This window comes from Coriobacteriia bacterium (assembly GCA_014859305.1).
Classification (GTDB): domain Bacteria; phylum Actinomycetota; class Coriobacteriia; order Anaerosomatales; family Kmv31; genus Kmv31.
The window spans coordinates 1-46,002 of sequence record JACUUM010000010.1 but is presented as its reverse complement, the minus strand read 5'-3'; the positions used below and the strand labels follow the sequence as shown (position 1 = coordinate 46,002).

At 73.0% G+C, this 46,002-nt stretch carries 46 protein-coding genes; 23 read left to right on the top strand and 23 right to left on the bottom strand.

Annotation, left to right across the window (positions count from 1 at the left end):
- Positions 1-458, bottom strand: a 458-nt coding sequence (locus IBX62_03115) for an RES family NAD+ phosphorylase (protein ID MBE0476072.1), incomplete at its 3' end; no start/stop codon positions are given.
- On the bottom strand, positions 458-1,129 hold the full coding sequence (locus tag IBX62_03110; protein MBE0476071.1) for a hypothetical protein: 672 nt from the start codon (positions 1,127-1,129) through the stop codon (positions 458-460). The genes IBX62_03115 and IBX62_03110, both read right to left, overlap by 1 nt.
- A gap of 104 nt (positions 1,130-1,233) precedes the next feature.
- On the opposite strand from IBX62_03110, the gene IBX62_03105 reads away from it, so the two are divergent.
- Positions 1,234-1,464 carry a hypothetical protein gene (locus IBX62_03105; GenBank protein ID MBE0476070.1) on the top strand — a complete coding sequence of 77 codons (231 nt, stop codon included), beginning with the start codon at positions 1,234-1,236 and terminating at the stop codon, positions 1,462-1,464.
- On the opposite strand, the gene ppsA is transcribed toward IBX62_03105, so the two are convergent.
- Positions 1,455-3,854: a phosphoenolpyruvate synthase gene (ppsA, locus tag IBX62_03100; GenBank protein MBE0476069.1), complete on the bottom strand. Its 2,400-nt coding sequence runs from the start codon at positions 3,852-3,854 to the stop codon at positions 1,455-1,457. The two genes, IBX62_03105 and ppsA, sit on opposite strands and share 10 nt — an antisense overlap.
- 218 nt (positions 3,855-4,072) lie before the next feature.
- Here ppsA and IBX62_03095 point away from each other — a divergent pair, with 218 nt between their 5' ends.
- From IBX62_03095 to IBX62_03065, 7 genes are all read left to right on the top strand, one after another.
- Positions 4,073-5,422, top strand: coding sequence for a ferric reductase-like transmembrane domain-containing protein (locus IBX62_03095; GenBank protein ID MBE0476068.1), 1,350 nt, complete (start codon positions 4,073-4,075; stop codon positions 5,420-5,422).
- A gap of 96 nt (positions 5,423-5,518) precedes the next feature.
- The gene (otsB, locus tag IBX62_03090; GenBank protein MBE0476067.1) at positions 5,519-7,180 is read left to right on the top strand and encodes a trehalose-phosphatase; all 1,662 of its coding nucleotides are present in this window, start codon (positions 5,519-5,521) and stop codon (positions 7,178-7,180) included.
- The gene (locus IBX62_03085) at positions 7,177-9,573 is read left to right on the top strand and encodes a glycoside hydrolase family 65 protein (GenBank protein ID MBE0476066.1); all 2,397 of its coding nucleotides are present in this window, start codon (positions 7,177-7,179) and stop codon (positions 9,571-9,573) included. Before otsB ends, IBX62_03085 begins: the two co-directional genes overlap by 4 nt.
- A 51-nt stretch (positions 9,574-9,624) precedes the next feature.
- The gene (locus IBX62_03080) at positions 9,625-10,017 is read left to right on the top strand and encodes an ACT domain-containing protein (GenBank protein ID MBE0476065.1); all 393 of its coding nucleotides are present in this window, start codon (positions 9,625-9,627) and stop codon (positions 10,015-10,017) included.
- Positions 10,018-10,049: 32 nt separating this feature from the next.
- Positions 10,050-10,646 carry a GNAT family N-acetyltransferase gene (locus IBX62_03075; GenBank protein MBE0476064.1) on the top strand — a complete coding sequence of 199 codons (597 nt, stop codon included), beginning with the start codon at positions 10,050-10,052 and terminating at the stop codon, positions 10,644-10,646.
- A 40-nt stretch (positions 10,647-10,686) separates the two neighbouring features.
- Positions 10,687-11,970: a class I SAM-dependent methyltransferase gene (locus IBX62_03070; protein ID MBE0476063.1), complete on the top strand. Its 1,284-nt coding sequence runs from the start codon at positions 10,687-10,689 to the stop codon at positions 11,968-11,970.
- 9 nt (positions 11,971-11,979) lie between these two features.
- Positions 11,980-13,314, top strand: coding sequence for a TIGR04283 family arsenosugar biosynthesis glycosyltransferase (locus tag IBX62_03065; GenBank protein MBE0476062.1), 1,335 nt, complete (start codon positions 11,980-11,982; stop codon positions 13,312-13,314).
- Here IBX62_03065 and IBX62_03060 read toward each other — a convergent pair.
- The 8 genes from IBX62_03060 to IBX62_03025 all read right to left on the bottom strand — a co-directional run bounded on the left by IBX62_03060 (position 13,299) and on the right by IBX62_03025 (position 19,993).
- Entirely contained in the window at positions 13,299-14,090 is a 792-nt protein-coding gene (locus IBX62_03060; protein MBE0476061.1) for an MTAP family purine nucleoside phosphorylase, read from the bottom strand. The two genes, IBX62_03065 and IBX62_03060, sit on opposite strands and share 16 nt — an antisense overlap.
- Before the next feature lie 45 nt (positions 14,091-14,135).
- A complete protein-coding gene (locus IBX62_03055) occupies positions 14,136-15,425 on the bottom strand; it encodes a radical SAM protein (protein ID MBE0476060.1) in 1,290 nt (429 codons plus the stop codon).
- A complete protein-coding gene (locus IBX62_03050) occupies positions 15,422-16,279 on the bottom strand; it encodes a C_GCAxxG_C_C family protein (GenBank protein MBE0476059.1) in 858 nt (285 codons plus the stop codon). Before IBX62_03050 ends, IBX62_03055 begins: the two co-directional genes overlap by 4 nt.
- Positions 16,276-17,283 (bottom strand): flippase-like domain-containing protein, encoded by a 1,008-nt coding sequence (locus tag IBX62_03045; protein ID MBE0476058.1) that lies wholly within the window; start codon positions 17,281-17,283, stop codon positions 16,276-16,278. The genes IBX62_03050 and IBX62_03045 overlap by 4 nt, the downstream gene beginning before the upstream one ends.
- 1 nt (position 17,284) lies before the next feature.
- Entirely contained in the window at positions 17,285-18,199 is a 915-nt protein-coding gene (locus IBX62_03040) for a TVP38/TMEM64 family protein (protein ID MBE0476057.1), read from the bottom strand.
- Positions 18,200-18,506: 307 nt separating this feature from the next.
- Positions 18,507-19,202, bottom strand: a complete 696-nt coding sequence (locus tag IBX62_03035; protein MBE0476056.1) for a hypothetical protein — start codon at positions 19,200-19,202, stop codon at positions 18,507-18,509.
- Positions 19,203-19,299: 97 nt separating this feature from the next.
- Complete coding sequence (locus IBX62_03030; protein ID MBE0476055.1) at positions 19,300-19,734, bottom strand: hypothetical protein; 435 nt, start codon at positions 19,732-19,734, stop codon at positions 19,300-19,302.
- A 19-nt stretch (positions 19,735-19,753) separates the two neighbouring features.
- On the bottom strand, positions 19,754-19,993 hold the full coding sequence (locus tag IBX62_03025; protein ID MBE0476054.1) for a hypothetical protein: 240 nt from the start codon (positions 19,991-19,993) through the stop codon (positions 19,754-19,756).
- A gap of 283 nt (positions 19,994-20,276) precedes the next feature.
- Here IBX62_03025 and IBX62_03020 point away from each other — a divergent pair, with 283 nt between their 5' ends.
- A complete protein-coding gene (locus IBX62_03020) occupies positions 20,277-20,615 on the top strand; it encodes a sporulation protein (GenBank protein MBE0476053.1) in 339 nt (112 codons plus the stop codon).
- Here IBX62_03020 and IBX62_03015 read toward each other — a convergent pair.
- Positions 20,599-21,279, bottom strand: coding sequence for a hypothetical protein (locus IBX62_03015; GenBank protein MBE0476052.1), 681 nt, complete (start codon positions 21,277-21,279; stop codon positions 20,599-20,601). The genes IBX62_03020 and IBX62_03015 overlap by 17 nt on opposite strands.
- A gap of 424 nt (positions 21,280-21,703) precedes the next feature.
- On the opposite strand from IBX62_03015, the gene IBX62_03010 reads away from it, so the two are divergent.
- Positions 21,704-23,014 carry a citrate/2-methylcitrate synthase gene (locus IBX62_03010; protein MBE0476051.1) on the top strand — a complete coding sequence of 437 codons (1,311 nt, stop codon included), beginning with the start codon at positions 21,704-21,706 and terminating at the stop codon, positions 23,012-23,014.
- A 27-nt stretch (positions 23,015-23,041) separates the two neighbouring features.
- On the opposite strand, the gene IBX62_03005 is transcribed toward IBX62_03010, so the two are convergent.
- The 3 genes from IBX62_03005 to IBX62_02995 are packed head-to-tail and all read right to left on the bottom strand — an operon-like array spanning position 23,042 to position 24,920.
- Positions 23,042-24,058 carry a radical SAM protein gene (locus tag IBX62_03005; protein MBE0476050.1) on the bottom strand — a complete coding sequence of 339 codons (1,017 nt, stop codon included), beginning with the start codon at positions 24,056-24,058 and terminating at the stop codon, positions 23,042-23,044.
- Positions 24,055-24,558, bottom strand: a complete 504-nt coding sequence (locus tag IBX62_03000) for a GNAT family N-acetyltransferase (GenBank protein MBE0476049.1) — start codon at positions 24,556-24,558, stop codon at positions 24,055-24,057. The genes IBX62_03005 and IBX62_03000 overlap by 4 nt, the downstream gene beginning before the upstream one ends.
- A 44-nt stretch (positions 24,559-24,602) precedes the next feature.
- On the bottom strand, positions 24,603-24,920 hold the full coding sequence (locus IBX62_02995) for an antibiotic biosynthesis monooxygenase (protein ID MBE0476048.1): 318 nt from the start codon (positions 24,918-24,920) through the stop codon (positions 24,603-24,605).
- 150 nt (positions 24,921-25,070) lie between these two features.
- Between IBX62_02995 and IBX62_02990 the strand changes: the two genes are divergently transcribed.
- From IBX62_02990 to IBX62_02980, 3 genes are all read left to right on the top strand, one after another.
- Positions 25,071-25,895 (top strand): glycerophosphodiester phosphodiesterase, encoded by an 825-nt coding sequence (locus IBX62_02990; protein MBE0476047.1) that lies wholly within the window; start codon positions 25,071-25,073, stop codon positions 25,893-25,895.
- A gap of 160 nt (positions 25,896-26,055) precedes the next feature.
- Entirely contained in the window at positions 26,056-27,687 is a 1,632-nt protein-coding gene (locus tag IBX62_02985) for a SpoIIE family protein phosphatase (GenBank protein ID MBE0476046.1), read from the top strand.
- Positions 27,688-27,784: 97 nt separating this feature from the next.
- Positions 27,785-28,936: a fructose 1,6-bisphosphatase gene (locus IBX62_02980; GenBank protein MBE0476045.1), complete on the top strand. Its 1,152-nt coding sequence runs from the start codon at positions 27,785-27,787 to the stop codon at positions 28,934-28,936.
- Between the two features lie 9 nt (positions 28,937-28,945).
- On the opposite strand, the gene IBX62_02975 is transcribed toward IBX62_02980, so the two are convergent.
- Positions 28,946-29,092 carry a hypothetical protein gene (locus IBX62_02975; protein ID MBE0476044.1) on the bottom strand — a complete coding sequence of 49 codons (147 nt, stop codon included), beginning with the start codon at positions 29,090-29,092 and terminating at the stop codon, positions 28,946-28,948.
- A complete protein-coding gene (locus IBX62_02970) occupies positions 29,089-29,340 on the bottom strand; it encodes a phosphohydrolase (protein ID MBE0476043.1) in 252 nt (83 codons plus the stop codon). Before IBX62_02970 ends, IBX62_02975 begins: the two co-directional genes overlap by 4 nt.
- Before the next feature lie 165 nt (positions 29,341-29,505).
- Between IBX62_02970 and IBX62_02965 the strand changes: the two genes are divergently transcribed.
- The 4 genes from IBX62_02965 (at position 29,506) to IBX62_02950 (ending at position 35,227) form a co-directional block, all read left to right on the top strand.
- Positions 29,506-31,155 carry a DUF4445 domain-containing protein gene (locus tag IBX62_02965; GenBank protein MBE0476042.1) on the top strand — a complete coding sequence of 550 codons (1,650 nt, stop codon included), beginning with the start codon at positions 29,506-29,508 and terminating at the stop codon, positions 31,153-31,155.
- A 72-nt stretch (positions 31,156-31,227) separates the two neighbouring features.
- A complete protein-coding gene (locus IBX62_02960) occupies positions 31,228-32,787 on the top strand; it encodes a GAF domain-containing protein (protein MBE0476041.1) in 1,560 nt (519 codons plus the stop codon).
- Positions 32,788-32,950: 163 nt separating this feature from the next.
- A complete protein-coding gene (locus IBX62_02955; protein MBE0476040.1) occupies positions 32,951-33,667 on the top strand; it encodes an MBL fold metallo-hydrolase in 717 nt (238 codons plus the stop codon).
- A gap of 93 nt (positions 33,668-33,760) precedes the next feature.
- Positions 33,761-35,227 carry a hypothetical protein gene (locus IBX62_02950; protein MBE0476039.1) on the top strand — a complete coding sequence of 489 codons (1,467 nt, stop codon included), beginning with the start codon at positions 33,761-33,763 and terminating at the stop codon, positions 35,225-35,227.
- Here the strand turns inward: IBX62_02950 and IBX62_02945 are convergent.
- From IBX62_02945 to IBX62_02930, 4 genes are read right to left on the bottom strand one after another with little or no spacing between them, the layout of a single operon-like run.
- The gene (locus tag IBX62_02945) at positions 35,220-36,158 is read right to left on the bottom strand and encodes a sugar kinase (GenBank protein MBE0476038.1); all 939 of its coding nucleotides are present in this window, start codon (positions 36,156-36,158) and stop codon (positions 35,220-35,222) included. The genes IBX62_02950 and IBX62_02945 overlap by 8 nt on opposite strands.
- Positions 36,155-36,703 (bottom strand): DUF3343 domain-containing protein, encoded by a 549-nt coding sequence (locus IBX62_02940; protein ID MBE0476037.1) that lies wholly within the window; start codon positions 36,701-36,703, stop codon positions 36,155-36,157. Before IBX62_02940 ends, IBX62_02945 begins: the two co-directional genes overlap by 4 nt.
- A 55-nt stretch (positions 36,704-36,758) precedes the next feature.
- On the bottom strand, positions 36,759-36,965 hold the full coding sequence (locus IBX62_02935; GenBank protein ID MBE0476036.1) for a sulfurtransferase TusA family protein: 207 nt from the start codon (positions 36,963-36,965) through the stop codon (positions 36,759-36,761).
- Positions 36,966-36,979: 14 nt separating this feature from the next.
- Positions 36,980-38,245, bottom strand: coding sequence for a YeeE/YedE family protein (locus IBX62_02930; GenBank protein MBE0476035.1), 1,266 nt, complete (start codon positions 38,243-38,245; stop codon positions 36,980-36,982).
- Between the two features lie 163 nt (positions 38,246-38,408).
- Here IBX62_02930 and IBX62_02925 point away from each other — a divergent pair, with 163 nt between their 5' ends.
- From IBX62_02925 to IBX62_02910, 4 genes are all read left to right on the top strand, one after another.
- Positions 38,409-39,566, top strand: a complete 1,158-nt coding sequence (locus tag IBX62_02925) for an ABC transporter permease (GenBank protein MBE0476034.1) — start codon at positions 38,409-38,411, stop codon at positions 39,564-39,566.
- Positions 39,563-40,246, top strand: coding sequence for an ABC transporter ATP-binding protein (locus IBX62_02920; GenBank protein MBE0476033.1), 684 nt, complete (start codon positions 39,563-39,565; stop codon positions 40,244-40,246). Before IBX62_02925 ends, IBX62_02920 begins: the two co-directional genes overlap by 4 nt.
- 86 nt (positions 40,247-40,332) lie before the next feature.
- Positions 40,333-41,046 carry an AzlC family ABC transporter permease gene (locus IBX62_02915; protein MBE0476032.1) on the top strand — a complete coding sequence of 238 codons (714 nt, stop codon included), beginning with the start codon at positions 40,333-40,335 and terminating at the stop codon, positions 41,044-41,046.
- Complete coding sequence (locus IBX62_02910) at positions 41,043-41,375, top strand: AzlD domain-containing protein (protein MBE0476031.1); 333 nt, start codon at positions 41,043-41,045, stop codon at positions 41,373-41,375. Before IBX62_02915 ends, IBX62_02910 begins: the two co-directional genes overlap by 4 nt.
- A gap of 242 nt (positions 41,376-41,617) precedes the next feature.
- On the opposite strand, the gene rsgA is transcribed toward IBX62_02910, so the two are convergent.
- The gene (gene rsgA, locus IBX62_02905; GenBank protein ID MBE0476030.1) at positions 41,618-42,688 is read right to left on the bottom strand and encodes a ribosome small subunit-dependent GTPase A; all 1,071 of its coding nucleotides are present in this window, start codon (positions 42,686-42,688) and stop codon (positions 41,618-41,620) included.
- Between the two features lie 169 nt (positions 42,689-42,857).
- Between rsgA and IBX62_02900 the strand changes: the two genes are divergently transcribed.
- Positions 42,858-43,232: a hypothetical protein gene (locus IBX62_02900; GenBank protein ID MBE0476029.1), complete on the top strand. Its 375-nt coding sequence runs from the start codon at positions 42,858-42,860 to the stop codon at positions 43,230-43,232.
- On the opposite strand, the gene IBX62_02895 is transcribed toward IBX62_02900, so the two are convergent.
- The gene (locus tag IBX62_02895; GenBank protein MBE0476028.1) at positions 43,210-44,556 is read right to left on the bottom strand and encodes an anthranilate synthase component I family protein; all 1,347 of its coding nucleotides are present in this window, start codon (positions 44,554-44,556) and stop codon (positions 43,210-43,212) included. The genes IBX62_02900 and IBX62_02895 overlap by 23 nt on opposite strands.
- A 631-nt stretch (positions 44,557-45,187) precedes the next feature.
- Between IBX62_02895 and IBX62_02890 the strand changes: the two genes are divergently transcribed.
- Positions 45,188-46,002, top strand: an 815-nt coding sequence (locus IBX62_02890) for a KamA family radical SAM protein (GenBank protein ID MBE0476027.1), incomplete at its 3' end; no start/stop codon positions are given.

Sequence of the window (46,002 nt, the reverse complement as noted above, 5' to 3'; positions counted from 1 at the left end):
GTGAGCGGGTAGTCCGCAGCGTCGCACTTGGTGAGCCACAAGCCCTGTCCGATCGCGGCCGCCGCCGGCCCGTGCAGAGCGATCAACCGCAGGTCGCGGCGGACCTCCAGCACAGAGAGCGTCCGCCCGGCGACGCGCGCGAAGGGGACGATCCTCGGACCCTGATCGGCGAGTGGCGTGCGCCGAAGGAGCGTCTCGGCCACCGCCGCCTCCAAGCCGTCCCCGGCGTAGAGGTGACCGACCGCCTCCTCCGGCACGTCGAACCTCCCGCCGGAACGCTCTCCCGCCGCGACGTTCGTGTAGTCCGCTCCGAGTGTGTCGCTGCGATGGATGCGCCACAGCCGGCTTCCCGAGAGCAGCGTCTCGACCGCGGGAGGTCCGACGACCCCGTGCGCCGGCGGACGCCGGCGTTGCCCCTCCCAGGAATCCCCCGCTCGCACCGATCCCCCAGCGGACACTAGTAGCCTTCGGCGGTGTCCCGCGCCGCCTCGGTCAGCACGGCTTCGTCGTCACGCGAGCCGAGCACGTCCTTCGGCGGGCGCCCCAGCCAGCCATCCGGCGTCACCCACCACGACGCGACCCCCCAGGGGTCGTCGGCGGCGCCGAGGATGCGGTTCGCGGCGAAGGCGGCCGGCCATACGCGCCGGCGCTCCTCGTCGAACTGGAAGGCGGGGTAGAGGTACTGGTTCTGGTGAGGCACCCCCACGATCTCGCCTCGCAGTCTGAGCCTGTTGGCGTACTGCCTCGGGTTCTTGGATCTGGAACCTAGCAGCGCCGAGACCGCCGACGCCGTGAGCATCTCCTCGTCCAACACCCCCGCGCGCGCCAGCCCGCGCAGAGCGGCCTCGTTGGCGATGTCGGCGGCCGAGTACGCGGGAAGCTCGATGCCCTCCACGAGCATGCGAGGCTCGCCGGCCAGCCCGGCCGCGACCTCTCCGCCGGCTAGCGCGGCGCGCATCATGGCGAGAAGCGAGAAACGGAAGCGGACCAGGTCCGGATCGTCGGAGGCGATCTCCGAGGTCAGCCGTACGAGCGCCTCTGCGCGTTCCCGGCTCGACCCGGCGCTCTCGATCGCGTCGAGAGCGGCCGCGTGAGGGCGTCGTTCGCGTGAGCGCGCGGCTGTGGGCATGGCAGCCTCCCGGTCGGGTACGCCTTATACGTTACCGCACCTCGGCGCTTCTGTATATGCCCGGTTCCGCCATCACGAGCCGTGATCCCGTCCGAGACACGAAGATGCTGCTCTCGGCGCTGGGCACCGTCGCCGGCCTCGTTGTGGGCATACCGCTCGGCAACCTCGTCCTCGTCGCGATCCAGTCCGTCGGGCTCGAGTTCGACTTCGTGTTCCCGTGGAGCGGGCTGATGGCCGCCGTGGCCGTGGGCCTCGTGTTCGCCGCGCTCGCCGCCCTCATCCCCGCACGTCAAGCGGCCAAGCTCGACATCATCCGCGCGCTGCGCTACGAGTGAGCCCTGGCCGGCTCCCGTAGCCGTTCCTCGGCCTCGGCCACCCGCCCGATCGTGCCCATCACGCTGTCGGGGTTGAGCGAGATCGAGTCGATGCCTGCCTCCACCAGGAACGCGGCGAACTCGGGGTGGTTGCTCGGCGCCTCGCCGCAGATGCCCACGGGCGTGCCGGCGGCGTGCGCTCGCTCGATGAGCTCGGCGATCGTGCGGCGCACCGCCTCGTGGTTCTCCTGGAACAGCGCGGCGAGGTCGGTCGAGTCGCGATCCACGCCGAGCACCAGCTGCGTGAGGTCGTTGGAGCCGATCGAGAAGCCGTCGAAGCGCTCGGCGAACAGGTCCGCCAGCGTCACGTTCGACGGGATCTCGGCCATCACGTAGACCTGCAGGCCCGCCTCTCCTCGGCGCAGGCCGTTCTCCGCCATCACCTCGAGGACGCGGTCGGCCTCCTCCGGGGTGCGGCAGAACGGCAGCATCACCACGACGTTGCGCAGCCCGACCTCCTCGCGCGCCCGTTTGATCGCGCGGCACTCGAGCGCGAAGCCCTCGCGGTAGCGCTCGTCGTAGTAGCGCGACGCCCCCCGGAAGCCCAGCATGGGGTTGGCCTCGGCGGGCTCGAACTCGCGTCCGCCGATGAGGGCGGCGTACTCGTTGGTCTTGAAGTCGCTCGTGCGCACGAGCACCGGGTCGGGGTGCTGCGAGGCCGCGATGCGCGCGATGCCGCTCGCGAGACGATCGACGAAGTACTCCGTCTTGTCCTCGTAGCCCCGCGTCAGGCGGTCGATCTCGCGCCTGGCGTCGGCGTCGGCCAGGTCGGGGTAGCGCACGAGCGCCATCGGGTGGATCGCGATCTCGTTGTTGATCACGAACTCCATGCGGGCCAGGCCGATGCCGCGCACCGGCAGCCTCCACCAGCGGAAGGCCGCCGCCGGCGAGGCGATGTTCATCATGATGCGCGTGCGCGTCTCGGGCACGTCCTCGAGCCTTATCTCCTCCGAGGAGAAGGCCAGCCGCCCGTCGTAGACGTATCCGGTCTCACCCTCGGCGCACGAGACCGTGACCTCCTGCCCGTCGCGCAGCACGTGCGTGGCCTCGCCGGTCCCGACGATGGCAGGCACGCCCAGCTCGCGGCTCACGATGGCGGCGTGCGACGTGCGGCCGCCGTGGTCGGTCACGATGGCGGCGGCGCGCTTCATGATCGGGACCCAGTCCGGATCCGTCATGCCGGTGACGAGCACGGCGTCGTCCTCGAAGCGGCCCATCTCCTTGGGGCTGCGGATCACGATCACCTTGCCCGCGGCCACCGCGTCGCCGATGGCCAGGCCCTGCACCAGCCGCTCGCCGCGCTCCTCCAGCCGGTAGGAGCGCAGCGACGCCGCCTCCCGCTGCGACACCACCGTCTCCGGCCGCGCCTGCACCACGAACAGCTCGCCGGACTCCCCGTCCTTGGCCCACTCCACGTCCATCGGCCGGCCGTAGTGGCGCTCGATCGCGTCCCCCCACCGCGCGAACCGCAGGATCTCGTCGTCGGTCAGCACGAACGCGCGCCGCTCGTCCTGGGTGGTGTCCACGGTCCGCGTCGCGTGCCCCCCGCCCGGCGCGTACACGACCTTGCGGGCCTTCTCGCCGAGGGTCTTCTCGATGACCGGCCGGAGGCGCGCGTCCGCGAGGAGCGGCTGGAAGACGCGGTACTCGTCGGGGTTCACCGTCCCCTGCACCACCGTCTCGCCCAGGCCGAAGTTCGCGTCGATCACGATCATGTCGGGGAAGCCGGTCTCGGTGTCCACGGTGAACATGACGCCGGCCCCGGCGAGGTCGCTCCGCACCATCTTCTGCACGCCCACCGACAGCGCCACCTGCATGTGGTCGAAGCCCTGCTCGCGCCTGTACGCGATGGCGCGGTCGGTGAACAGCGACGCGTAGCAGCGCCGGCAGGCGTCCAGCAGCTCCTCGGCGCCCACCACGTTCAGGAACGTCTCCTGCTGCCCCGCGAAGCTCGCGGTCGGGAGGTCCTCCGCGGTGGCCGAGGACCGTACGGCCACGTCGGCCTCCTCCACGCCGTAGCGGCGCGAGAGCTCCGCGTAGGCCTCGCGGATCTCCTCCGCGATGTCTTCGGGGAAGCGGCCGCGGCGGAAGAGGCGGCGGACGCGGGAGCCCGCCTCCTGCAGCGTCACCTCCTCGCGCTGAAGCGCCGCGAGCAGCTCCTCGAGGCGGTCACGGATGCCGCTGGCCTCGACGAACGCCCAGTAGGCCTCGGCGGTGGTCGCGAAGCCCCCGGGCACGCTCACCCGCTCGGCCCGCAGGCTCCGGATCATCTCCCCCAGCGAAGCGTTCTTGCCGCCCACGCTGGCGACGTCTTCGTTGGTCAGCTCCTCGAACCAGCGGATGTGCGCCATGGCGCTCCCCTCCTCGGGGTCTCGCGGCGCCGGGCGGCATCGGCTCCGGCCCGCGTCACGTTCCTCGTGCTCCTTCTTTACCCCCCGGCGGGCCGCGGCTCCGCCGTGCGTGCCACGCCGGCCGGCGGGCGGGAAGCGGCTGCCGCCCCGGCGAGCGGGCGAGGCGAACCCGCGGCGGCGGGGAATACCTGGAGAAGGTCTCCTCCGAAGGGATGTGGATGTCCCCTGCCGTGGACCGCCGCGCGCGGCAGCGAGCATATCGGGTGCGCGCCGCATCGGGCATCGCCCTGTACGTGCTGCTCGCGCTGGCGCCGCTCGTGCTGATGCTGCTCGCCCCGCTGCCGGCGGGACGCGAGTTCCTGCGGGAGCTCTCCGTGGCGCTCGCCTTCGCCGGCGCGGGCATCCTCGGGCTGCAGTTCGTCCTGTCGGCGCGGCTCCGCCGCCTGAAGGCTCCGTTCGGGATCGACGCCGTCTACCACTTCCATCGGCGCATGTCCTACGTGGCCCTGGGCCTCGTGCTCGCGCACCCGGTCCTGCTGTTCGTCATGGACCCCGCGCTGCTGGCGCTGCTGAACGTGTTCGCCGCGCCGTGGCGGGCGCGGGCGGCGGTCGCCGCCGTGGCCTCGCTCGGCGCGATCGTGGCCTCCTCGGTGTGGCGCCAGCGCTTCAAGCTGCGCTACGAGACCTGGCGCGGGTTGCACGACGTGCTGGCGGTCGCGGTGGTGGTGCTCGCGGTGCTCCACATGCAGGGCATCGGCCACTACGTCAGCGCCCCCTGGAAGCGCGCCCTGTGGATCGTCTACCCGACCCTGTGGGCGCTCGCGTTCGCGTGGGTGAGGGTCGGCAAGCCGCTGGTCAAGGCGCGGCGCCCGTACCGGGTCTCCGAGGTGCGCCGGGAAGGGCGGGACACGTGGACGCTGGCCTTCGAGCCGCAGGGTCATCCCGGCATGGGCTTCCTGCCCGGTCAGTTCGCGTGGGTGACGCTGCGGCGCTCGCCGTTCTCGCTGGAGGAGCACCCGTTCTCGTTCTCCTCGGCGGCTCCCGCCGGGAAGAGCGGGTTCGAGATGACCGTGAAGGAGCTCGGGGACTTCACGTCGCGCATCGGCGAGGTGGAGCCGGGCGAGGTCGCATACCTCGACGGCCCGTACGGGGCGTTCACCACGGACCGCTACGACGCGGCGGGCTACGTGCTGATCGCCGGCGGCATCGGCATCACGCCGGTCATGAGCGTGCTGCGCACCGCCGAGGAGCGCGGCGACGACACGGCGTGCACGCTGGTCTTCGCCGCCAAGGCCGAAGAGGACCTCGTGTTCCGCGAGGAGATCGGCCGGCTCTCGGACGTCCTGCCGCTCAAGGTGGCCTACGTGCTGGAGGAGCCGCCCGAGGGCTGGACGGGCGAGCGCGGGTTCGTGACGCGGGAGCTCCTCGAGCGCTACGTGGCCGAGCCGCTCGAGCGCGACTACTTCCTCTGCGGCCCCCCTGCGATGCTGGACGCCGTGAGCGCGGCCCTGGCCGAGATGCGCGTCCCCGCGCGGCGCGTCCACTACGAACGCTTCGCGCTGGTGTAGGTGGGAGATGCGATACCGGTACGCGGACATCCTGACGATCCTCACGGCGGCCGCCGCCGTCGCCCTCGCCCTCGCGTTCGCTCTGGAGCGGTCGAGATGACGCGGCGGCGGACGGAGGACGTGGAGCCGGGACGGCGGAGCTGCGCCGCGGGCGCCTTCCCCGGCCCCGGCATCGACGCGGTGGTCTTCGACCTCGACGGCGTGGTGACCGAGACCGCGCACGTGCACGCCGCGGCGTGGAAGCGCACCTTCGACGAGTACCTCCGGCTGCGCAGCGAGCGCACCGGCGAGCCGTTCCGCCCGTTCTCCGACGAGGACTACGCCCGCCACGTGGACGGCAAGCCCCGTTACGACGGCGCCCGCGCCTTCCTCGAGTCGCGGGGCATCTCGCTCCCGGTGGGCGACCCGGCAGACGCGCCCGGAGCCGAGACCGTAGCCGGGTTGGCGAACGCCAAGAACGAGCGGTTCCTGCGAGTGCTGGCCGAGGAGGGAGCCGAGTCGTACGCATCCTCGGTGCGACTCATCCGCGAGCTGCGCGACGCGGGCGTACGCACGGCGCTGATCACCGCGAGCCGCAACGGCCGGGCGGTCGCCGACGCCGCCGGCGTGACGGGGCTCTTCGACGCGATCGTGGACGGAGCCGACGCGGAGGAGGCGGGCCTGGCGGGCAAGCCCGCGCCCGACGTCTTCCTCCACGCCGCCCGGCTGGTGGGCGTGCCGAAGGAGCGAGCCGCGGTGGTGGAGGACGCGCAGGCCGGCGTGGAGGCCGGCCGCCGCGGCGGCTTCGCGCTCGTGCTCGGCGTCGACCGGTTCGGCCGGGCCGAGGAGCTGCGGCGCGCGGGCGCCGACCGGGTGGTGGGCGACCTCGGCGAGCTGGCGGCGGACGCGCGCGGACCGGGCGCGGAGGGCGCGGGCGGGGCGGGGCGCGCCGGGCGACGCCTGCTGAGCGAGCTTCCCTCGGCGCTCGACGCCTGGCCGGAGATCGTCGAGCGGCTCGCTCGCGGCCGACCGGCCGCCTTCCTGGACTTCGACGGAACGCTGGCCCCCATCGTGGACCGCCACGCCGAAGCGGCGATGCCGCCCCCCGTGCGCGAGGCGGTCACCCGGCTGGCCGGCGTCGTCCCCGTCGCGATCGTAAGCGGGCGCGACCTCGCCGATGTGCGGCAGCGGGCCGGGGTCCCGGGCGTCTACTACGCCGGCAGCCACGGCTTCGAGATCGTCGCGCCCGACGGCACGCCCGTCGGCGGGGAGCGGGCGCGCGGGTTCGAGCGCTTCCTCCCCGCTCTAGAGCGCGCCGAGGAGGAGTTGCGCCGCGGGCTGGCGGGCCTTCCCGGCGTCGCGCTGGAGCGCAAGCGCTACACCATCGCCGTGCACTACCGCCTGGCGCCCCCCGAGGCGGTGCCGGCGGCGAGGCGCGCCGTCGAGCATGCCGCGAGCTCCTCGGGCACGCTCCGCATGACCGGCGGCAAGAAGGTCTTCGAGCTGCGGCCGGACATCGACTGGGACAAGGGCGAGGCGCTGCTGCTGCTGCTCCGGGTGCCCGGGCTCGGCGGCCCGGCCGCCGTTCCGCTCGTGCTGGGTGACGATGTCACCGACGAGGACGCCTTCGCGGCGGTCCGCTCCTGTGGCGTGGCGGTCGCCGTGCTGGGCGAGGAGGACCGGCCGACGCTCGCGCACTACTCGCTGGACGACGTCGGGCAGACCGGCGAGCTCCTCGGCCGCCTGGCGGGCGAGCTGGGTGAGAGGGGTGCGGGATGAGCGAGTGGCTGCTGTCCTATCGGGACTACCGCCCAGAGGAGGAGGGTCACCGGGAGGCGCTGTGCACCGTGGGCAACGGCTACTTCGCAACCCGCGGCGCGGCACCGGAGTCCGTCGCCGACGGCATCCACTACCCGGGGACGTACGTGGCCGGCCTCTACAACAGGCTGACCAGCGAGGTCGCAGGCGAGACGATCGAGAACGAGAGCATGGCCAACGTCCCGAACTGGCTGCCGCTGACCTTCCGGGTCGGGGACGGGCCGTGGTTCGACGTGGACGCGGTCGAGATCCTCGAGTACGTTCAGGAGTTCGACGTGCTCCGGGGGCTGCTCACCCGCCGGGTGAGGTTCAGGGACGGTTCCGGTCGGACGACCCGCCTCGCGCAGCGGCGGTTCGCTCACATGCGCAAGCCGCACCTTGCCGGGCTGGAGACGGTCCTGCTCGCCGAGGACTGGTCGGGAAGGATCACCGTCCGTTCCGGGATCGACGGCAGGGTCACGAACGCCGGCGTGGAGCGGTACCGGGCGCTGGCGAGCGAGCACCTCGAGCCCGTCGGCGAGGGGGAGGCCGACGCCGAGACCGTCTGGCTGGCCGTGCGCACGACCCAGTCGCAGCTGCGAGTGGCCGAGGCGGCGCGCGTGCGCGTGTGGCGCGACGGCGAGCAGGACGTGGTCGAGAGGCGGCTCGTGCGCGAGGGGGCCTACGTGGCGCACGAGTTCGACCTCGAGCTCGAGAGCCGCCGCTCCGTGTCCGTGCAGAAGGTGGCCTCCATCTACACGTCGCGTGACCTGGCCGTCTCGGAACCGGTCCTCGACGCGCGGGAGGCCGTGCGCCGCGCGGGTGGCTTCGAGGGCCTGCTGCGGAGCCACTCCCTGGCCTGGGACCACCTGTGGCGCCGCTTCCAGATACGGGGGCACGAGCGCGAGGAGGACCAGCGGATCCTCAACGTGCACGTCGCCCACCTGCTGCAGGTCGTCTCCGAGAACTCGATCGGCCTGGACGTGGGCGTGCCCGCGCGCGGCCTGCACGGCGAGGCGTACCGGGGCCATGTGTTCTGGGACGAGCTGTTCATCTTCCCGTTCCTGAACTACCGCCTTCCGGAGCTCACGCGCTCCCTGCTGCGCTACCGCTACCGGCGCCTGCCCGAGGCGCGCTGGGCGGCCGAGGAGGCCGGGTTCGAGGGTGCGATGTTCCCATGGCAGAGCGGCAGCAACGGACGCGAGGAGAACCAGCGCATCCACCTCAACCCCCGCTCGGGCAGATGGCTCCCGGACCACACCCATCTCCAGCGCCACATCAACATCGCCGTGGCCTACAACGTCTGGCAGTACTACCAGATCACCGGCGACCTGGAGTTCCTCTCGTTCTTCGGCGCGGAGATGCTCGTCGAGATCGCGCGCTTCTGGGGAAGCGCCGCCTCCTACGACAAGGTGGGCGACCGCTACGAGATCTGCGGGGTCATGGGACCCGACGAGTACCACGACGCCTACCCGGGCGCCGAGCAGCCGGGTCTGCACAACAACGCGTACACGAACGTGATGGTCGCCTGGGTGCTGTGCAGGGCCCTCCAGATGCTCGAGCGCCTCCCCGAGCCCCAGCGCAGCGTGGTGATCGAGCGCCTCAGGCTCCGCCGCGAGGAGCTCGAGCTGTGGGACGACATGAGCCGCAAGATGCGCGTGGTCTTCCACGAGGACGGCATCATCAGCCAGTTCGAGGGCTACGAGGACCTCGAGGAGTTCGACTGGGAGGGCTACCGGGAGAAGTACGGCGACATCCATCGCCTCGACCGTATCCTCGAGGCCGAGGACGACACGACGAACCGCTACAAGGTCTCCAAGCAAGCGGACGTGCTCATGCTGTTCTACCTGCTCTCTTCCGACGAGCTCTGCCAGCTGTTCGAGCGTCTGGGCTACAGCCTGCCGAGGAGGGACATACCGCGCAACGTCGAGTACTACCTGCAGCGCACGTCTCACGGATCGACGCTGAGCGGGGTCGTGCACGCGTGGGTGCTGGCGCGTACCGACCGCAGGCGCTCGTGGGACTTCTTCCAGCGAGCGATGATGAGCGACGTCGCCGACGTCCAGGGCGGCACGACGGCCGAGGGCATCCACCTCGGCGCGATGGCAGGCAGCGTGGACATCCTCCAGCGGGGCTACACCGGCCTCGAGCCGCGCGAGGACGTCCTGTGGGTCGACCCCGTGCTCCCGAAGGAGCTCGTCCGGCTGCGCACGCGCATCCGGTACCGCGGGCAGTGGCTCGACCTGGACATCGACCACCGCCGTGTGGCGGTCTCCGCCGTAGGGGGGACCGGGGAGGCCGTTCGCGTCGGGATCGGCGGTGAGGTGGTCGAGGTCGCGCCGGGCAAGAGCGCCGAAGTGCCGGCCAAGGCGTGACGGGCGGGGTATATCCTTGGAGGAACCTGGGAACCCGAAGGGGGGCCACCTATGGGTAGCGCACGCGTGATCGCACAGCTCGTGGCGAAGATGCCTGCCAGAGTGGGGCTGCTCGCCGACGTCGCCGGCGGCCTTCGCGCCGCGAACGTGGACATCCGAGCGATCTCGGCCTACGAGCGCGGGGAGGGCACGTTCCTGCTCGTCACCGACGACAACGCCAGGGCGTCCGAGGTCCTGAGCGGGATGGGCGCCGAGGTCCGGGAGAGATCCGTGCTCGCCGTCTCGATGCCCGACCGCCCGGGAGCGCTCGAGGAGGCGGCGCGCAGGATCGCCGAGGCCGGCATCAACATCGACTACGCCTACGGGACGACCACGTCGGGCGCCGAGACCGCCACCGTCATCCTCAAGACGGACGACGACGAGAAGGCCGCCGGGCTGCTATAGCCGGCGCCTCCCCGACTCCAGGCGGACCGGCCGTGCCGGACGAGACCATCCGAATCCGCGAAGCGGCGACCGCCGGCGGGATCGAGGCCGCCCGCGCGCTCTTCGCCGAGTACGCCGCCTCGCTGGACTGGGACCTCGCCTCCAGCCGGCTCGCCGAGGAGCTCGCCGACCTGCCGGGGCCCTACGCCCCGCCGGCCGGCTCGCTCCTGCTGGCGTACGCGGGCGGGCTGCCCGTAGGGGTCCTCGGGCTGCAGCCCGTCCCCGAAGGGTCCCGCGTCCCCGGCGCCGGCGCGGAGCGCTTCGCCGAGATCAAACGGCTGTACGTGCGGCCCGAGAACCGCCGGCGCGGGATAGCGAGAGCGCTGATGGAGCGCGCCGAGGTCGACGCCCGCGAGCGCGGCTACGCCGCGGTGGTGCTCACCACCTCGACGGAGATGATGCCGCTGGCCCAAGGGCTGTACGAGGACCTCGGCTACGAGGCCACGGCACCCTACCGGGACGACCTGCCCTTCCCGGGCATCCGTTGGCTGCGGAAGGACCTGCGGGAGGCGGCAGGAGGTGGCGCGGCCGGTGCGGGTCCCCGCCGCCCGGTCGGGCCCCGCGACGGGCCGGGCGCATGTCGGGAATGAGAGGGATGACGGCCGTCCAGGCCGGAGCGGAGGTGGACGCATGCAGGCGACCAGGGTCTCACCGGCCGAGCAGACGATGGCGTTCCTTCAGGACGTCCTCGGCGACCTTCACCCGAGGGACTTCCGCGTGCGACTGTGGGACGGCTCCACGTGGGAGCCCGACGACGGGCACGACGCGCGGTTCACCGTCGTGCTCAAGCACCCCTCCTCACTGAAGCGGATGTTCTGGCCCCTGAACGAGGTGAGCCTCGGCGAGGCGTTCATCTTCGACGACTTCGACGTCGAGGGCGACCTGGAGGCTGTCGCCGGGCTCGGCGACCACCTGGAGTCGCTAGCCAAGGACCGCGCGCGCCTCGCCCGGTACGCCGCCCGCCTGATGAGGATGCCGGGCGACGGCCGGCGGGAAGGCGCCCGCGCCGCCGAACTGGACGGACGCCGTCACTCAAAGCGGCGCGACGCCGACGCGATCCGCTACCACTACGACGTCTCGAACGACTTCTACCGCCTGTGGCTCGACCGGCACATGGTCTACTCGTGCGCGTACTTCGCGGACGGCGAACAGGACCTGGACGCCGCTCAGGAACGCAAGCTCGACCTCATCTGCCGCAAGCTGCGGCTCCGGCCCGGCGAGCGGCTGCTCGACATCGGCTGCGGCTGGGGCGGGCTGCTCGTGCACGCGGCGCGCGAGTACGGCGTGGACGCCACGGGCATCACGCTGAGCGAGCCGCAGGCCCGCCTGGCCCAGCGGCGCATCGCCGAGGCGGGGCTGTCGGAGCGCTGCCGGGCACGGGTGCTCGACTACCGCGACGTGGACGAGTCCCGGCCCTTCGACAAGCTCGTGAGCGTGGGGATGTTCGAGCACGTCGGCGCCGAGCTGCTGCCGACCTACTTCGAGAAGGCCTCACGGCTTCTCGCCGAAGGCGGCACCTTCCTCAACCACGGCATCTCGTGCAGCGTGTTCGAGCACCGCCGCAAGCACGGCCCCAGCTTCTCGCAGAAGTACGTCTTCCCCGACGGCGAGTTGCTGCCCATCAGCACCACGCTCGCGGCGGCCGAGGACGCGGGCTTCGAGGTGCGCGACGTGGAGGACCTCCGCGAGCACTATGCGATGACCCTGCGGCACTGGGTCCGCCGCCTGGAGGAGCGAGCCGACGAGGCCCGGGCCTGCACCGACGAGGCCACCTACCGTGTCTGGCGGCTCTACATGACGTTCGCCGGCGTCGCGTTCGCCCGCAACAGGATCCAGGTCTACCAGACGCTGCTGCACAAGCACACCGGAGAGCCGAGCGGCCTGCCGCTCACGCGCGAGGACTGGTACGCGTAGCATGGGCGCATGCGCCGCCGACACTCCGTCTCGCTGCTGACGCGCCTCCCGGTCCCCGGCGCGGTCAAGACGCGCGTCGCGGCGCGGCTCGGCGACGAGGCCGCCGCGTCCCTGCACGCCGCCATGACCGAGCACGCCGCGCGCCAGCTGCGGCTGCTTCGGGCGACCGACGGCGTCCGCGCCCAGGTGCGCGTGACCGGGGGCTCCGCGGCGGCGGCAGGCCGCTGGCTGCGCCTCCCCGCCCGCGACCAGGGTGGAGGCGACCTGGGCGAGCGCCAGCTGCGCGCGCTGCGCGAGGCGCTGGGGTCGTCGCGGGTCGCGGCGGTGGCGGGCTCCGATTGCCCCGGCCTCGACGCCGAGGACGTCCGCCGGGCGCTCGCCGCGGCGTCGGCTCGCGGTGCCTCGCTCGTCCCCGCGCACGACGGAGGCTACTGCCTGCTCGCCGTGGACCGGGAGGCCGCCGCCGTGCTGCCGGCGGCGTTCGCGGACGTCGCATGGGGCATGGGCGACGTCGCCGAGACGCTCCTCGGGGGGCTGCGGCACCACGGCGTGGACGCCGAGGTGCTCGAGACGCGGGCCGACGTCGACCGGCCCGAGGACGTCGCCTCGTGGGAGGCCGTGCGCGCGGCCTGGTACGAGCCGCCCGGATCGCTCGCGGTGGTGGTGCCGACGCTGGATGAGGCGACCGTCCTTCCGGCGCTGCTCGAGCGGCTCCTCGCCGAGGACGTCGAGGTGGTGGTCGCCGACGGCGGCAGCACGGACGGCACGCCGGCGATCGCCGAGGCGGGAGGCGCGCGCGTGGTGAGGGCCGCCCACGGTCGCGGCGCTCAGATGAACGCCGGGGCGGAGGCGGCCGGCGGAGACGCGCTGCTGTTCCTGCACGCCGACACGCTCCCGCCGCGCGGCTTCGCGCGCCTCGTGCTCGACGCGCTCGCCGACCCCGGGCTGCTCGTGGGGGCGTTCCGCTTCTCGCTGGCGGCGCGCCGGCCGGCGCTGCGGGTCATCGAGACGTTCACGCGGCTCCGAGGGTCGCTGCTGCACTTCCCCTACGGCGACCAGGGGCTCTTCTGCCGAAGGGCCCTGTGGCGGGCGCTCGGGCGCTTCCCGGCCTACCCGCTGATGGAGGACTACGAGTTCGTGCGCCGCGCGCGCCGCGCGGGCCTCGTGCGCGTGCTGCGCGCCGACGCCGTCACCTCCGACCGCGGGTGGAGCGAGCACGGACCCTGGCGTTGGACCGCGCTCAACGTCGCCACCACGGCGAGGTACCGGCTAGGCACGCCGCCGGAGCGGCTCGCCGCGTGGCGCGAGCGCGGCGGGAGAGCCTCGCCTCACTCGAAGCGGTAGACGAAGCCGGTGTCGAACGCGGTCTCCTCGGGCAGAGCGGACACCGCGGCCTCCAGCAGCGTGCGCAGCACCTCGCGGCTCGCTGCGATGTGCCCGTCGAGCACCTCGACGGGGGTGGGGCGCGGCTGGACGCCGTTGGCGTAGTCCACCCCGAAGCCGACGAGCGCGTAGGGCAGCTCGAGCTCGCCGGCCAGCACCGCCTCCGGGCCGGCCGTCTGGCTGACCGCCACGGCGCCCAGCGAGCGCAGCCAAGCGACCTCCGCGCGGGAGTTGAAGCGCGGGCCCAGCGCGTAGGCGTACGTGCCACCGTCTTCGAGAGCGAGCCCGCGGGCGCGCCCGGCGTGCACGAGCGTGCGGCGCAGGGCGGGCGAGAAAGGCGAGCCGAGGACGTAGTGGCCGCGACCCGGAGCGCCCGGCTCGTCGAAGAACGTGCACGGCGACCCGTCGGGCAGGCGGTTGTCCGGGAAGAAGAGGTCGTCGAAGACCAGTGGCGTGCCGAGGGCGACCTCCGGGTCGAGCACCCCGCACACCGTCGTCGCGACGACGGCCGCGCAGCCGGCCTCGCGCAGGCCCGCGACGTTCGCACGGTGGTCGACCATCGAGGACAGCCGCCGGTGGCCCTCGCCGTGCCGCCGCACGAACACGACCTCCGACGAGCCGCCGGCGAAACGCCCCCGCAGAGCGTCCACCCTGCCGAAGCGGCTCTCGATCCGCACCTCCTCGGCACGCTCCAAGCCGAGTTCGGCGCCCGTCCCGCCGATGATCCCTATCCGCACCCTCGCCCCTCCTCGCACCCGCGCCCGGCGGCTTCAGGTCGTCGTTCAAGTGCAGCCGAAGCGGTGGCGCCCCGTCCCCGCCCCCTCGGCGGGCGAGGGCCGCAGCACGCCGCCCGTCAGGTCCTCGGCCGTGGCCTCGCCGAGCAGCCGCTCCGACTCCTCGCGCAGGCAGTCCTCGATGAGCCCCCGGTAGACCTCGCAGTAGGGCTCGCCCGCATCGTACCCTCCTCCGGCGGCGTAGGCGTGGGCGGCGCAGCCCCCGCCGCAGAAGTGGCGGTAGTCGCACGCGCCGCAGCGGGGGCGGCGGGCGAGGGTGGCGTGGCGCAGCTCCGCGCACCGGCCCGAGGAGACCGCCCGGACGAGCGCCGTGCCCGGCGGGTCGGCGAGCCCTGAGCGGCCGGCGAGCGAGGGGCACGGGTACACGCTGCCGTCCGCGGCGACGGCGAGCATCGCGCAGCCGCCCACGCAGCCGTCGTAGCGCCGCCCGGGGCGGCGCACGCGCGAGGCCACCACCACGTGGTTCGAGAGGATCACGCCCCCGGCGTCGGCGGCCTCGCGGCAGCGCCTGATCGCGGCGAGCAGCTCGCGAGGCGCCGGGAGCCGCTCGGCGCCGGCGGCGAGCCTGCCTCCGACGTGCGGCAGGAAGAGGTGGTGCACGCGGCAGCCCAGGCCGGGGAGCATGCGCGTCACCTCGTGCGCGCCGCCGGCGTTGGCGCCGGTCAGCGTGGTGGAGACCGCCGGCGGGCGGCCGAAGGCGGTCAGCGCCTCGATGCCGCTCACCGCGCGGTCGAAGGCGCCGTTCCCGCGCCTCGCGTCGTGCACCTCCCTGGAGCCGTCGAGGCTGACCTGGAACGCGAGGCGGCGTCGAAGGGTCGCGGGCACGAGCGCCGCGAGGCGCTCCATGCGCCGCGGCGTGACGAGCGTGCCGTTGGTCAGCACGACGACCGTCGCCCTCGGCGCCAAGGCCGCGACCAGCTCCTCCAGGTCCTCGCGAAGGAACGGCTCGCCCCCGGTCAGATACACCGTCTCCGCTCCGAGCCTCAGCGCCTCCTCCGCCCGCTCGAGCAGGGAGCCGGGCGGCGGACGCAGCGGCCGAGGCGGCAGGAAGCAGTGCGAGCAGCGCAGGTTGCAGTCCTCGTTGGTGTAGAGCCACACCTCGGCGAGCCGAGGAGGGGGCTCGGGGACGCGAGGCGCCGGGTCCGGCGGCGGCGGCGCCCGGCCGTCGAGGGTGACGCACCAGCACGCCTCCTCGGGCAGGACCCACGCGCGGGAGCCCGTGCGGGAGAGGCGGATGCCCTCGGCGATGCGCGCGACCGGGCGGGCGGCGCCGCTCACCGGTACCTCCCGAGCTCGTAGGCGCGCAGTGCGGCCGGCACCGCCAGCGCGGCGAAGGCCAGCGCGCCCGCCGCGCTCCACGCGCCGCCGCCGGCGAGACCGGCGGCGAGCGCCGCGCGGGCCGGGGGCGCCGTAAGAGCCGCCAGCGCGAGCGCGGAGCCGGCGAGCCCCGCGACGTGCAGCGCCCGTCCCGCCCGGCGCAGCGCGGGCGCGCCCCGCTCCGCCGCCGCGGCCAGGGCGAGGCCCGCCAGGGCGAGGAGCAGCGGCGGCAGGCCCCCGGCCGGGGCGCCTCCCGCGAGCAGCGCGCCGGCGGCCGAGACGGCGAGCCCGGCGCCCGCTCCGGCCAGCGTGCCCTTCGCGAGCCGCTCCGCCGCCGCGGTCACGTCGCGAGCGCCGTGTCGGCGCGCAGACCCCGCCTCGGCGCGGGCGTCGCCGACCATGGCGGCGGCGAGCGCGGCGGCGTTCTCGGTCACCTCCGCGCAGCGGGCCGCCGCCTCGCGCGTGCCCGGCACGAAGCCGCGCGTGATCACACGGCAGCACGTGGACCCCCACCGCTCCTTGAAGCGGGCCAGGAACTCGGCGGAGAGCTCCTCGGCGCGAAGGCGGCGCGCCTCCGGCGCCGACCCCTCGGTCTCCGCGTACGCGCCCAGGACGATCACACCGCCCGCGAGTGCGCCGCAGAGGCAGCCCGTGTTCCCGATGCCCGAGGTGAAGCCGCTGCCCGCGCTCTCGGGGACCGCGGGCAGCCCGCCCTCGGCCGTGACGGCACGAAGCACGGACTCGGCGCAGTTGCGAGCGGAGGCGTGATCCGCCCGCGCGGCGTCGGCCGCGCGACGCTCCTCGCCGCGTCTCACCGCCTCCGCCCCCTTCCCGTCGCGAACAGCACCGCCCCCGGCAGGGTACACGCGGCGACCACCGAGAAGAAGAGCAGCGAGGCGGTGACGGCCGCGGCCGGCCCGACGCCGGCGAGGGCGAAGAAGTACGCGTAGCCCGCCTCGCGCACGCCGTGTCCCGAGACGGACACGGGGACCATCGTCGCCGCCGAGACGATCGAGGTGTACACCACGCACTCCCCGAACCCGATCGGAGAGCCCAGCGCGCGGAAGAGGCACCAGTTCACGAGCGCGACGAGCCCCTGGAAGCCCACCGACAGCGCGAGCACGCCGAGGACCGTGCCCGGCCGGCGCAGCGTCTCCCCGACCGCCCGCGACGTCCGGTCCACCCAGCCCGCGATCGTCTCGAAGCGGCCGCGCATCGCCGAGGACACCATGCGCTCGGAGAGCCCCGGCGCCAGGAAGAGCGCGGACAGCCCCACGCCCGCGACGCCGACGACGGCCACCGCGGCGGCCGCCCCGGCGCGCTCCTCCACGAACGGCAGGCCGATCGCCGCGGTCAGCGCGAGCGCGACCGAGGCGATGAGGCGCTCGGCGACGACCGACGCCGCTGCCTCGGCGGCGTCGTCCAGGTCCCGGCCCGCGTCCCAGGCGCGCACCACGTCGCCGCCGACCGAGGTCGGCAGGAAGTTGTTGAAGAACAGTCCGACGAGGTAGTGGCGGGTGAGCCTGAGCAGCCGCAGCGGGCGTCCTCGGGCGCGCAGCAGCACGCCCCACTTGAACGCGGACAGAGCCACCGCGGCGTACACGGCGGCCGCCGAGGCGAGCAGCCACGGCGTATCGAGAGAGCGCAATGCGCCGGAGACCGCGGTGAGCTCCACGTGCGAGAGGACGAACGCGAGCAGCGCCGCGCTCAGCAGCGCGCGGAGCACCGTGCCGGCGGCAAAACGCCGGGGCTCCGCAGCCGTCGCCGCCCCCGCCGCGCTCCGCACCTCGGCGGCCGTCGCGCTCGCACCGTCGGTCATCTCAGGACGCCGCCTCTCCCGCCGCCCGCGCCTCGGCGCCGAGCCCTTCCTCGGCGGCCTCTCGACGCACCTTGCGCAGGTAGGCGGGGCGAACGGCCGAGCCGATCACGATCACGACCGCGGTGAACAGGAAGACCAGGAAGAGCACCCGGACGCTTCCGGTGAGGTTCTGGCCGAGGTAGGAGTAGACCAGGGTCGCGGGCAGTTGCCCGATGCCGGTCGCGACGAAGAAGCGCCGGAAGCCGATCGGGGTCAGGCCCGAGCCGTAGCTGATGATGTCGAAGGAGACGAACGGCAGCAGCCGCGCGATGAGGACGGCCTTGTCCCCGTACCGCTCGAAGAACAGGTCGCTGACCTCGAGCGCCGCGCTGCCGCCCACCAGCCTCTCCACGGCCGGGCGGCCGAGCGTGCGCCCCAGCCAGAAGCACAGCGCGGCACCTGCCATCGCGCTGGACCAGGACAGCAGCGCGCCCCAGGCCCAGCCGAAGAGCAGCCCGTTGGAGAAGGTCACCACGAACGCCGGCAGCGGCGCGACGAGCGACTGCAGGATCATCAGCGCCGAGGAGACCACCGGCGCCCACAGGCCGAAGCCCAGCAGGTAGTCGCGCACGACCTCGACGTCGCCGCGCGCGAGGACACCGACAGCCTCGCCCACCCGGTCGCGCAGGGGCGGCACGAGCGCGTAGGCGAGCGCACCGGCCGCCGCGACCGCGATGCCTGCCGCGAGCTGCCTTCGGGAGACGAGCGGCTCGGGGGCGTCCTCGCCCAGAGCCCGCCTCGCCGCGCTCCGCTCGCGCCACCCGCGAACGGCCCAGCAGGCGCCCAACGCGGCACCCGCGCCGGTCAGCAGCAGAGACGGCAGCCGCGCCGCCTCGACGCCCACGACCCCGCGCAGCCGCAGCCCGTCCAGCCACATGATGGTCACCGCGTCGGCGGCGTAGGGCTGCGTCAGGAGCGTGTGCGCGACCGAGACCGCGCCGGCGACGATCAGGAGGCCGCCGGTGGTGCGGGCCGCGAGAGCACCGGGTCCTCCTCGGCCGGCGCGTCGCACGGCGAAGAAGGTGACGACGGCGCCCGCGAGCACGCCTGCGGTCAGCAGCAGCGAAGTGCTGAACACCATCGCGAGCGTGTTCGACCTGCCCAGCAGCCACGCCGCCGAGAAGCCGGCGGTCGCCCCCGCCAGCATCGTGGCGGCTCCGAGGCGGATGCGCTGCCTCATGCGTCTACTTCAGCGCGAACGTGACCACGACCGGCGTCCCGTCCGCCGGCAGCTTGTCGCCGTCACCGCGGAACTCCACCTTGCCGCTGTCGAAGGACTTCCAGCCCACGGCGGCGTTCGACGTGATGCCCGCCGCACAGGTGTCCAGGCAGAACAGGCAACCCGTCTTGGCCGTGGACTGCATCTCGTAGTTGCCGCCGAACTTCGGGTCCAGCGCCTTGCCGCCGAACTCGCCGGTGCTGATCACGAGCTCGTCGATCGGGAAGCTCGCGCCCTCCCAGCTCACCGTGACATCGAGCCCGTCGCCCTCGGCCGCCGTGCCCGCGGGCGAGTCCTTCTTCACGTTGTCGCCCGGTGTCGCTCCGAGGCCGGTCAGCGCCGCATGGAAGTCCAGCGCGTCGCCGCCCGCCCGGAAGATCGCCTTGTCGCCGTTGCTCCCGTTCCCGGCCACGACGCCATGCCGGGTCGGCTCCGTGACCCACTTCCGGTTCACTTCAGCGTAGACGAGAACGGCGCGGTTCTCCTCGTCGACCACGATCGGGTCCTCGGCGGTCGGAGCGGGCAGGCTCCCGGTCGCGACCGGCTCCGCCCCGCCGGGCGCCTCGGCTCCCGGATCCGTATCCTCGACCTTGCCCTGGCAGCCGATCAGCGCTACCGACAGCACGAGCGCGCCGCACGCGAGCAGTACCTTCTTGGCCATCTCCTTACCCCTTCACCCATTGCCGGATGGATGGGTGAAGTATAAGCGGCCCTTATCCGTTCGTTCAAGATTCTCGAAGCCGAGCTTTCCGCACTCCCTAAGTGCGCTGCGCCTTCGCACCAAGAACCTGCGCGTGCCGCTGCTCGTCGAGCAGCTGCGCGAGCAGCGCGCCGTGCGCCTCCGGACCCGCCGAGGCCATCGCGAGGTGGTACTGCTCCACCGCGAAGATCTCGAGCGCGGCGAGCCGCTCGATGACCTCCTCCTTGGTCCGCGAGGCGCCTACCCGCGCGATGCGCTCGTCCACGTCCCGCGCGAAGCTCGCCGGGACGGGCAGCCCCTGCTCGCCCGCGTCACGCAGGATGGCGTTCAGCTCCTCGGCGTGTCGCTCGTGGTCGTCGAAGGCGGAGCACAGCTCCACGCTCACGCCCTTGTCGAGCCCCGGCTCGTCGGCCACGACGTGCCTCAGCAGCCCGGCGCTCTTCTGCTCGAGGTAGCGCAGCATGGTCAGGCGCAGGTGAACGTCGCCGGCCATCGGGCACCTCCCCGTCCGTTCACGACCCCCGCGTCGTCAGGCCTTCGCGCTCCGCCCACTCGCGCACGAGCCGCCGCAGATCCTCGCGGGCGTAGGGGCCCGGAGGCAGGTCCGCGAAGATCGCTCTCTCCTCGCGCGAGAGCGGGGCCTGCTGCATCCGCCCCACCACCTGGCCCCGGCCCAACCGTTGCCCGTCACGCCCCTCGTAGAGCCGGTCCACCCACTCGAGCACCTCGTCGAGGTCGAACCCCTGCGCCATGCGTACCACCCCTTCCGGACCGGCGTACCGCCGGGTCGGCGGCCCGCTGCCCGCGCGATGCCTCCGGCCTCCTCGCGCTCGCGGCCCGCCGGTCGCCCGGACTCCGGAGAGGGTACCCGCGGCGGCGGGCGGTCAAGCCCCTGCGCCGCCGGTTACGGTGAAGGGTATGCGTCGTCACCCGTCCGCGGCGCCGGGCCCGCAGCCGCAGGCATGGCCGACGACGAAGGCGCACGGGCGTACCGGGGTAGATGAGGCGAGACGCCTACCCGAGGAGGAGAGCCAGATGGCGACTGTGGATCAGGTGATGGAGGGCGCGCGCGACGTGATGACGGTGCGCCGGGTGTTCGGGGAGCCGGTGGAGAGGGGCGGCGTGACGTTCATCCCGGTCGCGGCCGTCAAGGGCGGCGGCGGAGGCGGGAGCGGCGAGGACCCGGAGAAGGGCCAGACCGGCAGCGGCGCAGGGTTCGGCGCGCAAGCTCGTCCGGTGGGCGCCTACGTCATCCGAGGAGACCGGGTCGAGTGGCAGCCCGCGTTGGACGTGGCGCGTCTGGCCATGGGCGGGATGGTGCTCGCCGGGCTGATCACGCTGACCGCCAAGACGGCGATCAAGCGCCGCGGCTAGGCGGAGTCGCGCCCGGGGCGTGTTCCCGGTCCCATGGTCGAAGGACGGGCTGCTCGTCGCCCTTCTCGTGATCGGGATCCCATCGCTCGCCGGCGCGTTCCCGCCGTCGCACCTCGCTCCACTGAGCACGGAACCGCGCGCACGGGCCCTGGTCGACCATCCGGTACTGGAAGCCAAGGACCGCGAGGCCCACGAGACCGAGGCTCCCGGTCAGCACCGCGGAGCCGCTGTCCCACGCCCCGGCGGCCGCGGCCTGTATGAACAGCAGCGCATCGATGACCACGAGCAGCAGGATCAGGGACGCGACGGATCCGGGATAGCTGGTCTCGCGGACACCCCCCAGCTTCGACCGCACCAGGTTGCGGGACTCGTAGGCCAGAGGCGACCGCTGCTCCAGGAACGTGGCGATGTACGTGCCGAGGCGCATGGCTGACTCATGACAGTGCCTGATCAGCCCGAGCGCCGGGATGGCGATGGCGGGTACGGCCAGGTACGCCACCGGCCCGATGGCCTTCTCGGTCGTGATCAGCCACCCCAGCGCGATCAGGATCGAGCCGATCGCGCCGGTGGACACGGTCAGGGAGGTCTTGTAGTACTCGCTCAACTCCGTCTGGACCTTGTCGTACTCGGTCTTGACGGCCTCCCACTTCACGGTGTCGGCCATCGTCTCCCCCCTCGGCCGCAGGACCTCCCCCGAAGGTCCCTTCTCGAGATGCTAGTACCGGCAGGGGAGTCATTCAAGGAGCGGTGGAGCGGGCCGGGCGAGCTCACCGCCGGCGACCGCTACGTGGACATGCCCTGCCGCGCCTCGAGGCGGCGGAAGGCTCCCTCCGCGAGATGGATCCCGCCTGGACGAGCGTCCGAAGTGAGGCCCTTCGGGGCCAGGATGATCCCGCGCGTCCTTCGCTCGACCCGCTCTCGGGTTATCCTGGGAGGCGTGCCGTCCCGAAGGAGACGCGGCGACGGTCGGCGGCGCCATCGAGTGGAAGGACGCTGGCGTGAGGCTGAACCCGTTCAGGCGCAGAGCCACAGACGAGGCCGTCCCGGGGGTGACCCCGGGGGATGCCCAGCTCGAGCGTTGGAGCCGGATGGCCCAGGCGAGCAACTACGTGGATCCCGCCCAGTACGCCGAGCACGACGTCAAGCGAGGGCTCCGTGACGCCTCGGGAAGGGGCGTGCTGGCGGGCCTGACGCAGATCGGCGAGGTCGCGGCATACGTCCGGGAGGGCGACGCGCTCGTGCCCGGCCCCGGCCAGCTCGTCTACCGCGGCATCGACATCAACGACCTCGTCAAGGGCTTCCTCGCCGAGGACCGGCCGGGCTTCGAGGAGACCGCGTACCTGCTGCTCTTCGGCGAACTGCCCGACGAGGAGGAGCTGCGTGAGTTCGGGGAGCGCGTCGCGGAGCACCGCGTCTTGCCGAAGCGCTTCGTGCGCGACGCCGTCCTGCCGCTGCCGAGCCCCGACGTGATGAACGCGATGGCCAGAAGCGTGCTCACGCTGTACGTCCAGGACAAGGACCCGGACAGCATCGACGTCCTCAACGTCCTTCGGCAGAGCATGCACCTGATCGCCAAGTTCCCGAGTCTGGCCGTCTACGCGTATCAGGCGTACCTCCACCACTTCGAGAACAGCAGCCTGGTCATCCACGCGCCGGTGCCCGAGCTCTCCACCGCGGAGAACATCCTGCACATGCTGAGGCCGGACAGCACGTACACGCCACTGGAGGCGAAGCTGCTCGATCTGGCGCTCGTCCTGCACGCGGAGCACGGCGGCGGCAACAACTCCTCCTTCACCGCGCACGTGGTCTCGTCCACCGGGACGGACACGTACGCGACCATCGCCGCCGCCCTCGGCTCGCTGAAGGGCCCGAGGCACGGAGGCGCCACCTTGAAGGCGGTCCGGATGTTCGAGGACCTGAAGGAGAACGTGCGGGACTGGGAGGACGACGGGGAGGTCGACGCGTACCTTCTGCGGCTCTTGAACAGGGAGGCGTTCGACCGGGCGGGGCTCGTGTACGGCATGGGGCACGCGGTGTACTCGGTCTCGGACCCGCGCGCGCTCCTGCTCAAGCGCTACGCGGAGATGCTGGCCGACGAGAAGGGGCGTGCCGACGAGTACCGGCTGCACGTCAAGGTCGAGGAGCTCGCCCCCGGCGCGATCGCGAAGACCCGCGAGATGCACAAGGGCGTGAGCGCGAACGTCGACTTCTACTCCGGATTCGTATACAGCATGCTCGAGATCCCGCCCGAGCTGTTCATCCCGGTGTTCGCCATCGCCCGCACAGTCGGCTGGTGCGCTCACCGGCTCGAGGAGATCGCCAACGGCGGCAAGATCATCCGGCCGGCCTACCGCAGCGTCGCTCCGAGACGCGAGTACCTGCCGCTTGCGGAGCGGTAGCCGAGGAGCCGGCCCAGCGGCCGGCCCTCAGCCCGACCGGTAGCACCTCGGGTCCTTGCCGAGGACCCCCCTCCCCGCCGCGTACGCGCGCGAACGGCAGCCCCAGCAGTCCTCGGACATCCCGCACTCCGCGCACCCCTCGGGCAGGTTGGCCGCGTCCTTGAGCGCCGCGAGCGTGAGCGCCTCGCGCCGCGCGCCGAGCACGGCGGCGAGCCCGCCCTCCTCGCGGATGCCGCCTACGCCGTCACGGATGGTGGCGCAGGACGTCACGGCGCCGTCGTTGAGCACCGCGACGGTGGTCGAGCAGTACCGCTTGTCGACGCAGTTCATCGGCATCGGCCCGCCCCACTGGCGCTCGTAGCGGCGGTGGACACGGCGGACCTCCTCGGGCTGCGGGACGAACCGCGCCAGCTCGCCGGGGTCGTACCCGGGCCTGAGGTAGGTGTGGTAGACGTTCAGCGACGTGCGGATGCCGTAGCGGCCCTCGAACGCGTCGATGGTGGCGATCAGGTCCTCGGCGGGCTGCGCACCGGTGAACGTCACCGAGTCCAGCATCCGCCCGGAGGGGTACCCGAGGGCCAGCAGGCGCTCGACGCCGGCGAGGATCGTGCCGATGTCCCCGGCGGAGCGGCCGGGGTGGAGCCGCTCGTAGAGCGCCCGGTCGAGCGTCGAGAGGTGCACCGACACGAGCGCTCCCTCGGCGAGCTCGGCCACCCGCTCGGCGACGCCGGGGCGGGCGAGCGGCAGCCCGCCCGTCCAGACGTTGTTGCGCAACCCGAGCTCCCGCGCCCGCTCCATCAGCCCGAAGACCCCCGGGCGGTCCAGCGGCTCGCCGCCGAGCCACTCGATCGCGCTGAAGCCCGCGTCGGCGGCGTCGGACAGCACGCCGAGGACCTCGTCGTCGGCGAGCATGCTCTGGACGTCGGGCAGCGCGTTCATGTAGCAGTACGCGCAGGCCTGCTCGCAGGCGTCGTTGACCTCGAGCTGCAGCGCGTAGAAGCGGCCCTGCTCGTACGCCTCCGCCATCGCGACGTGGTCGATCATCCGGCGCCCTCCTCCGCGAGCACGACCGACGTCTCCGCCTGCCGCTCGGGGATGTCCCAGTAGGTGCGCAGCAGCCTCGCGGTCTCCTCGCGCGTCACGCGGCGGAACCCGTTGCGCTCGTAGAACGCGACCGCCCAGCACGCGTCGGCCCACGTACCGACGAGGATCGGCCGCTCCGCGAGAGCACGCAGGTGCGCGAGCAGGCGCCCGCCGACGCCGCGGCGCTGCGCGTCGGGCCGCACGTACGCGTGACGGATGAGGGTGACGCCAGGGGCGCCGGAGCGCTCGACGTCCTGGATGCCCATCACGCCGAGGAGCTCGCCGGACTCCTCGAGCCCGAAGAACCGCACGCCGGAGGCGATCTCGCCGCCGAGGTGCTCCGCGGTCATGTACGGCTCGTGCCAGCGGTCCCGCGGGATCACGCCGCGGTACGCCTCGGCGGCGGCGTTGATGACGCCGAGGACCGTGTCGGACTCGTCCGGGCTGCAGGGGCGGATCATGATGCGCGACATTATGCCAGACCCCGGCACCCCGCGCGCTCGCCCTACGCGCGCGTCGCCACCCGGCCGACCTCCGCGGCGTGGTCCAGCGTGCGTATGGTCATGTCCTCGACGTGGATGCGGACGGACTCCACCCCGTGCCTGAAGGTGTGGCTCGCGCGCCACTGCTCGACGGCCCGCTCGTCGGGCCACGACCCGACGCTGATGAAGTGCCTCGGCTCGTCCTTGTCGCGCAGGAGCATCCCCCAGCCGCCCTGCCCGAACTCCGTGTTGCTCTGGTGGGCGAACTCGAGCCAGGCATCCACGAACTCCTGCTCGTGCCCGGGCATCACGAGCCAGTCCCCCGACGTGTAGACGGTCATCGCGCGCCTCCTCTCGCCTCGACGCGGGTATGGTTCCCCAGAAACGCGCTCCGCCCCGCGTCCGCGATCCGCATCCGTCACCGGTCGGCCACGGCCGCGGGGCGTCGCGTGCTACCCTCGACCTCGTCCCTCGTTGTGAGGTGGGTTCTCGTGCGCCTTCCCTGGGCCCTCATCGCCCTCGCCGCCGCCCTGCTCGCCCTCGTCGCGGCCTACTGGTTCGCAACGGGGGGCATGCCCCCGCGCGGGCAGATGCCCGGCTGGCTGACCCGGAAGCCGATAGCGCACCGCGGGCTGCACAGCGGCGATGCGCGGCGTCCGGAGAACTCGATCGCGGCGTTCCGCGCCGCGGCCGAGGCCGGATACCCGGTCGAGCTCGACGTTCACCTCACCGCCGACGGGCACGTCGTCGTCATCCACGACGACTCCCTCGAGCGCATGACCGGCGACCCGCGGCGCGTGGAGGACGCGCGCCTCGAGGAGATCCGGCGACTGCGGCTGCTCGGCACCGAGGAGCGCCTCCCGACCCTGGGCGAGGCGCTCGCCGAGATCGACGGCCGTGTGCCGGTCCTGGTCGAGATCAAGAACCGGGGCGGCGCCGGCCGACTGGAGGACGCGGTGACCGAGGAGCTCGACGGCTACGAGGGCGAGGCGGCGGTCATGTCGTTCAACCCGTTCTCGCTCGCCCGCGTGGCCGAGCGCGCCCCGGACCTCCCCCGAGGACAGCTCTCCGGGACGTTCGCCGGCGAGGACGTCGCCGTCCACAAGCGCTTCGTCCTGCGACACCTCCTGACGAACTGGAAGGGCCGCCCGGACTTCGTCGCTTACGAGCTCGACGGGCTGCCGCGCCTCGGCGTGAAGCTGCAACGGCTTCGCGGCCGCCCGGTGCTCGCCTGGACCGCGGAGGACCCCGAGTCCTTCGAGCGCGCCGAGGCGCTGGCCGACAACGTCATCTTCGACCCCGGCGCCCTGCCGTAGCGTCGCGTGCGGCGGTGTGACCGGATCCGCCCTCGCCGGCGATGCGGCCCGCGCCCCGGCCCCCGGCCGGCTCCTCCCTTCCGCCTTCCGGCCACACGCCGGCCCTGCAGGGGAATCAACTTCTCGCAGGCCTTGCGCCGACTCGGAGGGGGAGCCGAGGGTGCAGCCGCTCGCCGAAGTGCTCGAGACGCTCGACCAGGTCCTCGGGGGGTCGCCGGACCTGGTGATGGTCGTGACCCCCGAGCACGAGTTCGCCTACGCCAACCGCGCCGTGGGTCGGGTCACCGGCCGACCGGAGGAGGTCGCGGGCAAGTCGTGGCGGGAACTGGGCGTGCCGCCCGACGTGATGGCGCGGTTCTTCCGCCGTATCGACGCCGTCGTGCGGTCCCACCAGCCGAGCAAGGGCGAGATGCGCACGCCGCCCGAGCTCGGGTCCCGGTGTTTCGAGTACTCCTTCAGCCCGGTGTGCTCACGCGAGGGCGAGCTGCTGGCGGTGGCGTGCATCGTCCATGACGTGACCGAGGAACGCGTGATGCAAGAGGAGCTCGAGCGCGCCCTCGGCCGCGCCGAGCTGCTGCAGCGCGTGGCGCTCGCCACGAGCGAGGGTATGTCGCTGGAGGAGGTCGCCGAGGAGATCCTCTGCGCGATCAGGGACTCCCTCGGGCTCTGCGCCGGCGACATCTCGGTGTACGACGCGGACGAGGAGCGCCTCCGGATGGTCGCCTGCTTCGGGTACGCGGAGCCGATGCTCTGGCGACTGCGGGTCCACCCCCTGAACGAGTCGAACCTCCTCACAATCCGCGCCATCCGCGAGCGCCGGACGCTCTCCCACGAGGACGAGGAGCTCGCGCCCGAGCAGGCGCCCATGGTGAACACGCGCTACGTGACCATGCCGCTGTTCTTCCGAGGAGAACTCGTCGGGACGTGCAGCCTCGGCTTCCAAGGGCGCCGGCCGTTCGCCGAGGACGAGATGGAGCTCTTCGACGTCCTGAGCGTCGTGATCGCGCGCGCGGTGGAGAACGCGCGGATCATCGAGCTCGAGCGGCGCACCTCCGAGACCCTGCAGGAGGCGTACATGCGCCGCCCCACGGAGATCCCCGGCGTCGGGTTCGAGGACGAGTACGTCTCGGCGGGCACCGTCTCGCGCATCGCCGGGGACTTCTACGACCTGTTCCCGCTCGACGACGGACACGTGGCCGTCGCGATAGGCGACGTCGCCGGGAAGGGTCTGAAGGCCGCCGCTCTCACGACCGTGGTCAAGGCCACTCTGCGGACGCACCTCTACGAGGGCGACACGCCTGAGGTGGCGGCCGAGAAGGCGAACGAGATGATCTGGCGCTCGTCGGGACCGGAGGTGTTCGCCACGGCCTTCATCGGCATCCTCGACACGGCGGACGGTCGCCTGTCGTACTGCAACGCCGGACACCCGCCGGCTCTGCTGAAGCGCGCCGGCGGCAGCGTGGAGGAACTGCTCGCCGCCTCGCCCATCCTCGGCGCGTTCCGGGACCTCCGGTGGGACTGCCGCTACGAGCGGATGGGGCCGGGCGACGTGCTGCTGCTGTACACCGACGGCGTCACCGAGGCCGAGTGCGACGGCGGCCGCTACGGGGAGGAGCGCCTTCGCTCGCTGCTCGAGAGGTGGCACGGCGGGGTGGAGGGGCTGCCCGACGAGGTGCTCGCGGCCGTGAGGGAGTGCAACGGCGAGTTGCGCGACGACGCCGCGGTGCTGGCGCTCCGGCTGGCCGAGGACTCGGCGCCGGGCGCCTCCGCGCCGCCTCCGACGGCCGGTTGATTCCCGGCTCACAGATTTCGGTATCTACCCCATATCGGGGGAGCGCGCCGGCCGTCGTCACGCGCTCTCGAGTCCTTCAGGAGTGAGGGGGCGTCTCATGGGCCGGAAGATCACGTTGAGCGTCATCAAGGCGGACATCGGGGGGTGGGTCGGACACTCGAGCGTGCATCCCGAGGTCTCGGCCGTCGCCGAGGAGAGGCTGCGCGCCGCCGCGCGCGACGGGCTGATCCTCGACGGGCAGCGCGGATGCGTGGGCGACGACACGGCGCTCATCATGACGCACGAGCACGGCGTCGACGACAGTCGCCTGCATGAGTACGCGTGGGACACGTTCGTTCAGATGACCGAGGTCGCCAAGCGCCTCGGCCAGTACGGAGCGGGACAGGACCTGCTGGCGGAGGCGTTCTCGGGCAACTGCCGCGGGCTCGGTCCGGGATGCGCGGAGCTCGAGATGGAGGTGCGCCCGAGCGAGCCGGTCATGATCTTCCTCGCCGACAAGACGGAGCCCGGGGCGTGGAACCTGCCGCTCTACAAGATGTTCGCCGACCCCTTCAACACGGCGGGTCTGGTGATCGACCCGAGCATGCACGACGGGTTCCTCTTCGAGGTACACGACCTCTTCGAGAGCAAGAAGGTGCTGTTCGACTGCCCGGGCGAGATCCACGACATGCTCGTCTACATCGGCGCTCCGAGCCGCTACGTCATCAAACACGTCCTCCGCAAGAGCGACCGGGCGGTGGCCGCCTCGACGTCGACGCAGCGCCTCAGCCTCATCGCCGGGCGCTACGTCGGCAAGGACGACCCGGTGATGATCGTGCGCTGCCAGAGCGGCCTGCCCGCCGTCGGCGAGGCGCTCGAGCCCTTCGCGTTCCCGCACACCGTCGCCGGTTGGATGCGCGGATCGCACCACGGCCCGCTGATGCCGGTCTCGTGGTCCGACGATACCCCGAGCCGCTTCGACGGCCCGCCGCGGGTGGTCGGGTACGGCTTCCAGATCACCACCGACGGCACGCTGGGCCAGCCTCGCGACATGCTCGGCGACATCAGCTTCGACAACGCGCGTCGCCGCGCGCTCGACATTGCCGACTACCTGCGGCAGCACGGACCCTTCGAGCCGCACCGCCTGTCGCTCGACGAGCTCGAGTACACGACGATGCCGCAGGTGAGCGAGAAGCTGGCGGACAGGTTCGAGCCCATCGAGGCCCCCGCCAAGGAGAAGGCGCCCACCGGGGCACGGACGGGTGCGTGAGCGCCTCCCCTACGGCAGCGCGTCGGAGGGGTGGCGGCCGAGGCAGAGATCGTCGCCCGTCTCCACCAGCATCCCGGTGTCGGCGGTCTCGCAGGCAAGTCCTGGAACCGAGGGCCGTCGCTCGGCCAGCGGACGCATCCAGGGTGGGGCCCTCACGTCTCCTCGCCCGAGAACAGGGCGCGCCAACGCTCCTCGCCGATGCACTCACGGGCCGACGCGCACCACTGGATGCAACTCGGCGCGCTCTCCCGCGACACCTCGGTCCGGCACTTCCGGCAGATGGCCCTCTGCTCGTCGGAGAACATCTCCACCTCGTATCCGCACTCCGGACACTTGTGAAGGCTCGCCGTGAGGAAACGCCTGTCCTGTCCGGGGCAGCCGCCCACGGGTGGGGTCACCGCCATCATCCTCCGTCGCCTTCGGCCGGCTTCCGCCGGCTGCCGCGCCTGTGAGAGGAAGATACCCCCGTTCGCGCGGCCACGGACCCCGGCGCTGCCCTGAGACGGGCCGAGGACGTATGCTGGATGGCGTCGACCCCGCGCGGGGCGGGGACGGGAAGGACGCCGGAAGTGACCGCTGCCTTCGTCAGGTTCGGTGAGGGTGGGCCCGCCGTGCGCGTGCCCGTCGGCGTCACCCTGCGCGAGGCCGCGTCCGCGGCCGGCGTCACACTGGACGCGCCCTGCGGCGGACTCGGGCGCTGCGGCAGGTGCCGCGTGAGGGTCTCCGGGGCCGTGGGGCCGCCCGATCCGACCGAGCGCTCGCTGCTCATCGCCGAGGAGCTCGCAGCCGGGGTGCGCCTCGCGTGCCGGGCGCGGGTGGACGGCGACGCCGTGGTGGCGCCGCCGGCGCGAGAGGGCTTGCGCGCGCTCGACTTCGGGGTGAGCGCGGCGCTCGTGGTCGAGCCCCCCGAGGAGCGCGGACTTCCCGCCGAGGGTCCGGCGTTGGGCGCGGCCGTGGACATCGGCACGACGACGGTCGCCTGCCTGCTCGCGGAGTTGCGCACCGGCACCGTCCTCGGCACCGCTGCCGCGCTCAACCCGCAGGTAGCCGAGGGACACGACGTCATGAGCCGCGTGGGCGCGGCGCTCGGAGGCAAGGCCGCCGAGCTGAAGGCCGCCGCGACCGGGGCCGTGGAGGGACTCGCGCTCGGGCTGCTGCGGGATTCCGGTACGGGACCCGAGGCGCTGCTCGAGATGGTGGTGGCGGGCAACACGGCGATGCTCGGCCTCTTCCTCGGCGAGGACGTCTCCCCTCTCTCCGCCTCGCCGTATCAAGGAGCGTTCGTGGCCTCGACGGCCCGTGAGGCGCGCTCCCTCGGCATGCCCGCCCTGCGGCGGTGCCGCGTCCTCACGCTCCCGGGCGCGTCGGCCTTCGTCGGGGCGGACTTGACGGCGGGCCTGCTGGCCACGGGGCTCGCCGGCCGGGATGAGACGGCCGTCCTCGTCGACCTCGGCACGAACGGGGAGATGCTCCTGCGGGCGCCGGGCGTCATGATCGCTACGTCCGCCGCCGCGGGTCCGGCGCTGGAGGGCGCGACCGTCTCCTGCGGCATGCGCGCCGAGGCCGGCGCGATCGAGCGCGTCGAGTGGGCCTCCGGCGACCTCGCGTTCACCACGATCGCCGAGGAGCGGCCGGCCGGCCTCTGCGGCAGCGGCCTTCTCGACCTGGTCGCCGTCCTGCTGGAGGCCGGGGCGCTCGATTCCTCCGGTCGCCTCGCGCCTGCGCCCGGCGGTGCGCTCGGCCGGCGGGTGACGGAAGCCGGCGGCCGGACCGCGATCCGTCTCGCCGGCGGCACGCTCCTCACCCAGGGCGACGTACGGCAGGTCCAGCTCGCGAAGGGTGCGGTGCGGGCCGGTCTCGACCTGCTGCTGGCCGAGGCGCGCGTGGACGCCGGCGAGATCGCGCGGGTGCTGGTCGCCGGGGGCTTCGGCCTCCACGTGCGGCCCTCGGCGCTCACTCGGATGGGACTGCTGCCCGCCGTCTGGGAGGACCGGGTCGTCTTCGCCGGCAACACCGCCCTCTCCGGGGCCCTCCGCGCGCTGCTGAGCGCCTCGGCGCGCGCGGAAGCCGACGCGCTGGCGAGCTCCGTTCGAACGCTCGATCCGGCCGCCCACCCGGAGTTCCAGCGGCGCTTCATCGAGCGCCTCGCGCTCGAGCGGGACGCCGACCGACCCCGGTGCGGCGAGAGGGCCGGGGAAGGTCCGGCGACCGTCCCCTAGGCTCGGGGGCCTCCAGACACTATCATCGCTTCAAGCGGGCTTCGAAGGATGCACGCAAGGGAGGTCCCGACGATGATCGAGCCGTTCTCGTTCCTCCCGCTCTTCGCCGCCGTGACGTCCTTCGCGCTCACGTGCGCCGCGGCCACCGTACCCCACCGCGGGTCGAGGCTGATCCTCTGGTTCATCGCGCTCAACGTCTCGGTCACCGTCTGGTCGCTCGCATCCTTCGCGCAGATGAACTGGGGACCGTACCCCGACCCCGCGCTCACGCCGCCGGAGGGGCCCGGGCACCTTCTGCTGTGGGCGTACTCCATCGGGCTCGCCGGCGCTTCCGCCTACTGGCCGCTGTTCGCCGCCGCGAAAGCCCGCAACCGCTTCTGGACGAGCCCGGCGGGCATCGTCATGGCCCATCTGCCCGCGGCGTTCACGCTCGTCGCCGCCACGTCCAACCCCTGGCATCACCTCTTCATGCGCCCTCTCGCGGACGGCTCGGTGGCCGGCGGGCCGCTCGCGCCCGTGCACTACGTCGCGGTCACCGCCACGGCGAGCGTCGGCGCGTGGCTGGTCGTGACGAGTTCGTGGTCCCTCGGAACCAAGGCCGGCAGACGGCAGGCCGTCGCCCTCGGAGCCGCCTCCGGACTCCCGCTGGCGGGGGTCGTGGCGACGGGCGTGGCCCGGGTGATGGACGTGCCCCTGCCCTTCAGCCCGGCCCCCGTGCTCTTCGCGCTGCTGAACGCCGCACTCGCCTACGAGGTGGTCTTCCGGGGCTACGCCCACATCGTCCCGATGGCGACGTTCTCCTCGACGCTCGCGGGGACGAGGGCCCCCGTCGCCTACCTCGACGCGGCGTTCGACATCCTCGCGCTGAGCCCGAGTTTCGCCCGCGATGCCGGGCTGTCCGAGAGAGAGCTCCTCTACGCGAACTTCTTCGAGGCCTTCCCGGACTTCCCACGCCGGGACCTCTTCCTGCAGGCTAGGGCCACCGGCGACCCCGTCGAGTCCCATGCGGGGGCCTCACCCTTCTCCCGGCCCCGCTCGGCGTCGGACCGCCGCTGGATCTGGTCGCTCGCGCCGGTGAACGATCGAGGGGGGGTGCAAGGTTTCGTGCTCTCGCTCTCACAGGTCGCCGATTCGGTGCGCAGGCGCGAGCTGGAGGACATCCTCGCGTCGCTGGAGAGCGACCTGCCCTCGCCCGTCCCGCCGCGAGAGCGGCTTCGGCACGCCGCTGCGAGGGCGGCAGAGGTCCTGGGCTGCGACTCGTGCTGCCTCGTCGTGGGCGACGGCGACGGATGGAGCGTCATGACGGGGTGCGAGGACCCGGATGCGTGCTGGGCGCCGTTCGAGAGCAAGGAGCACGCCCAGCTCGCGCACGTCCTGCACACGAGGGAGCCGTTCGTGAGTTCCGATGCCCGCCGCGACGACAGGCTGGAGGCGCACGCGATACTGCGCAGGGGCCTATGCGCCACGCTCGCCGTGCCGCTGGTGCGCTCGGGCGAACCGATGGGAGCCGTCTCCTTCGACATGCGCTCCTTCCCTGTCGAGTTCACCGACACGCACCTGGAGCTCGCACGGCGGCTGGGGTCGGCCATGGCGAGGACCCTGGGCACGAGAGCCGCCGGGGAGACCGCATGACCGGCGCCGAGGGTGCTGCGGCCTAGGCGGTGCCGGCTGCACCGAATGGCGGGTGCGTGCCGCGGGCACACTCACCTTCGGCGGGCCTCGGCGCTTCGGCTCGCGGAAGCGTGGACGCGCGTGCAGCGGAGGCGATGGCCGGGGAGGCGGGCGGAGGCAGAGCGTGCGACTGACTTTCCTCGGCACGCGCGGGAACATCCGCATGGCCAGCGCGCTGCATCGCTACCACTCGTCACTGCTCGTGGTGACCGAGGGCGCCCGCGTGCTCGTGGACGCCGGCGACGACTGGCGCGGCCGGCTCGCCGCCCTCGCTCCCGACGCGATCCTCGTCACGCACGCTCACACGGACCACGCTGGGGCACTCGCCGACGGCGCTCCATGCCCCGTCTACGCCACCGCCGCCACGCACGAGCTGCTCGCGCGCTACCCGCTCGAGCGACGTGTCGTGGCGCCAGGGGAGCGGCAGCGCGTCGGCCGGCTCGCCGTGACGGCTCACCAGGCGACGCACTCGCTTCGGGCGCCGGCCGTCGGCTATCGGCTGGAGCGCGGCCGCTCGCGGGTGTTCTACGTCCCCGACGTGCTCGAGCTCGTCGATCCCGCCGACGCGCTGCGCGGGGTGCGCCTCTACGCCGGGGACGGCGCGACGCACGGCCGCCGGATCGTGCAGCGCCGCGGCGGCGAGGCGGTCGGGCACGCGACGATCGAGGCACAGCTGGAGTGGTGCTCCGCGTACGGAGTGCCGGAAGCCGTCTTCACCCACTGCGGCTCGCGTATCGTGAGGATCCGTCCCGAGGAGGCCGCGGCGCTCGTGAAGCGCCTCGGCGAGGAGCGCGGCGTCGCGGCCGGGGTGGCCGTCGACGGCATGGTGATCCGCGTCTGACCCGGGTGCCGCGGACGATCGCGCCCCCCGACGAGGGCAGGGCCTGGAGGAAACTGCGTATCGTTTGGCAACCCGGTTGCTCGACAGCCGGGCATGGATATCAACACCCACACCCCGCGGCCCCGGCGAGCCGACAGGCGCCGCCGCGGCCTCGCCGGCCGCCTCCGCCGGCTGCACCGCTTCGCGTGCGAGAGCGCGGGACGCGCGTGCGGACCGTCCGTCGAGCGCGTCGGTCGTGCGTACCGCCGGGTGCCCGCCGAGCAGCGGCGCAATGTCGGCCTGCTCGCCCTGGCTCTGCCGGGCATCTTCGTCATGCTGACGCCCGCGCTCTCCCAAGGCATAGGCACGGGTGCCGGGAGCGCCGAGACTCCGCTGTCCGCCGCCGCGGCGCCGGGCGGCGCAACGCTCGAAGCCGCCCCCGGAGCGGAACCCGGGACGGCCCCCGGCGCCGAGCGCGAGGCCGATGCCGCGCCCGCCCCCGGCGCGCAGCCGGAGCCGGCCGCCGAGCCGGGGCCCTCGGCGCCCGAAGCGCGCAGCGAGCTCGTCGGCTTCTACGTCAACTGGGACGAGTCGAGCTACGATTCGCTGGCCGCCAACATCGGTGAGCTCACGATCGTGATGCCCGAGTGGTACACGATCGACGGCGGCGGCCGCGTGAAGCAGCTCGACGCCAAACGGCAGGCCCGCGCCATCAAGCTCATACGCGAGAAGCGCCCGGACCTGCGCGTGATGCCGATCGTGAACAACTTCGGTCCGGGGCAGGACCCCAAGGCGCTGGCCGGCAAGCTCGAGAAGCGCGCCGCGCGGAAGCGCATGGCCGAGGACATCGTCCGCACGATGCGCGACGGCGGATTCGACGGCGTGAACATCGACTTCGAAGGGCTGCCGGCCTCCAGCCGCGTCGACCTCGTGAGGTTCATGCGCGAGCTGTACCCCCTCGCCGAGAAGCACGGCCTGGAGGTCTCCGCCGACGTGCTGGCCGACTCGAAGACCTACGACTACGAGGCGCTCGCGAGAAGCTCCGACTACCTCATCCCCATGATGTACGACGAGCATTGGAAGACGAGCCCGTCCGGCCCGGTGGCCTCGCAGGGCTGGTACGAGCGCTCCCTGCGCGAGTTCTTCTCGAAGGTGCCGCCGGACAAGGTCGTCATCGCGCTGGGCAGCTGGACCTACGACTGGTCCGGCGGCGGCTCGCGCGCCAAGGCGCACACGTACGCCAGCGCCATGGCCGAGGCCCGCAAGGCCGGCGTGCCCGTGAAGCTCGACGAGAAGTCGCTGAACCCCACCTTCGCCCACAGGAAGGGCGGCGTGCATCACCGGCTGTGGATGCTGGACGCGGTGACGATGTTCAACCAGATCAAGGCGGCGTCGGGCTCCGAGCCGCGCGGTTACGCGGTCTGGCGCCTCGGCGCCGAGGACCCGTCGATCTGGCGGATCCTGCCCAAGCGCGACGGCCTGGACGCCGAGGCGGCGGCCTCGCTCGAGACCAAGCGCCGCTCCATCGTCTACGACGAGGAGCGCGGTCTGATCGTCGGAGCGCGGACGGCACCTAGGTAGGCGGCCCTCCCGCGGCGGCTCGGCCCGGCCGGCGGCTCGGGGCGCACGCCTCGCCGGACCAGCCGCAAAGCCCCTTGGAGAGCACCTCGGGGAAGCGTGCCGCGATATCCGCCGCCGTGTGGTCCGGACGGGCCTTGAGCGCCTCACCCGCATGGCGGTTGGCGAGCGCGGCGCAGCGCGCGGCGTCCTCGGTGGGGAAGCCGGCGGTCATCAGTCCCGCCGCGAGTCCCGTGACGGTGTCGCCCGTGCCCCCGATCGCCTCGAGCGCGGGCACGCACGGCTGCCGGATCGTCTGCGTCACGCGGCCCTCCACCGCCACCCGGTCGACCGCGCCCTTCACGAGCAGCACGCGAGAGGCACCCCCGCCGTCATGGGCGAGGCGCACCAGCTCGTCGGGTTCGAATCCGGGCGCGCCGAAGAGGTAGCGCGAGACGTAGGCGGGATGCGTGACCCGCGGGTCGGCGAGGAAGCCGATCTCGCCGACGTCCGGCGTCATCAGCTCGAAGCGAGGCGCGAGGCCGGCCGCCTTCGCCGCGTACATGCCCCCCGCGTCGGCCACCAGCGTCAAGGGGCCGGATCGCAGGCGCGGCGCCAGCGCGTCGAGCGCTCCCCGCATCAGCGCCATGACCGGCTGCAGGTAGTGGAAGGCAAGGACCGAGGGCCGCAGCTCCTCGACCGCCTGGGGCAGGCGGGCGAAGACGGCCCGCGTCCCCTCTCCCCGCCCGATGTCGCCGGCGAGCAGCGCTGTGGGCGCCTCGACGGCGAGGTGCCGCGACACGGCGAGCGCGGCGGCGAGCATGGCGGCCGTGCCTTGGCCCGAGGGCAGCCGCCGCCCCGCGACGCTCAAGCATCCATCCGCGTCCGAGCACACCTCGCCGAGGAGGGTCTCGCCGCCGGGGACGGGGTAGGTGCCGGCGACCAGAAGGCTCACGCGGAGGCCTCCGAGCACTCGGGCGCGGCACGCCCATCCTCGGCGGGGTGCGCCTCCCGGTCCTCGGCGAGCAGCTCTCGCCGGCACCCCTCGACGGCCCGGTCGAGCATCAGCGCGCACAGCGTGTAGCCGAGGTCCTTGGGCGCCTCGGCCTCCCGCAGGGTGCGGCCCACCAGCCTCAGGTTCAGGTACGGGATGTCGGGGCACCCGCCGCCGGAGGTGTTGACGATGCGACCCGTCGCCTTCTCGACGGAGGCCTTCATGTTGCCGGCGCGCACCATCAGCCACTCCCCGAAGTCCTCGGTCGTGACCAGAGCGGCCAGCTCGAGCCCGCCCTCCAGCGTGTCGGCCCACCCTCGGACGAGCACGCGGGCACCCTCCAGCGCCCTGCGCGCGCCGGGCTGCTCGAACGACTCGACGGCCACGGCGAGGTCGCACCCGGCGCGCAGGTGCTGCGGGGGGGCGACGAGGCGGACGTCGTACCCCTCGCTCAGCAGCGTCTTCTCGGCCTTGAGAGCCTGGGACACCTCCTCGAAGAGGAACATCCCCCGGCCTTCTCCGCCCTCTCTTCTGCGGCGCTTGCGCCCGAGCAGGCCCACCCTACCTCCGCGCCGAGATCCGGTACTCGCCCGCTGACTCGGCCACGTCGACCTCGAAGCCGGAGTCCGACAGCAGGTTCACGACGTTGGCCTTCGCGGTCCCGTTGTCGCACAGCACCGTCAGTTCGCCTGCCCCGCCGTCGAGGGCCTTCTTCGTCCGCATGAGCGGCAGCGGGCACGAGAGCCCGCGGGCGTCGATCTCGGTCATCCTCACTCTCCTCTCTACGCCGCACGCTCGGCGGCGGTCGTCTCCGGAAGGCTCTCTCGCTTCCACAGCGCGATGCCGATCAGCAAGGCGGTCATCACGCCGAGGACCGGCCAGGCCGACGGCGCGAGCCCCGCCGACGAAGACGCGAACTGCAGCCGGTGCGCGAACAAGGCCCCCGCGCCCATCCCGAGGACCGCCGCGAACGCGTCCGCGTCTCCCTCCCCGGACATGACCACCTGGCGGAACGGGCACCCGCCCAGCAGCACCGCGGCAAGGCCGGCGACGGCCATCGCCGCCAGGTTGCCCAGCGCGTCGGTGTGCGCGATCGGCTGGTCCGCGAACCCGAGCCGGAACTGTCCCAGGACGAGGTTGACCGCCAGCGAGCCGGCCAGCAGTCCTAGCACACCGAACAGCAGGTCGAAGCGGCGTACGAGGATGGCGTCGCGGATGCCGCCGACGGAGCAGAAGCGGCTGCGCTGCGCGACCACGCCGAGCGCCAGGCCCGCCGCCAGCGCTATCGCGAACGGAGCTCGCTTGCCCCCCGGCATCGGCTTGGCGGCGGCCACGGACTCCGCGCCGCTCACCACCGCGCCGTCCGCCCCGACCACCGCGCCGTCGGCCATCGTGGCGCCCTCGGGCTTGAGCGGCTCTCCCTCCGCGGAGATCACGGCCTTCTCGGCGGTGGCTCTCGCCCCGGCCGGCGTCAGCGTGAACGCCGCGGGCTTCGCCCCCGCGGCGGCCATGACGGCCAGCGCGAGCAGCGCCACGCCCAGCGCCGGGCCGAGCCATCCGGCCGCGGCCGGCAGGCGCCCCGAGCGGCCCATGTTGAAGCCGCTCCCGAGCAGCTTCGCGCCCAACGCCACGCCCGCCACGAGCCCCGCGATCCCGAAGGCGGCGTTGAGGTCGCCGCCCCCGAGCCTCAGCCAGGCCCTCACGGTACACCCGAGGAAGACGAGAGCGGCGGTCATGAAGATGAAGCCCAGCACGAACCTCAGGATGGTCGCGGAGCCTCCCCGGGCGCGGAACTCGCGGAACGCGAGCGCGGAGGCGGTCGAACCCAGGATCAGCCCCACGATCTCGGGACGGACGTAGGCGACCGCCCCCATCTTGAACCCCGCGCCGCCGAAGAACCCGGCCGTGTCCCGCAGGAAGCAGGCGATGCAGAGCCCCATGTTCCCCGGGTTGCCCTGGCCGACCAGCCAGGCTGCCACGGCTCCGATGGCCAGCCCCGCTCCCCCCAGCAGCCAGGCGGACGGGCCGATCGCTCTTGACCCGGACATCGACCCCCCTCGTCATCGAGTACATCAGCACCCGATATGGTGCGCATAAACGGCAGTTATAGTCAACGTCACGTGCGGCCTCTTGCGCTCACCCCCCTCGCCCGGCGCGCCGCACCCCCATCCGCTATCATCGCAATCAGCCGTCCTCCAGCGGGGAGCCGTCGTGCTCGCGGTCAAGGAACTCCTCGGCAGCAGACTGAAGTTCGGGCTGATCGCACTCGCGATCGGCCTGGTCGTCTCGCTCACCATGCTCATGTCGGCGATGTCGGAGGGCCTCGTTACGGGCATGACCGGCGCCAAGGGGTCCCTCGCCGCCGACGCGCTCGTGTTCCAGGCCGACACCTACGTCCAGCTCGAGCGGTCCCTGCTCTCCGCCGAGGACCTCGCGGCCATCTCGGTGGCCGAGGGCGTGCGCGAGGCCTACGGGGTCGGGCACGCGATCGTGACCGTCGACTCCGCCGAGGAGCGCTTCGACGCCCGCGTGTTCGGGTTGGGCGGCCGCTTCGACCAGCTCCCCATCGTCGAGGGCGCCGGCGGGGAGCCCGGTCGGCGCGAGGCGATCGTCGACGTGACCGCCGCGGTGAACGGTGTCGAGGTCGGCGACACGCTGCACCTCACGCCCATAGACGAGGAGATCACGGTCATCGGCTTCACCGAGGACCGGCGCTACACAATGGCGCCGGCGGTGTACGTGGACCTCGCCACCTGGGAGGAGTTGTACCTGTCCGGCATGCTCTCGAGGATGGCGGGCGGCGGCGGTGAGGGGACGCCGGACGCGGGTACGCTCACGGCGCGGACCTCCGGCGGCGCCTCGATCGCCGCGGTCGAGCTCGCCGAGGGCGTCACCCCCGACGACCTGGCCGCCTCGCTCGGGGAGGGCTTCGAGGTCGTCACGCCGGAGGAGGCGGCCATGGCCGGCAGCGGCATGAACGTGATGGTGCTGGCCACCAACGGCATCCAGGCCGTCTCGCTGCTCATCGGCGCGCTCGTGATCGGCGTCTTCTTCTACGTCACCACGCTGCACAAGACCGCCCAGGTCGCCGCGATCAAGGCCTTGGGCGCGTCGAGCGGCTACCTCTACCGTCAGCTGCTCGCGCAGATCACGATCCTCGTCACGGTCGCGGCGGTCCTCGGCACGCTGCTCGCGCTGGGCGCGGGCCGCTCGATGCCGCCGACGATGGCGTTCGACCCGCGACCGGCACGCTGGGCGCTCAGCCTGGCCGCAGTGTACGCCACGGCCTACCTCGGCAGCGTCTTCTCGCTGGCCAGCATCCTTCGCATCGACCCCGCCGCGGCCCTCAGCGCGAGGAGCGGCACGTGAGCCTGCTGGAGGTCGCCAACGTCACCAAGTCCTACGGCAGCGGACGCACCGCCGTCCTCGCGCTCGACGACGTGTCCTTCGCTCTCGAGCGCGGGCGGCTGCTGGCGGTCCTCGGCCCGTCCGGGTCGGGCAAGACGACGCTGCTCTCGGTGATCGCCGGCCTTCTGGCTCCCTCGTCGGGGCGTATCGTGATCGAGGGCCGCGCCGTGCACCTTCGCGACGACCGGGCCGCCGCGGCCTTCCGGCGCGAGCACGTCGGCCTCGTCTTTCAGGACCATCATCTGGTGCCCTACCTCACCACCGAGGAGAACCTCCTGCTCATACCGCGCTTGGGCGGCCGGATCCGGCGCGAGCACCGTGAGCGCGCGGCGGCGCTGCTGGCCGAGTTCGGGCTGGAGGCCCGAGCGCGGCACGTGCCCTCGGCGCTCTCGGGCGGCGAGAGGCAGCGGACCGCGATCGCCCGGGCGCTGATGAACGAGCCCCGCATCATGCTCGTGGACGAACCGACCTCGAACCTGGACACCGAGCGGGGGCGCCAGGTCGTGGACATGCTGCGCGCGCATATCCACGGGCGCGACATGACCTGCGTCATGGTCACGCACGACCCGCGGATGGCCGAGGAGGCCGACGAGAGGCTTCGGCTCGTCGACGGAAGGATCGACGAGGCGCGAACGGGCTGACCCCGCACCGGCGCCGGGACCGCCGTCGCGCTCCGCCCACGCGTGCTACCATCGCGTATCCGCCCCACCCCCGTCCGGGAGCCGTCATGTCGCGCACGACCCGAAGCCTGCTCGCCGGAGCGCGAGACGCATCGCCGATAGCGCTGGGCATCGCTCCGTTCGGCCTGGTCGCCGGCGCCGCGGTCGTCGAGGCGGGCTTCGAGGTGCCCGAAGCGGTCGGCATGTCGCTGCTCGTGAACGCCGGCGCGGCGCAACTCGCCGCCACGGCGCTCTTCCGCGAGGGCGCGCCGCTGCTCGTGGCTATCGGCACCGCGCTGGTGGTCAACGCGCGCTTCCTCATCTACGCCGCCTCGATCGCGCCCGTGCTGGCGCCGCGGGCGGGGCGGCTCCGGCCGCTTCTGGGACACATGCTCGTGGACCAGTCCTACGCCGCGACCATGACCGTCGGGCGGCATCGCGACGTCGACGTCGTGCCCTACTACGCCGGGACGTGGCTGCTGCTCGCGAGCGTCTGGCAGGTCACGAACATCGCCGGCGCGCTGGGCGGGGCGCTCGTCCCGGCGGGCTGGTCCCTCGATTTCGCCGTGCCCCTCGTCTTCCTCGCGATGCTGGTGCCGGCGCTCGAAGAACGCGCGGACACCGAGGCCGCACTGGCCACCGCGGCGGCCGCAGCCTTCCTGGTCCCCGTGCTGCCGATGCAGACGGGCCTGCTGGCCGCGATCGTGACGGGCGTGGTATGGGGTGCCTTCCGGGAGCCTCGCACCCGGCGCGAGCACCCCGCCGAGGAGACCCGCCGATGAGCGACACGGCACGCTTCTGGGTGCTCATCGTGACCGTCGGGCTCGGCACGTACGCCCTTCGGAGCCTGCCTATCCTGCTGCACGGGCACCGGCCCGTCCCGCCGTGGCTGGCGACGCTGCTGCGCCACGTGCCCGCCGCGGCGCTCGCCGCTCTCGCCGTGCCCGGCTCGCTGTACCTGCGGACCGACGGCGGCTACGAGCTCGCGCCGGCGCGCACGATCGCCGCGGCTGTCGGCCTGGTCGTCGCGCTCAGGTGGCGCAACACCGTCGCGACGCTGGTCGTCGGCATGGCCGCGCTTTGGATCGCACAGGCGTTGCTGGGGACGTAGTCACACCGGTGCGATCGCCCCCGTGCAGCCGCTACCCCTTGCCCCTCTCGCGGTAGTGCCGCCGGATCTCCTTGCTGAGCAGCTTCCACTTGCGGGTCTCCTCGGCGCGCAGGCGGGCGTCGGCCTTGCGCGCGGCGAAGCGCGACTCGGCGCGACACTGGTCGTCGGCATGGCCGCGCTTTGGATCGCACAGGCGTTGCTGGGGACGTAGTCACACCGGTGCGATCGCCCCCGTGCAGCCGCTACCCCTTGCCCCTCTCGCGGTAGTGCCGCCGGATCTCCTTGCTGAGCAGCTTCCACTTGCGGGTCTCCTCGGCGCGCAGGCGGGCGTCGGCCTTGCGCGCGGCGAAGCGCGACTCGGCGCGCAGCTTGCGCCAGCTCGCGAGACGCTCCTCGGCCAGCTCGCCGTCCTCCACGGCCGCGAGCACCGCGCAGCCGGGCTCTGTCTCGTGCGAGCAGTCCCCGAAGCGGCACCGCGCGGTCAGAGCCGTGATCTCGGGGAACGCGGCCTCGATGCCCTCCTCGGACTCGGTCAGCGCGAGCGCGCGCATGCCTGGCGTGTCGATCAGCACGCCGCCGGTGGGCAGCGGCACGAGCTCGCGGGCGACGGTGGTGTGGCGCCCTTTCCCGTCCGAGAGGCGCACCTCGCGAACTGCCTGGATGTCCGAGCCGGCCAGCGCGTTGATGAGCGTGGACTTGCCCACGCCGGACGGGCCGATGAGCGCGACGGTGCGGTGCCCCTCGGTGTAGGCGAGCAGGCTCTCGACGCCCAGGGCCGTCTCGGCGCTCGTGAGGTGGACGTCCACTCCCGGCGCCACCTCTTCCGCCGACGCGAGAGCCGCCGCCGGATCCGGGGAGAGGTCCGCCTTGTTGAGGACCAGCACCGGCACCGCTCCGCTCTCCCAAGCCATCGCCAGCTCGCGCTCGATGCGCCGCGCCCTGGGCTCCTCGGCCAGCGACTGCACGACGAACACCGTGTCGACGTTCGCGGCCACGACCTGGGTGAGGGTGGCCTTGCCGGGGTCGCCGCGCGTGAACGCCGAGGACCGCTCCAGCACCGCCTCCACGAACGCGGCCTCGTGGGTGGGCGCGGGGTCGAGAGCGACCCAGTCGCCGGCGACGGGCAGGTCGGCCGGCGACGCCGCCGCGCGAACGAGGCGCGGGGAGGGCTCGGCGCGCACGATCCCGTCCTCGGTCCCCACCAGCACGCTGCCGCGATCGGCGCGAACGACCCGGCCGGGGACGAGACCGGCCTCGGCATGCGGGGCGATCAGCGCGCGCCAGCGCTCGGTGAAGCCGAGCGACTCGAGCATCTTGGGCGGTCCTCCCCTCCGTCGGGGCGGTCCCGTCCAGCCTACCACCGCGACGGGCGGTCCCGAGCAGGCTTCGGGCCGTCGACACCCTTCTCGCCGCACCCTCTGCTAGTCTGGGCCGTCGGGGGCGGAGCCACGGAAGGGCCGTTGCGAGCCGAGGAGGACACGGGTGGCGCGAAGCCTGTTCGGAGCGTTCGTCATCCTGCACGGCCTCATACACCTGGCGTGGGTGACACCAGGCCCGGACGACCCCGCGTACCCGTTCGACCTCACGCGCTCCCCTCTGCTCCCGCGGTCCGAGCCGTCGGTCCTGGTGGCGGCCGGGCGTACGCTCGTCGCGGTGACCGTGCTGGCGTTCACCGCCGCCGGCCTCGGCTTGCTGGGTGTGCCGGGCGCGGCTGCGGCCTGGCGGGTCGCGGCCGCCGCGGGGGCGCTGGGCTCCCTCGCGCTCACCGCGCTGTTCTGGCACCGGTGGTTCGTGGCCGTCCCCGTGCTCGACGCGGGCATCCTCGCCGCCGCCCTCAGCGGCTGGCCGTCCGCGTAGCACCGGTGAGGGGCACGGCTTTGAGCACCGTCTCGCGCCACTCCTCGGCGGGGTCGGAGTCGATGGTCACCCCTCCGCCGGTACCCCACGAGACCGCCCCGTCCTCGGCCAGCTCGGCGGTCCGGATGAGCACCGAGGAGTCGATCGCGCCGGGCACGGCCACGACGAGGCTGCCGGTGTAGAGGCCGCGCGGCCCCCCTTCGAGCCCGGCGACCGCCTTCATCGCGGCGAACTTGGGCGCCCCGGTCACCGAGCCGCACGGGAACGTGGCCGCCAGCAGGTCCGCGGAGTCGATGCCCGCCGCCACCGTGCCCTGCACGCAGCTCACCATCTGGTGGCAGTACGGAGTGGTGCGCACCTCCAGCAGCGGCGAGACGCCGACGGAGCCGGGCACGCACACGCGCCCGAGGTCGTTGCGTTCGAGGTCGACGATCATCACGTGCTCGGCGCGCTCCTTGGCCGAGGACGCGAGCTCCGAGGCGAGCAGCGCGTCGGCGCCCGGCCTGGCGCCGCGCGGGCGCGTCCCCTTGATCGGTGCGATCTCGACGCGTGCGCCCGCCAGCGTCCCGGCTCCCGTGCCCGCGGCACGCCGGCCGCGGCCGGCCGTGACCCGCACGAAGCGCTCCGGAGAGCCCGAGGAGACGTCGCGGCCCGGAAGCGACCAGCACGCCGCCATGTCGGCCCGCGAACGCTCGACGAGCGCCGCGAACAGCGATCCGCGCGGAACGCGCGCCTCACCGCGCAGCGTGCGCGTGAGGTTGAGGACGTAGACGTCGCCGCGCCTGATGGCCTCGTGGACGGCGAGCACCGCGCGGCGGTGCGCGGTGCGGGACATCGAGGACGTCAGGCCGGTCGCGAGCGCGGAGCCCGCCCGCGGGGTCTTCGCCCCGCGGTGCCGGGCCGGAGCGCGCGGCACCGCCGGTCCGGAGCTCCAGTCCCCCCACGGCCGCCAGCCGTCCTCGGCCAGCACGAGGCCGCGCCGGAAGAGCGCGGCGGCCAACGCACCCTCGTAGGTGAGCAGAGCGGCGGCGAGGGACGCCTCGCTCGAGCCGAAGACGGCGTCGAGGAGCGCGCCCGCGCGGGCGAGAGGCTCCGCCGGCCGGTAGGGCTCCCGGAACGGCAGCGTGCCGGGCAGCTCCACGATCTCCTCGGGATCGCACGCCACGACCGGCCGGCCGCGGAACCAGCCGTCGGCCGAGCCTGGGGCCAGCACCAGGGCGCGGCGCTCGCGAGGGAACGCCGCTGCCCAGGACTCGGCCGCGACGTCGGCCGGGGCGACGGGCCGAGCCTCGGGGGACAGGACGGCGGGCGGCTCGAACGGCATGCGGGGGCTCCCTGCGGCGCTGCGGCATTCGACCGCGGGATGCCCTCGGACGGGCTGACATGCGGCGCCCCGCGACCCGGCGGGGACGGGTACAGGATACGCTACCCGGACGCCCTCCGCGCGGCGCGGACGGCTCCGTCCCGCAGCCCTCGCCCGCTGGAGGTGGCCTTTCGGGAACGCCCAGGTAGGATGCGAACCGAGGCGCTCCTCGGCGTGCGGATGCCCCCCGTGGAGGGGCCGCCGGCGGTTGACAGGAGCGGCCGGGGCGGACAAGATTGTGACAAGAGAAGAGCGCTATCGGGTCCGGGCGGCGCACGCCCCCGGAGGTTGGTGACAGATAGTCGGGCCGCTATCTGAAGGGACCCTTCAGACGGTGGCCTTTTCCTTTACCCCGGGATGCGGCGACGCCGGTGCATCCGCCGGCGACGCAAGGACCGGGAAACCGGCCGCCATCGGGACCAGCCGACCGCACCGGGCCCGTGGATGTGTCCGGCCGAGCCCCGCGTGAGTGGCTCGGAAGCCTAGGCTCGCCCACGGGAAGCGGGAACGCTTCCGGGCCGCCCGGCGTCCTACGTTTCGAGGGGTCTCCCAGGAGCGGACGTAGCGACGTCGACCCGCGAAGGAGAGCCACATGGTTCCTCACACCGTCGAGAGCACCGGGCGCATCGGCGAGGGCAGCCGCCGCCCTGCGCGCTACCTCACCGACGTCCGCGCGCTGGCGCGGCTCGGTGGGGTCGACCCCGCCCCCCTGGCCCGGGTGTGCAGGCACTACGCCTTCCGCACCAACGACTACTACGCTCGGCTGATCGACTGGTCCGCGGAGCAGGACCCGATCCGCACCCTCATCGTCCCGAGCGAGGGGGAGCTCTCCCCGTGGGGCCGCCTGGACGCCTCGAACGAGGCCTCCAACACGAAGCTGCCCGGCCTGCAGCACAAGTACGCGGACACCGCCCTGATGCTGGTGACCGACCAGTGCGCGGGCTTCTGCCGCTACTGCTTCCGCAAGCGGCTGTTCAGGACGGGGAACCGGGAGACGGCGCACGACGTCTCGGGCAGCATCGATTACATCCGCGCGCATCCCGAGATCACCGACGTGCTGCTCACCGGAGGCGATCCGCTGACCCTGCCCACCCATCGGCTCGCGCCGATACTCCACTCCGTCGCTTCCATCCCGCACGTGACCTCCGTCCGGATAGGGAGCAAGATCCTCGCGTTCAACCCGTATCGCGTGCTGGACGACGCCGAGCTGCAGCGGATGTTCGGCGAGTACGCGGGGGCCCGGGTCCGCATTCACCTGATGTGCCACTTCGACCACCCCAGGGAGTTGACGGAGGAGGCAGTCGCGGCCGTGCGCCTGCTGCACGGCCTGGGCGTGATGCTGGTGAACCAGTGTCCCGTGACCGCAGGAGTGAACGACGACCCCCAGGTGCTCGCGGAACTCTTCCG

Excerpts from the sequence above, each read along its gene's own strand:
- IBX62_03110 (MBE0476071.1), bottom strand. The coding sequence starts at position 1,129 with ATGCCCACAGCCGCGCGCTCACGCGAACGACGCCCTCACGCGGCCGCT.
- IBX62_03105 (MBE0476070.1), top strand. The coding sequence starts at position 1,234 with ATGCTGCTCTCGGCGCTGGGCACCGTCGCCGGCCTCGTTGTGGGCATA.
- ppsA (MBE0476069.1), bottom strand. The coding sequence starts at position 3,854 with ATGGCGCACATCCGCTGGTTCGAGGAGCTGACCAACGAAGACGTCGCC.
- IBX62_03095 (MBE0476068.1), top strand. The coding sequence starts at position 4,073 with ATGTCCCCTGCCGTGGACCGCCGCGCGCGGCAGCGAGCATATCGGGTG.
- otsB (MBE0476067.1), top strand. The coding sequence starts at position 5,519 with ATGACGCGGCGGCGGACGGAGGACGTGGAGCCGGGACGGCGGAGCTGC.
- IBX62_03085 (MBE0476066.1), top strand. The coding sequence starts at position 7,177 with ATGAGCGAGTGGCTGCTGTCCTATCGGGACTACCGCCCAGAGGAGGAG.
- IBX62_03080 (MBE0476065.1), top strand. The coding sequence starts at position 9,625 with ATGGGTAGCGCACGCGTGATCGCACAGCTCGTGGCGAAGATGCCTGCC.
- IBX62_03070 (MBE0476063.1), top strand. The coding sequence starts at position 10,687 with ATGCAGGCGACCAGGGTCTCACCGGCCGAGCAGACGATGGCGTTCCTT.
- IBX62_03065 (MBE0476062.1), top strand. The coding sequence starts at position 11,980 with ATGCGCCGCCGACACTCCGTCTCGCTGCTGACGCGCCTCCCGGTCCCC.
- IBX62_03045 (MBE0476058.1), bottom strand. The coding sequence starts at position 17,283 with ATGACCGACGGTGCGAGCGCGACGGCCGCCGAGGTGCGGAGCGCGGCG.
- IBX62_03040 (MBE0476057.1), bottom strand. The coding sequence starts at position 18,199 with ATGTGGCTGGACGGGCTGCGGCTGCGCGGGGTCGTGGGCGTCGAGGCG.
- IBX62_03035 (MBE0476056.1), bottom strand. The coding sequence starts at position 19,202 with ATGGCCAAGAAGGTACTGCTCGCGTGCGGCGCGCTCGTGCTGTCGGTA.
- IBX62_03030 (MBE0476055.1), bottom strand. The coding sequence starts at position 19,734 with ATGGCCGGCGACGTTCACCTGCGCCTGACCATGCTGCGCTACCTCGAG.
- IBX62_03025 (MBE0476054.1), bottom strand. The coding sequence starts at position 19,993 with ATGGCGCAGGGGTTCGACCTCGACGAGGTGCTCGAGTGGGTGGACCGG.
- IBX62_03020 (MBE0476053.1), top strand. The coding sequence starts at position 20,277 with ATGGCGACTGTGGATCAGGTGATGGAGGGCGCGCGCGACGTGATGACG.
- IBX62_03015 (MBE0476052.1), bottom strand. The coding sequence starts at position 21,279 with ATGGCCGACACCGTGAAGTGGGAGGCCGTCAAGACCGAGTACGACAAG.
- IBX62_03010 (MBE0476051.1), top strand. The coding sequence starts at position 21,704 with ATGGCCCAGGCGAGCAACTACGTGGATCCCGCCCAGTACGCCGAGCAC.
- IBX62_03005 (MBE0476050.1), bottom strand. The coding sequence starts at position 24,058 with ATGATCGACCACGTCGCGATGGCGGAGGCGTACGAGCAGGGCCGCTTC.
- IBX62_03000 (MBE0476049.1), bottom strand. The coding sequence starts at position 24,558 with ATGATCCGCCCCTGCAGCCCGGACGAGTCCGACACGGTCCTCGGCGTC.
- IBX62_02995 (MBE0476048.1), bottom strand. The coding sequence starts at position 24,920 with ATGACCGTCTACACGTCGGGGGACTGGCTCGTGATGCCCGGGCACGAG.
- IBX62_02980 (MBE0476045.1), top strand. The coding sequence starts at position 27,785 with ATGGGCCGGAAGATCACGTTGAGCGTCATCAAGGCGGACATCGGGGGG.
- IBX62_02970 (MBE0476043.1), bottom strand. The coding sequence starts at position 29,340 with ATGGCGGTGACCCCACCCGTGGGCGGCTGCCCCGGACAGGACAGGCGT.
- IBX62_02960 (MBE0476041.1), top strand. The coding sequence starts at position 31,228 with ATGATCGAGCCGTTCTCGTTCCTCCCGCTCTTCGCCGCCGTGACGTCC.
- IBX62_02950 (MBE0476039.1), top strand. The coding sequence starts at position 33,761 with ATGGATATCAACACCCACACCCCGCGGCCCCGGCGAGCCGACAGGCGC.
- IBX62_02940 (MBE0476037.1), bottom strand. The coding sequence starts at position 36,703 with ATGTTCCTCTTCGAGGAGGTGTCCCAGGCTCTCAAGGCCGAGAAGACG.
- IBX62_02935 (MBE0476036.1), bottom strand. The coding sequence starts at position 36,965 with ATGACCGAGATCGACGCCCGCGGGCTCTCGTGCCCGCTGCCGCTCATG.
- IBX62_02930 (MBE0476035.1), bottom strand. The coding sequence starts at position 38,245 with ATGTCCGGGTCAAGAGCGATCGGCCCGTCCGCCTGGCTGCTGGGGGGA.
- IBX62_02915 (MBE0476032.1), top strand. The coding sequence starts at position 40,333 with ATGTCGCGCACGACCCGAAGCCTGCTCGCCGGAGCGCGAGACGCATCG.
- IBX62_02910 (MBE0476031.1), top strand. The coding sequence starts at position 41,043 with ATGAGCGACACGGCACGCTTCTGGGTGCTCATCGTGACCGTCGGGCTC.
- rsgA (MBE0476030.1), bottom strand. The coding sequence starts at position 42,688 with ATGCTCGAGTCGCTCGGCTTCACCGAGCGCTGGCGCGCGCTGATCGCC.
- IBX62_02895 (MBE0476028.1), bottom strand. The coding sequence starts at position 44,556 with ATGCCGTTCGAGCCGCCCGCCGTCCTGTCCCCCGAGGCTCGGCCCGTC.